Origin of the sequence: Streptomyces sp. ISL-36, from assembly GCF_018614205.1 — a bacterium.
In the GTDB taxonomy this organism is placed as follows: domain Bacteria; phylum Actinomycetota; class Actinomycetes; order Streptomycetales; family Streptomycetaceae; genus Streptomyces.
The window spans coordinates 1-51,304 of record NZ_JAGGOS010000092.1; the positions used below are offsets into that span (position 1 = coordinate 1).

The 51,304-nt window shown below is 70.9% G+C and carries 51 protein-coding genes and 1 pseudogene; 33 read left to right on the forward strand and 19 right to left on the reverse strand.

Features of this window, described 5'->3' with window-relative positions; genetic code table 11:
- Window positions 1–227 precede the first annotated feature (227 nt).
- The 4 genes from J7E93_RS23010 to J7E93_RS23025 all read left to right on the forward strand — a co-directional run bounded on the left by J7E93_RS23010 (window position 228) and on the right by J7E93_RS23025 (window position 5,344).
- Window positions 228–1,643 carry an extracellular solute-binding protein gene (locus tag J7E93_RS23010; RefSeq protein ID WP_215071837.1) on the forward strand — a complete coding sequence of 472 codons (1,416 nt, stop codon included), beginning with the start codon at window positions 228–230 and terminating at the stop codon, window positions 1,641–1,643.
- Between the two features lie 110 nt (window positions 1,644–1,753).
- Window positions 1,754–2,716 (forward strand): carbohydrate ABC transporter permease, encoded by a 963-nt coding sequence (locus J7E93_RS23015; RefSeq protein ID WP_215071838.1) that lies wholly within the window; start codon window positions 1,754–1,756, stop codon window positions 2,714–2,716.
- Window positions 2,717–2,734: 18 nt separating this feature from the next.
- On the forward strand, window positions 2,735–3,610 hold the full coding sequence (locus J7E93_RS23020) for a carbohydrate ABC transporter permease (RefSeq protein ID WP_215071839.1): 876 nt from the start codon (window positions 2,735–2,737) through the stop codon (window positions 3,608–3,610).
- Window positions 3,611–3,739: 129 nt separating this feature from the next.
- Window positions 3,740–5,344: a glycoside hydrolase family 13 protein gene (locus J7E93_RS23025; RefSeq protein ID WP_215071840.1), complete on the forward strand. Its 1,605-nt coding sequence runs from the start codon at window positions 3,740–3,742 to the stop codon at window positions 5,342–5,344.
- A 56-nt stretch (window positions 5,345–5,400) separates the two neighbouring features.
- Here the strand turns inward: J7E93_RS23025 and J7E93_RS23030 are convergent, their stop codons facing one another.
- Both J7E93_RS23030 and J7E93_RS23035 read right to left on the reverse strand, forming a co-directional pair.
- Window positions 5,401–6,435 (reverse strand): serine hydrolase, encoded by a 1,035-nt coding sequence (locus J7E93_RS23030; protein WP_215071841.1) that lies wholly within the window; start codon window positions 6,433–6,435, stop codon window positions 5,401–5,403.
- Between the two features lie 127 nt (window positions 6,436–6,562).
- Window positions 6,563–7,246 (reverse strand): family 16 glycosylhydrolase, encoded by a 684-nt coding sequence (locus J7E93_RS23035; RefSeq protein WP_215071885.1) that lies wholly within the window; start codon window positions 7,244–7,246, stop codon window positions 6,563–6,565.
- A gap of 293 nt (window positions 7,247–7,539) precedes the next feature.
- Between J7E93_RS23035 and J7E93_RS23040 the strand changes: the two genes are divergently transcribed.
- Together J7E93_RS23040 and J7E93_RS23045 are read left to right on the forward strand one after the other, a co-directional pair.
- Window positions 7,540–10,968, forward strand: coding sequence for a CARDB domain-containing protein (locus J7E93_RS23040; protein ID WP_215071842.1), 3,429 nt, complete (start codon window positions 7,540–7,542; stop codon window positions 10,966–10,968).
- Between the two features lie 240 nt (window positions 10,969–11,208).
- Complete coding sequence (locus tag J7E93_RS23045) at window positions 11,209–12,348, forward strand: glutamate--cysteine ligase (protein ID WP_215071843.1); 1,140 nt, start codon at window positions 11,209–11,211, stop codon at window positions 12,346–12,348.
- 99 nt (window positions 12,349–12,447) lie between these two features.
- On the opposite strand, the gene J7E93_RS23050 is transcribed toward J7E93_RS23045, so the two are convergent.
- Both J7E93_RS23050 and J7E93_RS23055 read right to left on the reverse strand, forming a co-directional pair.
- Entirely contained in the window at window positions 12,448–15,519 is a 3,072-nt protein-coding gene (locus J7E93_RS23050) for a glycoside hydrolase family 3 N-terminal domain-containing protein (RefSeq protein WP_215071844.1), read from the reverse strand.
- A gap of 72 nt (window positions 15,520–15,591) precedes the next feature.
- Window positions 15,592–16,572: a LacI family DNA-binding transcriptional regulator gene (locus J7E93_RS23055; protein WP_215071845.1), complete on the reverse strand. Its 981-nt coding sequence runs from the start codon at window positions 16,570–16,572 to the stop codon at window positions 15,592–15,594.
- 279 nt (window positions 16,573–16,851) lie between these two features.
- Here J7E93_RS23055 and J7E93_RS23060 point away from each other — a divergent pair.
- The 4 genes and pseudogenes from J7E93_RS23060 (at window position 16,852) to J7E93_RS23075 (ending at window position 21,268) form a co-directional block, all read left to right on the forward strand.
- A pseudogene (locus tag J7E93_RS23060) lies at window positions 16,852–18,743 on the forward strand (ricin-type beta-trefoil lectin domain protein).
- 67 nt (window positions 18,744–18,810) lie between these two features.
- Window positions 18,811–19,521 (forward strand): ribonuclease H, encoded by a 711-nt coding sequence (locus J7E93_RS23065; RefSeq protein ID WP_215071846.1) that lies wholly within the window; start codon window positions 18,811–18,813, stop codon window positions 19,519–19,521.
- Between the two features lie 101 nt (window positions 19,522–19,622).
- Window positions 19,623–20,588, forward strand: coding sequence for an LLM class F420-dependent oxidoreductase (locus J7E93_RS23070; protein WP_215071847.1), 966 nt, complete (start codon window positions 19,623–19,625; stop codon window positions 20,586–20,588).
- An 11-nt stretch (window positions 20,589–20,599) separates the two neighbouring features.
- Window positions 20,600–21,268, forward strand: a complete 669-nt coding sequence (locus J7E93_RS23075) for an HAD family hydrolase (RefSeq protein ID WP_215071848.1) — start codon at window positions 20,600–20,602, stop codon at window positions 21,266–21,268.
- An 81-nt stretch (window positions 21,269–21,349) separates the two neighbouring features.
- Here the strand turns inward: J7E93_RS23075 and J7E93_RS23080 are convergent, their stop codons facing one another.
- Window positions 21,350–22,054 (reverse strand): DUF4386 domain-containing protein, encoded by a 705-nt coding sequence (locus J7E93_RS23080; RefSeq protein ID WP_308368754.1) that lies wholly within the window; start codon window positions 22,052–22,054, stop codon window positions 21,350–21,352.
- A gap of 129 nt (window positions 22,055–22,183) precedes the next feature.
- On the opposite strand from J7E93_RS23080, the gene J7E93_RS23085 reads away from it, so the two are divergent.
- A complete protein-coding gene (locus J7E93_RS23085; RefSeq protein ID WP_215071850.1) occupies window positions 22,184–22,927 on the forward strand; it encodes a TetR/AcrR family transcriptional regulator in 744 nt (247 codons plus the stop codon).
- A 193-nt stretch (window positions 22,928–23,120) separates the two neighbouring features.
- On the opposite strand, the gene J7E93_RS23090 is transcribed toward J7E93_RS23085, so the two are convergent.
- Window positions 23,121–24,362 carry a serine hydrolase domain-containing protein gene (locus J7E93_RS23090; protein WP_215071851.1) on the reverse strand — a complete coding sequence of 414 codons (1,242 nt, stop codon included), beginning with the start codon at window positions 24,360–24,362 and terminating at the stop codon, window positions 23,121–23,123.
- A 312-nt stretch (window positions 24,363–24,674) separates the two neighbouring features.
- Between J7E93_RS23090 and J7E93_RS23095 the strand changes: the two genes are divergently transcribed.
- The 3 genes from J7E93_RS23095 (at window position 24,675) to J7E93_RS23105 (ending at window position 28,090) form a co-directional block, all read left to right on the forward strand.
- Window positions 24,675–25,187, forward strand: coding sequence for an EF-hand domain-containing protein (locus J7E93_RS23095; protein WP_215071852.1), 513 nt, complete (start codon window positions 24,675–24,677; stop codon window positions 25,185–25,187).
- A 255-nt stretch (window positions 25,188–25,442) separates the two neighbouring features.
- A complete protein-coding gene (locus J7E93_RS23100; RefSeq protein ID WP_215071853.1) occupies window positions 25,443–25,784 on the forward strand; it encodes an STAS domain-containing protein in 342 nt (113 codons plus the stop codon).
- Window positions 25,785–25,999: 215 nt separating this feature from the next.
- Complete coding sequence (locus J7E93_RS23105; RefSeq protein ID WP_215071854.1) at window positions 26,000–28,090, forward strand: LamG-like jellyroll fold domain-containing protein; 2,091 nt, start codon at window positions 26,000–26,002, stop codon at window positions 28,088–28,090.
- Window positions 28,091–28,211: 121 nt separating this feature from the next.
- Here the strand turns inward: J7E93_RS23105 and J7E93_RS23110 are convergent, their stop codons facing one another.
- Window positions 28,212–28,970: a hypothetical protein gene (locus tag J7E93_RS23110; RefSeq protein ID WP_215071855.1), complete on the reverse strand. Its 759-nt coding sequence runs from the start codon at window positions 28,968–28,970 to the stop codon at window positions 28,212–28,214.
- 227 nt (window positions 28,971–29,197) lie between these two features.
- A complete protein-coding gene (locus J7E93_RS23115) occupies window positions 29,198–30,694 on the reverse strand; it encodes an MFS transporter (protein ID WP_215071856.1) in 1,497 nt (498 codons plus the stop codon).
- A 246-nt stretch (window positions 30,695–30,940) separates the two neighbouring features.
- Here J7E93_RS23115 and J7E93_RS23120 point away from each other — a divergent pair, with 246 nt between their 5' ends.
- From J7E93_RS23120 to J7E93_RS23180, 13 genes are all read left to right on the forward strand, one after another.
- A complete protein-coding gene (locus tag J7E93_RS23120) occupies window positions 30,941–31,240 on the forward strand; it encodes a gas vesicle protein (protein WP_215071857.1) in 300 nt (99 codons plus the stop codon).
- Between the two features lie 22 nt (window positions 31,241–31,262).
- Window positions 31,263–31,697: a gas vesicle structural protein GvpA gene (locus J7E93_RS23125; RefSeq protein WP_215071858.1), complete on the forward strand. Its 435-nt coding sequence runs from the start codon at window positions 31,263–31,265 to the stop codon at window positions 31,695–31,697.
- A 3-nt stretch (window positions 31,698–31,700) separates the two neighbouring features.
- Window positions 31,701–32,414 (forward strand): GvpL/GvpF family gas vesicle protein, encoded by a 714-nt coding sequence (locus tag J7E93_RS23130; RefSeq protein ID WP_215071859.1) that lies wholly within the window; start codon window positions 31,701–31,703, stop codon window positions 32,412–32,414.
- 34 nt (window positions 32,415–32,448) lie between these two features.
- Window positions 32,449–32,709 (forward strand): gas vesicle protein GvpG, encoded by a 261-nt coding sequence (locus J7E93_RS23135; RefSeq protein ID WP_215071860.1) that lies wholly within the window; start codon window positions 32,449–32,451, stop codon window positions 32,707–32,709.
- A 44-nt stretch (window positions 32,710–32,753) separates the two neighbouring features.
- Window positions 32,754–33,206: a gas vesicle protein gene (locus J7E93_RS23140; protein WP_215071861.1), complete on the forward strand. Its 453-nt coding sequence runs from the start codon at window positions 32,754–32,756 to the stop codon at window positions 33,204–33,206.
- Window positions 33,203–34,057 carry a GvpL/GvpF family gas vesicle protein gene (locus J7E93_RS23145; protein WP_215071862.1) on the forward strand — a complete coding sequence of 285 codons (855 nt, stop codon included), beginning with the start codon at window positions 33,203–33,205 and terminating at the stop codon, window positions 34,055–34,057. The genes J7E93_RS23140 and J7E93_RS23145 overlap by 4 nt, the downstream gene beginning before the upstream one ends.
- A complete protein-coding gene (locus tag J7E93_RS23150) occupies window positions 34,054–34,344 on the forward strand; it encodes a gas vesicle protein (protein WP_374105422.1) in 291 nt (96 codons plus the stop codon). The genes J7E93_RS23145 and J7E93_RS23150 overlap by 4 nt, the downstream gene beginning before the upstream one ends.
- The gene (locus J7E93_RS23155; protein WP_215071863.1) at window positions 34,341–34,688 is read left to right on the forward strand and encodes a gas vesicle protein K; all 348 of its coding nucleotides are present in this window, start codon (window positions 34,341–34,343) and stop codon (window positions 34,686–34,688) included. The genes J7E93_RS23150 and J7E93_RS23155 overlap by 4 nt, the downstream gene beginning before the upstream one ends.
- Before the next feature lie 45 nt (window positions 34,689–34,733).
- Complete coding sequence (locus J7E93_RS23160) at window positions 34,734–35,183, forward strand: hypothetical protein (RefSeq protein WP_215071864.1); 450 nt, start codon at window positions 34,734–34,736, stop codon at window positions 35,181–35,183.
- 268 nt (window positions 35,184–35,451) lie between these two features.
- Entirely contained in the window at window positions 35,452–36,066 is a 615-nt protein-coding gene (locus J7E93_RS23165; protein WP_215071865.1) for a flavodoxin family protein, read from the forward strand.
- Between the two features lie 19 nt (window positions 36,067–36,085).
- On the forward strand, window positions 36,086–36,295 hold the full coding sequence (locus J7E93_RS23170) for a hypothetical protein (RefSeq protein ID WP_215071866.1): 210 nt from the start codon (window positions 36,086–36,088) through the stop codon (window positions 36,293–36,295).
- A gap of 87 nt (window positions 36,296–36,382) precedes the next feature.
- The gene (locus J7E93_RS23175) at window positions 36,383–36,538 is read left to right on the forward strand and encodes a DUF6131 family protein (protein ID WP_215071867.1); all 156 of its coding nucleotides are present in this window, start codon (window positions 36,383–36,385) and stop codon (window positions 36,536–36,538) included.
- An 86-nt stretch (window positions 36,539–36,624) separates the two neighbouring features.
- Window positions 36,625–36,915 carry a DUF6479 family protein gene (locus tag J7E93_RS23180; protein ID WP_215071868.1) on the forward strand — a complete coding sequence of 97 codons (291 nt, stop codon included), beginning with the start codon at window positions 36,625–36,627 and terminating at the stop codon, window positions 36,913–36,915.
- A gap of 17 nt (window positions 36,916–36,932) precedes the next feature.
- Here the strand turns inward: J7E93_RS23180 and J7E93_RS23185 are convergent, their stop codons facing one another.
- The 10 genes from J7E93_RS23185 to J7E93_RS23230 all read right to left on the reverse strand — a co-directional run bounded on the left by J7E93_RS23185 (window position 36,933) and on the right by J7E93_RS23230 (window position 46,629).
- Window positions 36,933–39,101: a xanthine dehydrogenase family protein molybdopterin-binding subunit gene (locus J7E93_RS23185; RefSeq protein ID WP_215071869.1), complete on the reverse strand. Its 2,169-nt coding sequence runs from the start codon at window positions 39,099–39,101 to the stop codon at window positions 36,933–36,935.
- On the reverse strand, window positions 39,098–40,105 hold the full coding sequence (locus J7E93_RS23190) for a xanthine dehydrogenase family protein subunit M (protein WP_215071870.1): 1,008 nt from the start codon (window positions 40,103–40,105) through the stop codon (window positions 39,098–39,100). Before J7E93_RS23190 ends, J7E93_RS23185 begins: the two co-directional genes overlap by 4 nt.
- Window positions 40,102–40,692 (reverse strand): 2Fe-2S iron-sulfur cluster-binding protein, encoded by a 591-nt coding sequence (locus tag J7E93_RS23195; protein WP_215071871.1) that lies wholly within the window; start codon window positions 40,690–40,692, stop codon window positions 40,102–40,104. Before J7E93_RS23195 ends, J7E93_RS23190 begins: the two co-directional genes overlap by 4 nt.
- Window positions 40,685–41,161 (reverse strand): hemerythrin domain-containing protein, encoded by a 477-nt coding sequence (locus J7E93_RS23200; RefSeq protein WP_215071872.1) that lies wholly within the window; start codon window positions 41,159–41,161, stop codon window positions 40,685–40,687. Before J7E93_RS23200 ends, J7E93_RS23195 begins: the two co-directional genes overlap by 8 nt.
- A gap of 201 nt (window positions 41,162–41,362) precedes the next feature.
- A complete protein-coding gene (locus tag J7E93_RS23205; RefSeq protein WP_215071873.1) occupies window positions 41,363–42,025 on the reverse strand; it encodes a hypothetical protein in 663 nt (220 codons plus the stop codon).
- Entirely contained in the window at window positions 42,022–42,519 is a 498-nt protein-coding gene (locus tag J7E93_RS23210; RefSeq protein ID WP_251066947.1) for a DUF6114 domain-containing protein, read from the reverse strand. The genes J7E93_RS23205 and J7E93_RS23210 overlap by 4 nt, the downstream gene beginning before the upstream one ends.
- A complete protein-coding gene (locus J7E93_RS23215) occupies window positions 42,510–43,133 on the reverse strand; it encodes a DUF6230 family protein (protein ID WP_215071875.1) in 624 nt (207 codons plus the stop codon). Before J7E93_RS23215 ends, J7E93_RS23210 begins: the two co-directional genes overlap by 10 nt.
- 192 nt (window positions 43,134–43,325) lie before the next feature.
- A complete protein-coding gene (locus J7E93_RS23220) occupies window positions 43,326–44,090 on the reverse strand; it encodes a MerR family transcriptional regulator (protein WP_308368756.1) in 765 nt (254 codons plus the stop codon).
- Between the two features lie 131 nt (window positions 44,091–44,221).
- Entirely contained in the window at window positions 44,222–45,955 is a 1,734-nt protein-coding gene (locus J7E93_RS23225) for an acyl-CoA dehydrogenase family protein (protein ID WP_215071876.1), read from the reverse strand.
- 104 nt (window positions 45,956–46,059) lie between these two features.
- Window positions 46,060–46,629: a PadR family transcriptional regulator gene (locus J7E93_RS23230; protein WP_215071877.1), complete on the reverse strand. Its 570-nt coding sequence runs from the start codon at window positions 46,627–46,629 to the stop codon at window positions 46,060–46,062.
- Window positions 46,630–46,782: 153 nt separating this feature from the next.
- Between J7E93_RS23230 and J7E93_RS23235 the strand changes: the two genes are divergently transcribed.
- The 5 genes from J7E93_RS23235 to J7E93_RS23255 all read left to right on the forward strand — a co-directional run bounded on the left by J7E93_RS23235 (window position 46,783) and on the right by J7E93_RS23255 (window position 50,345).
- Window positions 46,783–47,892 carry a YihY/virulence factor BrkB family protein gene (locus J7E93_RS23235; protein ID WP_215071878.1) on the forward strand — a complete coding sequence of 370 codons (1,110 nt, stop codon included), beginning with the start codon at window positions 46,783–46,785 and terminating at the stop codon, window positions 47,890–47,892.
- Between the two features lie 97 nt (window positions 47,893–47,989).
- A complete protein-coding gene (locus J7E93_RS23240; protein WP_215071879.1) occupies window positions 47,990–48,409 on the forward strand; it encodes a phage holin family protein in 420 nt (139 codons plus the stop codon).
- Window positions 48,406–48,798 (forward strand): DUF3618 domain-containing protein, encoded by a 393-nt coding sequence (locus J7E93_RS23245; protein ID WP_215071880.1) that lies wholly within the window; start codon window positions 48,406–48,408, stop codon window positions 48,796–48,798. Before J7E93_RS23240 ends, J7E93_RS23245 begins: the two co-directional genes overlap by 4 nt.
- Window position 48,799: 1 nt before the next feature.
- Window positions 48,800–49,066, forward strand: a complete 267-nt coding sequence (locus J7E93_RS23250; RefSeq protein WP_215071881.1) for a DUF4235 domain-containing protein — start codon at window positions 48,800–48,802, stop codon at window positions 49,064–49,066.
- A 103-nt stretch (window positions 49,067–49,169) separates the two neighbouring features.
- Window positions 49,170–50,345 (forward strand): phosphatidylserine/phosphatidylglycerophosphate/cardiolipin synthase family protein, encoded by a 1,176-nt coding sequence (locus tag J7E93_RS23255; RefSeq protein ID WP_215071882.1) that lies wholly within the window; start codon window positions 49,170–49,172, stop codon window positions 50,343–50,345.
- A gap of 74 nt (window positions 50,346–50,419) precedes the next feature.
- Here the strand turns inward: J7E93_RS23255 and J7E93_RS23260 are convergent, their stop codons facing one another.
- The gene (locus tag J7E93_RS23260; RefSeq protein WP_215071883.1) at window positions 50,420–50,695 is read right to left on the reverse strand and encodes a hypothetical protein; all 276 of its coding nucleotides are present in this window, start codon (window positions 50,693–50,695) and stop codon (window positions 50,420–50,422) included.
- Window positions 50,696–50,898: 203 nt separating this feature from the next.
- Here J7E93_RS23260 and J7E93_RS23265 point away from each other — a divergent pair.
- A partial coding sequence (locus J7E93_RS23265; RefSeq protein WP_215071884.1) for a helix-turn-helix transcriptional regulator occupies window positions 50,899–51,304 on the forward strand: 406 nt, incomplete at its 3' end.

Sequence of the window (51,304 nt, forward strand, 5' to 3'; positions counted from 1 at the left end):
CTGACCAGGCCTCGGCACACCCCGCCCAACGACCAACCACCATCAAAGTCACCGGTATTGGTTCTAAGGCCTCTTTCATGTCCTGGGCTACGCAGTGGACTGTCAAAGATTTACGAAATCAGCGCGAGATATTGCGTTCACCTGACGGCGGTGGTTGAGTGTGCGGCGCCCCCACGACGCATCGGCGGTGGGGCGACCTCCACGTTCATGCCCGAAGGGGACCACCCATGAGAAGTGCCCGGTTCCGTCGTACGCGCCGCGCCTGCGCAGTCGCCCTCGTCTCCACGCTCACGCTGACCGCGCTCGCCGCCTGCGGCACGAGCAGCAGCGGCGACGGCAGCGGTGGTTCCGAAGGCGGCGGATCCTCCGACCCCGCCGCCCCGCTGGATCCGAAGACCAAGGTGACGCTCACCATCGACTGCATGCCCCCGGCGGCGAAGGCGGCCGAGCTCAAGGAGTGGAAGGAGGACGTCGCCGAGTTCAACAAGACGTACCCCCACGTCACCATCGAGGGCCGCTCCACCCCCGGCCAGTGCCTGGAGCCGCCGCGCTTCACCGCGATGCTCAAGGCCAAGTCGCAGCCGGACGTGTTCTACACCTACTTCACCGATCTGCCGCAGGTCCTCGACAACGACGGCGCCGCGGACATCACGGCGTACGTCAACGACAGAAGCGTGCCCCTGCTGCGGGACATCGACCCGAACGTCCTCGGTTCGCTCAAGCAGGACGGCAAGCTCTACGGCCTGCCCACCAGCAACTACACGATGGGCCTGCTCATCAACCGCAAGCTGTTCAAGGACGCGGGCCTCGACCCCGACGCCCCGCCGCGCACCTGGGACGAGGTCCGCGCCGCGGCCAAGAAGATCGCCGGCCTGGGCAACGGCATCGCCGGCTTCGGCGAGTACAGCGCGGGCAACACCGGGGGCTGGCACTTCACCGCGCAGATGTACAGCGTCGGCGGAGAGATCGTCGACGCGAGCGGCACGAAGGCGGCGTTCAACAACGACCTCGGCAAGCAGGTCGCCGAGAACCTCCACGCCATGCGCTGGGAGGACGACAGCATGGGCAGGACCCAGCTGCTCAAGTGGGGCGACCTGCAGAAGCAGATCGCCACCGACAAGCTCGGCATGTTCCTCGCCGCACCCGACGACATCGCGTACATGGTCCAGCAACTGGGCGCGAAGTACGAGAACTTCGGCATGGGACCGATACCCGGCGAGAAGAGCACCCTGGCCGGCGGCAACAACTACATGATCAAGAAGGGGATCTCCGGCGACAAGATCAAGGCCGCGATCGCCTGGCTGAACTTCAAGAACCTCACCGTCGGCAAAGGCCAGTTCGACTGGGCCCGCAGCAAGGCCGACAACCTGCCCGTCGGCGTCCCGCAGCCCAACTTCTGGCGGGGCGAGTCCAAGACCGAGGACGACGCCGCGCGCGTGAAGCACGCCACCATGCCGGTCGCCAACTTCAAGTCCTTCATGGACAACCCGGTCCCGGGCAAGGCGGAGCCGCCGAAGGCCCAGGAGGTCTACAAGGTCCTCGACAACGTGATGTCCGGAATCCTCACCAACAAGGACGCCGACATCGACAAGCTGCTCGCCACCGCCGAGGCGCAGGTCAACCAGGTACTGGCCACTCGCTGACCCGCGCGGGGGCCGGTCCCGCCCGGCCCCCGTGACCGGCTGATGCCCGGCCCCGTGACCGACGCAAGCCTGACCGCCTTCACTCCGGCACACTGCACCGAGGAGCGACGATGTCGGCCCCCACCCTCCCCACGACCACCGCGAAGGAGCCCCGCCGCTCACCCGCGCGGGGCGACGCCGGGCCGCCGCCGCCCCGCGGCGCGTTCGCCAAGGCGCTGCGCCGCAACCTCACAGCCCACGGTTTCCTGATCGGCGCGGTCCTCTGCTTCTCGTTCTTCTCCTGGTACCCGATGGTCAGGGAGTTCTTCCTGGCCTTCCAGAAGACCGAGGACGGGCGGACCACCTGGGCCGGCTGGTCCAACCTCACCACCGTCTTCGACGACCCCGCCATCTGGCAGGCCTGGCGCAACACGCTGCTGTTCACCCTCCTCGCGCTGCTCCTCGGCTTCGTCGTCCCGTTCGTCGTCGCGATCGTCATCAACGAGTTCCGGCACGGCAAGGGGTATCTGCGGCTCCTGGTCTACCTGCCCGTGATGCTGCCCCCGGTCGCCTCGGTCCTCCTCTTCAAGTACCTCTACGACCCCGGCTACGGACTGTTCAACGAGCTGCTCCGCTTCCTCCACCTGCCCGAACAGCAGTGGCTCCAGGACCCCGACCTCTCCCTGCTCTGCGTCGTCGTCGCGTCGACATGGATGAACATGGGCGGCGCGGCCCTCATCTACCTCGCGGCCCTCCAGGACATACCGGGCGAGCTGTACGAAGCGGCGGAGCTGGACGGAGCCGGACTGCTGCGCAAGATCTGGCACGTCACGATCCCGCAGACCCGGCTCATCCTCCTGCTGATGCTGCTCATGCAGATCATCGCCACCATGCAGGTCTTCGTCGAACCGTTCCTGCTCACCGGCGGCGCCGGCCCGGAGGGCTCGACGACCACCGTCGTGTACCTCATCTACCAGTACGCCTTCAACTTCAACGACTACGGCGCCGCGGCGGCGCTCGGCCTGGTCCTGCTCGTCCTCCTGGCCGGGTTCTCCGCCGCGTACGCGAAGTTCAGCCGCACCGACGACGAGTAGCACCGGGGGAGACCACGGATGTCCACACGCACACTCATCTCGCCCGCCCAACTCGCCAGGCCGCACGGCAAAGCCCTCTACCGGGCGGCCTTCGCCCTGGTCGTCGGCGGCTTCACCCTGGTGTTCCTCGGCCCGCTCTACTGGATGTTCTCCGGCGGCCTGAAATCCACCCAGGAGGCCGTACAGACGCCCCCGACGCTGGTACCGCACAGCTTCCAGCCCGAGAATTACGCCCAGGCGTGGGAGGTCATGGACCTGGCCGGGCTGCTCCTCAACACGCTGTACTACGCCTTCGGGGCCCTCGCCTTCCAGCTCGTCCTCGACGTGGCGGCGGCGTACTCGCTTTCCAAGCTCCGGCCCGTTCTCGGCAAGGCCGTGCTCGGCATGATGCTGGCGACCCTGATGATCCCGGCGACCGTGCTGGTCGTGCCGCAGTACCTGACGGTGCTCGACGTGCCGATCGTGGAGCGCAACCTGCTGAACACCCCGTGGGCGATCTGGCTGCCCTCCGTCGCGAACGCCTTCAACATCTTCCTGCTGAAGCGTTTCTTCGACTCGATTCCGAAAGAACTGCTCGACGCCGCCGCCCTCGACGGAGCCTCCCCGACGCGCACGCTCTGGTCGGTCGTGCTGCCGCTCTCCCGGCCGATCCTCGGCGTCGTGTCCATCTTCGCCGTCGTCGGGGTCTGGAAGGACTTCCTCTGGCCGATGCTCACTCTGCCCGACCCGGCCCTGCAGACCCTCAACGTCGGTATCTACTCGCTGTCCACCGGAGTGCCGGAGAACGTGCTGATCGCCGCCCTGGCCATCGCGTCCCTCCCCACCCTCGTTCTCTTCCTGCTCTTCCAGCGCAACATCATGAGCGGACTCACCGCCGGCGGCCTCAAGGGCTGACCCGCCCCACGCCTCGCCGCGGGGCCCCGTCGCACCGCTCACCCACCTGGCCTCCGCCGCCCGCCCCACCTCGACGCCCCGCAGCCGGGGCCGGCGGCGGAGCCTCACCCTGCCCGAAAGGACCGTCACGTGGCAGCCCCTCACTCGCACCGCACCGACGACTGGTGGCGCAGCGCCGTCATCTACCAGGTCTACCCCCGCAGCTTCGCCGACGGCGACGGCGACGGCACCGGGGACCTCGCGGGCGTCCGGGCGAGACTGCCCTACCTCGCCGAACTGGGCGTCGACGCCCTCTGGTTCACCCCCTGGTACGTCTCGCCCCTCGTCGACGGCGGATACGACGTCGCCGACTACCGCACCGTCGACCCCGCCTTCGGCACCCTCGCCGAGGCCGAGAAGCTCATCGCCGAGGCCCGTGACCTGAACATCCGGGTGATCGTCGACATCGTCCCCAACCACGTGTCCGACCAGCACCCCTGGTTCCGCGCCGCCCTGGCGGCCGGACCCGGCAGCCCCGAGCGCGAGCTGTTCCACTTCCGCCCCGGCCGCGGCGAGAACGGCGAACTCCCTCCCAACAACTGGCCCTCCCAGTTCTCGGGCCGCACCTGGACCCGCGTCCAGGACGGGGAGTGGTACCTCCACCTCTTCACCCCCGAGCAGCCCGACCTCAACTGGGACCACCCCGCCGTCCGCCAGGAGCACGAGGACGTGCTGCGTTTCTGGTTCGAGCGCGGAGTCGCCGGCGTGCGCATCGACTCCGCCGCCCTGCTGGCCAAGGACCCGGCGCTCGCCGACTTCGTGGAGGGCGTCGACCCGCATCCGTACATCGACCGGGACGAGCTCCACGACATCTACCGTTCGTGGCGTGCCATCGCCGACGAATACCAGGGGGTCTTCGTCGGCGAGGTCTGGCTGCCGGACTCCGAGCGCTTCGCCCGCTACCTCCGCCCCGACGAGCTGCACACCGCCTTCAACTTCACCTTCCTCGCCTGCCCCTGGGACCCCGACCGGCTGCGCCGGGCCGTCGACGACACGCTGGCCGAGCACGCCCCGGTCGGCGCCCCGGCGACCTGGGTGCTGTGCAACCACGACGTGACCAGGACCGTCACCCGTTACGGCCGCCGGGACACCGGTTTCGACTTCGCCATGAAGGCCTTCGGGACGCCCACGGACCTCGCCCTCGGCACTCGCCGGGCCCGCGCGGCCGCCCTCCTCACCCTCGCCCTGCCCGGCTCGGTGTACGTGTACCAGGGCGAGGAACTGGGCCTGCCCGAGGCCGGCATCCCCCTCGACCGCATCCAGGACCCGATGCACTTCCGCTCCGGCGGGGCCGACCCGGGGCGGGACGGCTGCCGTGTGCCGCTGCCGTGGACGGCGGACGCCCCGCACGCCGGCTTCGGCGCGGGCGCCGAGCCCTGGCTGCCCCAGCCGGAGGGCTGGTCGCACTACGCGGCCGACCGTCAGAGCCTCGACCCGTCCTCGATGCTCGCCCTCTACCGGCAGGCCCTGCGGCTGCGCCGCACCACGCCGGGCTTCGGCGACGGGCCGCTCCACTGGCTGCCGGCCGCCGACGGAGTGCTGGCCTTCGCGCGGACCGACGGACTGATCTGCGTGGTCAACCTCTGCCCGCGCCCCGTCGACCTTCCGGAACACCGCACGCTCCTGCTCGGGAGCGGTCCGCTCGACGCGGACGGACGGCTGCCCCGGGACACGGCGGTCTGGCTGCGTGCCTGACCGCCGAGCGGGGGCGGGCCAGGGCTGTGCCGGGGTCGTGCGCGTTCGCGGTGCGATCAGGCGAAGGCGAGCGCGCGGAACGCGGCCCGCAACCGAGCTATGGGGACGCGGTCGCGGGTGAAGTACAGCTTGTTGGTCAGCAGCACGGCCCAACGCCCCCGGCCGGGGGAGACCCACATCGCCGTGCCGGTGAAGCCGAAGTGCGCCCAGACGCCGTGGCGCACGGCCACCGTTCCGGGATCGGGATGCCAGAACAGCCCCCGGGGCGGCTCCAGTCGGCCGGTGCGGACCCGGAGGGACTGCTCGACCCAGGGGGCACCGAACGCCGCCCTCCCGGGTGAGAGCGTGTGACGCAGGAAGAGGACGAGGTCGTCGCGGGGCGCGAAGACGCCCGCGATGCCGCAGGCTCCGCCGAGCAGACGGGTGGAGAAGTCGTGCACCGTGCCCTTCAGGTGGGCGCCGGTCGCGTCGTCGAACTCCGTGGGGGCGCACCGCGCGACGACGTCCGCCGCCAGGGGGCCGTACCGGGTCTCCGTCATGCCGAGGGGCTTCCAGATCCGGGCGGCCGCCAGGTGGGCGAGCGGGCGGCCCGTGAGGTGTTCGACGAGATAGCCGAGGACCAGTGCGGCCCGGTCGGTGTACGCGACGGCCTCGCCGGGGGAGTGGCGCAGCGGCTCACGGAGCACTCCCGCACGGACGCCGTGCGGATCGCTGCCGTAGTGGTACCGCAGATTGGCCCGCAGCGGCAGCCCCGCGGTGTGGGTCAGAAGGTGATGCGCGGTGGCCGCACCCAGCGGTCGGCCCGCCACCTCGGGCCAGAACGTGCCGAGCGGCCGGTGGAGGTCGAGGGACCCGGACTGGACGAGCGTCCCGGTCACGGACCACACGGCGAGGATCTTGGTGAGGCTGGCGAGGTCGAAGAGCGTGTCGGCTCGCATCGGCTCCTCGGGCCGTGCGGGGTCGAGAAGACCGGCTGCCCCCTCCGCCAGGGTGCCCGAGGCGTCACCGACGGCCCAGACCGCTCCGGGGCAGACCCGCGCCCGCACGGCGCGAAGAACGAGCGACTCGATGCTTTCGGCCTGAAGTCCCATGGGCCCCCCGGGTGCGGTCGGGCGTCCCGGAAGCACCGGGCTCAGTCGGTATGCCCCCAACAGCGCGGAGGGATGCGCCCGTCGCCCCCGTTCGTGCCGAGAGGTGACTTCCGCGGACCGAGGCGCTCTAGCGTCTGTACACGCGCAGCTCCGACACCTCGAACGACATCTCCGACGTGCCCTCGTCGGGCGGCGGGTGGTAACGCCCGGCACAGACGGAGAGGTTCACGATGAGGTGGGCCTGCCAGTTGCGGCCCACCCCGCGCCGGTCGGCGAAGGCCCGTACGCCGTTCACCGTCCACACCACCGAGCGGGCGCCGAACTCGATCCCCAGCTCCACCCATGCGCCCGGACGGACCTCTGGATTCCGGTAGTACAGGTGACCACCCCTCACGTGGTTCGACAGCTCCAGGAGGTCGGGGTTGTCCGGGTGGTATTCGAAGACGTCGATCTCCTGTCCCCCGTCCAGCCAGGTCCAGATCGCCGGCCAGGCGCCCATCTCCTCGGGGAGCCGCACCCGCGCCTCCAGCACGTCGCCGGTGCGGACCATGAAGCCCTCCGCGCTGCCTTCCGTCGTGAGCAGGCCCGCGTCCCACTTCCCGTCGGAGCGCCGGGTCGCCTTGAACACTCCCGAGCGGCTGTACGAGGGGTCCTCGACGAGGTAGTCGAGCTTGTTGTCGCCGGCGTTGGTCGGGCCGCCGTTCGGGTACGCCCAGGACCGGCCCGCGACCCATTGCTCCTCCGAGGCGAAGTCGGCGGTGAGGACCGGTGTTCCCTTCCGTGGCGAGGGGAGGGCGCGACGTCTTCTCAACCGGTCGACGATGTCTGACAGCACGGGCGGCTCTCCTCCGGTCGGGCGTGGCCAGGTGAAGTCGTTCTGCCCGTCCCGGCCCCGCCCATGCGAATCCACTCACTCTGTGTCGAGAACTCGTCACGGAGGATTATGGCCGCTGGTCGAGCGCGCGGTGGTCGATCGTCTCCGGACGAGTGTCGTCGCTTTCGTTGACAAACCCGTGACCCGCTAGAAATCTGTTGCCAACAGCCGCAAAAGATTGACGACTTCACTCAAATTCCTTTCGATCCCCCCATGGAACAGAGGACACCATGAGACGGAAGCCACCCCGCCTGCGGATGCTCACCGGCCTCGTCACGGCCTGCCTGATCGCCGTCGGCCTGCTCCCGGCCACGGCGCACGCCGCCGCCGAACCGGGCCCGAATCTCGCCCTCGGCCGGCCGGCGACCGCGAGCGCCTCCCACGGCAGCCACCCGGCGGGCAACATCACCGACGGAAGCCAGCAGTCGTACTGGGAAGGGCCCCTCGGCGCGTTCCCCCAGTGGGTCCAGGTCGACCTCGGCGCCCGCACCGCGGTCGACCGGGTGGCCCTGAAGCTCCCCACCACCTGGGAGACCCGCAACCAGACCCTCACCGTGCAGGGCAGCTCCGACGGAACCTCCTTCACCACCCTGGCCGCCTCCGCCCCCAGGACATTCGCCCCCTCCGCAGCGAACACCGTCACCCTCGACCTGCCCCACGCCGAAGCCCGCTACATACGGGTCCAGGTGAGCTCCAACACCGCCTGGAACGCCGCACAACTCTCCGAGCTGGAGATCTACGGAACCGGCGGCGGCGATCCCGGAACCCCGCCCGCCGAAGGAACCAACCTCGCCCGCAACAAGCCGATCGAGGCGTCCTCGACCACACAGACGTACATCGCCGCCCACGCCAACGACGACAGCGTCACCACCTACTGGGAATCGGCCGGCACCCCCGCCACCCTGACCGTGAAACTCGGCGCCGACGCGGACGTCGAGGCCGTGGTGGTCAAGCTGAACCCCGACCCCGTGTGGGGGCCGAGGACCCAGGCGATCCAGGTCCTCGGACGTCAACAGGCCGGCTCCGCCTACACCTCCCTGCGGGACCGCGCCGACTACGCCTTCAGCCCCTCCGGCAACCGGAACACCGTCACCATCCCCGTCACCGGCCGCGTCGCCGACCTCCGGCTCGCCTTCTCCTCCAACACCGGCGCCCCCGGCGCCCAGGTCGCCGAGCTCCAGGTGGTCGGCACCGCCGGGCCCCACCCCGACCTGACCCTCACCGACCTGACCTGGACCCCGGCCGATCCCTCGGAGAAGGACACCGTCACGGCCCGGGCCACCGTGCGCAACGCCGGCACGGCGGCATCGGCCGCCACCACGGTCGCCGTGAGCGTGGAAGGCGTCGTCGCCGGCAGCGCGTCCGTCGGGGCGCTCGCCGCGGGCGCCTCCGCGACCGTCCCGGTCGACATCGGCCGTCGCCCCACGGGCACGTACACGGTCTCGGCCGTCGTCGACCCGAACGACACCGTCGCCGAGCACGACGACACCAACAACAGCCGTACCGCCGCCTCACGGCTCGTCGTCGCCCAGAGCCCTGGACCCGACCTGGAGATCCGGTCCGTCACCACCGACCCGGCCAACCCCGCCGTCGGCGCCGCCGTCACCTTCACCGTGGCGGTCCACAACCGCGGTACCACCGGCGCCGCCGCCGGAACGATCACCCGGCTGACCGCCGGAACCACCACGCTGAACGGCACCGCCGGCGCCATCGCGGCGGGAGAGACCGTCACCGTCCCCCTCGCCGGCAGCTGGACGGCCACGAACGGCGGCGCCACGCTCACCGCCACCGCCGACGCGACCGGTCTCGTCGCCGAGACCGACGAGAACAACAACGTGTTCGCCCGCTCCGTCGTCGTCGGACGCGGCGCCGCGGTGCCGTACACCGAGTACGAGGCGGAGGACGCCCGCTACCGGGGAACCCTGCTGACCGCCGACCGCGAGCGCACCTTCGGCCACACCAACTTCGCCACCGAATCCTCCGGCCGCACGTCCGTACGGCTCGACACGACCGGCCAGTTCGTGGAGTTCATCTCCACCAACCCCGCCAACTCCCTCGTCGTGCGCAACTCCGTCCCCGACGCACCGGCCGGAGGCGGCACGGACGCGACGATCAGTCTCTACGTCAACGACACCTTCAGCCGGAAGCTGACGCTCTCCTCCAAGCACAGCTGGCTGTACGGCACCACCGACAGCCCCGAGGGACTGACGAACCAGCCCCAGGCCGACGCCCGGCGGCTCTTCGACGAGTCCCACACCCTGCTGGCGCAGACGTATCCCGTCGGCACCAAGTTCCGGCTCCAGCGTGACGCAGGCGACACGGCCGCCTTCTACATCCTCGATCTGATCGACCTGGAGCAGGTCGCCCCACCGGCCGCCCAGCCCGCCGGGTGCACCTCGATCACGGCCTACGGCGCCGTACCCAACGACGGCATCGACGACACGGACGCCCTCCAGCGTGCCGTGACGGCGGACCAGAAGGGCGAGATCGGCTGCGTGTGGATCCCCGCCGGCCAGTGGCGGCAGGAACAGAAGATCCTCACCGACGACCCGCTGAACCGCGGCGAGTTCAACCAGGTGGGCATCCGTGACGTGACGATCCGCGGCGCGGGCATGTGGCACTCACAGCTGTACACCCTCACCCCGCCGCACCAGGCCGGGGGCATCAACCATCCGCACGAGGGCAACTTCGGCTTCGACATCGACCACAACACGCAGATCTCCGACATCGCCATCTTCGGCTCGGGCACCATCCGCGGCGGAGACGGCAACGCGGAGGGCGGCGTCGGCCTCAACGGACGGTTCGGCAAGGGCACCAGGATCAGCAATGTGTGGATCGAGCACGCCAACGTCGGCGTCTGGGCCGGGCGCGACTACTCCAACATCCCGGAGCTGTGGGGACCGGGCGACGGCCTCGAATTCAGCGGCATGCGCATCCGCAACACCTACGCCGACGGCATCAACTTCGCCAACGGCACCCGCAACTCGACCGTCTTCAACTCGTCCTTCCGCAACACCGGGGACGACGCCCTGGCCGTCTGGTCCAGCAAGTACGTCAAGGACCCGTCCTGGGACATCGGCCACGACAACCACTTCCGCAACAACACCGTCCAACTGCCGTGGCGCGCCAACGGCATCGCGATCTACGGAGGTCACGGCAACACCGTCGAGAACAACATCATCTCCGACACGATGAACTACCCGGGCATCATGCTGGCGACCGACCACGACCCGTTGCCCTTCTCTGGGCAGACGCTGATCGCCAACAACTCCCTGCACCGCACCGGCGGCGCGTTCTGGAACGAGGACCAGGAGTTCGGCGCCATCACCCTCTTCGCCCAGGGCCCGGACATCCCGGGCGTCACCATCCGGGACACCGACATCCACGACTCGACCTACGACGGCATCCAGTTCAAGACGGGCGGCGGCGCGATGCCCGGCGTTCAGATCAAGGACGTCCGCATCGACGGATCCGTCAACGGCTCCGGCATCCTCGCGATGAGCGGCGCCCGAGGCAGCGCCACGCTGACGAACGTCACCATCACCGACTCGGCCGAGGGCGACATCCTCGTCGAGCCCGGCTCACAGTTCGTCGTCAACGGCCGGGCCGGCACGTCGACGGCGATCAACGGTGCCGCCCCGGGGGCTGCCGGGGGCTGATCTTCCGAGGCCCCCGACTCGCCCCGTCCCCACCCCACCCGTCCCCTCCCCACCCGCCCCGTCCTCACCCCACCCGTCCTCACTCCACCCGACCCGTCCCCGGCCCGCGGCCCGGGACGGGTCGGGCACGCACGCACCCGGCATGCGACCTGAACGGTGACTCCGGAGTGCCACCGCATGGGTTCCCGGCCCCGGGGCAGGCGGACAGCGGCAGCGGACGGCTGAGTGAGGGGTGGCGACGTGCGAAGCGTGGGAGTGGAAGAAGAACTGCTGATCGTGGACGCGGACAGCGGCGAGCCCGTGGCGCTGGCCGGTGCCGTACTGGCGGCGGCCCACCGGTCGGCCGAGGCCGAGGCCGAGGGCGATGGGGCCGACCACCGCGACGACGGACCCGACTTCGAGAAGGAACTGCAGAGGGAGCAACTCGAATTCGCCACCCGGCCCGTGACACGGATGGACGACCTCGCGGACGAGATCGTCCGATGGCGCGGCGAGTCCGCCCGGCACGCCGCCACCGTCGGTGCCGTCGTCGCCGCCGTGGCCACCTCCCCCCTGCCGGCGAGCCCCACGCTCAGCAAGGGGGAGCGGTACCAGTGGCTCGGCGAGCATTTCGGCCTGACGGCCCAGGAACAGCTGACGGGCGGCTGCCATGTGCACGTGTCCGTCGAATCCGACGAGGAAGGCGTCGCGGTATTGGACCGCATCCGCCCCTGGCTGCCCGTCCTTCTGGCGATGAGCGCGAACTCCCCCTTCTGGCAGGGGGAGGACAGCGGCTACGCCAGTTACCGCAGCCGGGTGTGGAACAGATGGCCCTCCGCCGGCCCGGTGGACGCGTTCGGCTCCGCGGACCGCTACCACGAGCAGGTCCGGGCCATGGTCGGCACGGGGGTGCTGCGCGACGAGGGGATGATCTACTTCGACGCCCGCCTGTCGGCCACGTACCCCACGGTCGAGATCCGGGTCGCCGACGTGTGCCTGGAAGCCTCCACCCCCGTCCTGCTGGCCGCCCTGGTGCGCGGCCTGGTCGAGACCGCCTCCCGCGAATGGCAGGAGGGAACCCCGCCGGCCCGCGTCCCCACCAGCCTCCTCCGGCTGGCGTCCTGGCGGTCCGGCCGATCAGGTCTGGACGGGCCGCTGATCCACCCCGAGACCATGAGGGCGGCATCGCCCGAGACCGTCGTCCAGGCGTTGTACCACCATGTGGAGCAGGCCCTGAAGGACCAGGGCGACGCCGAACGGGTCCGCGCGGGGATCGCCCATCTCCTGGAGCGCGGCACCGGCGCCCGTATCCAGCGGGAGCTGCTCCGGACCGAAGGAAGCCTCGCCGCGACGGTCGCCGCCTGCGCCAGCATCACCGCCGACGGCCGACCCGGCTCCTGAGCGGCAGGCGCGGACCCGGCGCGGGGCCCGGGGTTCTCCCCGGGCCCCGCACCGGCTCGTTCAGGCGGCTCGTCCTGGCGGCTCCTTCAGGCGGCTCGTTCAGGCGGCCCGGTACGCGGCCGTCAGGCGGGTGACAGCCCCCGTCACGTCCCCGGTCAGCAGCAGGTGGTCGGCCTCGGCGAAGGGCGCGGCCGTCGCCGGGGTGATGCCCTGACCGATCTTCTGCTGGACGATCAGCCGCGCCGTGGCGATCAGCTGCCTGCCTTCCGCGGACGTGCCGCGGCCGGTCGCCTGAAGCACCTTGGCCGCGACGCCGATGGCCTTCAGGGCGGTTTCCCCGCCGGCGGGCACCGGGCGGAGCGTGGTCAGCCCCCAGCCGTACGGGAACTGCGGATCGTAGGCGGCGTCACCGACGTTGATCGGCAGCTGCGCCTCGGACTTCGGCCAGGTGACCGGGAGCTGGCCGGTGAAGGGCCGCGTCCCGTAGAGGACGTCGGCGACGCCGTCGCCCTCGGAGCCCGGGAGCCACGACGCGACGAGCGCGTCGATGGCGCCGAGCCGGTCGCCGATGAGCTGCGGCCGGCCGGAGACGACCAGGACCGCACACCGCATCGCGGCGCAGACCTTGTCGACGGCCGCCCTGTCGGCGGGCGTCAGCTCCAGGTCGTTGCCGTTGCCCACGTCACCGAAGCCCTCGGCGTAGGGCGTCTCGCCGACGACGACCACGCCGACGTCGTAGCCCTCGGTGGCGGCCGATGCGTCCTTGGAGTACGAGATCTCCGCGTCGGGGGCGGCCTTCCTCATGCCCTCCAGGATCGTGGTGCCGGTGGTGGTCCTGCCGGACGAGCCCTGCCAGCTGATGGTCCAGCCGCCCGCCTGGTTCCCGATGTCGTCGGCGTTGGAGCCGGCGACGTACACCTTCTGGGACGGCTTCAGCGGCAGCACGGCGCCGTCGTTCTTCAGCAGCACCTGGGACTTGGCGACGGCCTCGCGCGCCACGGCGCGGTGCGCGGGGGAGCCGATCTCGTCCAGGTGGGTGGTGTCGGCGTAGGGCCGCTCGAACAGGCCCAGCTTGAACTTCTGGGTCAGAATCCGGGACACGGCGTCGTCGACGCGGGCCTGGCTGATACGCCCTGCCGTCACCTCGTCCTGGAGCGTCCTGGTGAAGTCCCGGTAGTTGGTCGGCACCATGATCATGTCGAGCCCGGCGTTGATCGAGGTGCGCACATCGCTCGGGTAGTCGCCCGGGATCTGGTCGATGGCCTGCCAGTCGCTGATCACGAAGCCGTCGAAGCCCATGCGGTCCTTGAGGACCCCGTTGATCATCTCGGCGTTGGCGTGCATCTTCACCGGACCCTGGTCGTCACCGAGGATGTCGAGCGAGGAGTACGAGGGCATGACGGTGCCCGCCCCGCGCTTCACCGCCTCGGCGAACGGCGCCAGGTGCACCGCCTCCAGCTCCTGCCGGGTGACCTTGGTGACGCCCTGGTCGATCGTGTACGAGCCGGTGGTCGACGAGCCGAACTCCGTACCGCCGTCGCCGACGAAGTGCTTGGCGCTCGTGAGGACCTTGTCGTTGCGGGCGAGGTCCTTGCCGTTGCGTGCGCCCTGCATCCCGTTGATCACGGTCTCCATGGCGGTCACCAGGGCGGGGTCCTCGCCGAACGCTTCGTAGGAGCGGCCCCAGCGCTCGTCGCGGGTGACGCAGAGACAGGGGGCGAAGTCCCACGGGATGCCGGTGGCCCGTACTTCCCTGGCGGTGACGGCGCCGGTCCGCTCGGCGATCTTCGGGTCGCGCCCGGCGCCGATGCCGATGTTGTGCGGCATGATCGTCGAACCGATGACGTTGTTGTGACCGTGCACCGCGTCCACGCCGTAGATCAGCGGGATCTGGAAGCGGGTGGCCTGCGCGCGCAGCTGGTAGGAGTCGACCATCTTCGCCCACGCCTCGGGCGCGTTGGGGCTCGGCACCGAGCCGCCGCCGGAGAGCAGCGAGCCGAGGTCGTACGAGGCGATGTCACCCTGCGACTTCAACGCGTTGCGCTCGGCCTGCGTCATCTGGCCGGCCTTCTCCGCGAGGGACATCCGCCCGAGCAGGTCGGCGACGCGCTTCTTCACCGGCAGCTTCGTGTCGAGGTACGGAAGTCCGTGGGCGTCCACCACGACCAGCGGGGTCTCGGCGGGGGCCTTGGCGCCGGTGACGGTCAGCTTGAGCGGGATCGTCTCGGCGGACTCGGCTGAGCCGTCCTTCCGGGTGGCCACGGCGATCGAGCGGGTCTCGCCGGAGGCCGTGCCCGCGGGGAAGGTGATGCTGCCGCTGACCGGCGTGTAGTCCGTGCCGGACTCGGCGCTGCCCCCCTCGGTGGTGTACGTGACGGTGACGGGCTCGTCGATGGGGCCGGAGCCGGTCGTGGCGACCGAGAGCCGCACCTGGGCGGTTCCGCCCTCGCCGACCGGGTACACGGCGGCGTCGGCGACGACCTTGGTGTTCAGGGCCGGCTCGGCCCTGCCGTACAGCTCGACGCCGTCGAGTGCGAAGGAGCCGGGGGCTCCGGGGGGCAGGGTGAGGGCGTACCCCCACATCTCGTTCAGGCCGAGCACCTGGTCGATGCCGCCGACCGGCTGGTAGTCGGCCCGGTACTGGAAGTCGGAGAACGGGATCTCGACGAGGTGCCAGCCCTCCCAGTCGTCGGTGAACGAGGTGGTCCACAGCTCGGACGCCTCGCCGTTCGCCCCGCCGTCCTTGATCTCGAAGTGGATGCGCTTGCCCGAACCGGGCGGAAGGGGAGCGGTGTTCCGGCCGTACCACCAGAAGCGGATGCCCTTGAACGCGGTCCAGTCGTGGGCCGGCCGGTCGAAGGCGAAGTCGTGACTGAGTCCGCCCCAGCCGCTGATGTCGTAGTCGCCTTCGAGGACCTTGCCGCCCTCGGGAGCGTCGGTGCGCTCGCTGATCCGCAGTTTCGGCTGGTCGTCGGCGTCACTGCCCCAGGTGAAGAGGCCTTCGGCGGGCGGGTTCGCGAAGGGGATCTCTCCTTCGAACCGGTCGACCGCCACCGGCGCGGGCTCGTCCGCGGCGGCGCTCGGCAGAGCTCCGGCGAGCAGCCCGCCGAGCACGGCGGTGGCCGCGATCACCGCCGTACCGGCTCTGCTCCTGAAACGGGGTCGTGGCATTTGCGGCTCCTTCTACGGGACGGACATGCGGGAGTGCGGGGTGGTGGCAGGGGGGACGGGCCGGCGGGTGGCTCACAGGGCCGGCGCCGACCGGCGGACGACGAGTTCGGTAGGGAGGACGACCGGTTCGTCGGGGATCGCCTCGCCGGCCAGCCCGGCCAGCAGCATCCGGGCGGCCGTCTCGCCCATCCGCCGCATCGGCTGGCGGACCGTGGTCAGCGGCGGCTCGGTGTGCCGGGCCATGGGGATGTCGTCGAAGCCGACGACGGCGACGTCCTCCGGCACCCGCCGGCCCGCCTCGCGCAGGGCGCGCAGCACACCCGCCGCGATGAGGTCGTTGTGCGCGAAGACGCAGTCGAAGTCCCGGCGCTCCGCGAGGGCCCGCTCGACGCCGCGGTGCCCCGTCTCCTCGGTGAACTCGCCCGTCGCGATCAGATCGGTGGGCAGGACCTCGACAAACCCCTCCAACCGGTCGCGTACACAGCCGAAGTCGCGGCGACCGGTGACGACGAGAGGCCGGGTACGGCCCGAGTCGAGGAGATGGCGAGCGGCCGACGCGCCACCGGCGCGGTTCGTGGTGGCGACCGAGGGGAACGCGGGATGGTGGCCGCGGTCGTCGATGAGCACCACGGGCAGGCCCCGGCGGTGCATGGCCGTGAGGGTGTCGAGGGTGTCCTCCGGCTCGATGACGAGAAGCCCGTCGAAGGCGCGCGCGGAGACCTGACCGGTGAAGTGGCGTACGGAGTCGGCGCCCCGGTTGCAGGTGAACAGCAACAGGCCGTAACCGGCGGCCTCGACGGTGTCGGCGACGCCCTGCAGCACCTCACCCATCCACGGCCAGGTGAGCGAGGGCGTCAGCATGCCGACGGTGCGGCTGCTGCCGCGAGCCAGGCCGACCGCGCCCGAGCTGGGCACATACCCGAGCACACCGATCACTTCACGAACGCGGGCGGCGGTGGCTGAGTCCACCTCCGCCCCTGTGTTCAGGACCCGGGAGACGGTGGTCTTGCTGACACCTGCCTCACGTGCGACGTCGGCGATGGTGACACGCATCGAGAGGCCTCCGCGTCGAGGGATGACATCGCTGTCGGAACCGCTTCCGGAACCGGTTCCGGCGCGGTGCGGAGAGTCAACAGCCAGGCCGCTCAACCGTCAAGAGTTCACGCCGACATCGGCCGAATCCCAAGTTCACCCCCTGCAGGCCCGATTGTGCGTTCAAGATCTGAATGCGCGAAGCCTTGACGGGCCCGCCCTCCGGCAGTTCACTCACGCCTCGGTCCATCACTCCGTCCACGGACCCACCCCACACCCTCCGCCGAGAAGGGCACCGACATGTTCCGTCCGACGCACAGGCCGCCACCCCTCGCCCGCCGACTGACGACCGCGCTCCTGGCCGCGGCGCTCGCCGCGGCCGGCCTCACCGGACTCTCCGCCGGCCCGGCGCAGGCCGCCGGCGAGCAGGTGGACGTCTGGCTCACCACCACCGACGACACCGGCGGCCGCCACGTCACGCGCGGACTCCAGCAGCAGACCCCGCTCACCTTCCAGGCGGGCAACGGAGGCGGCGGCACGAACATCACCGTCGACGAGAACACCCGCTACCAGACCTTCACCGGCGGCGGCGCCTCGTTCACGACACCGCCGCCTGGCTGATGAAGAGCTCCGGAGCCCTGTCCCAGGCGACACGGGACGCCACGATGAAGAAGCTCTTCTCGCCGACCGAGGGCATCGGTCTCTCCTTCGTCCGCAACCCCATGGGCGGCTCGGACCTCGCCCGGTTCGGCTACACCTACGACGACCTGCCGGCCGGCCAGACCGACCCCACGCTCGCGAAGTTCTCCCTCGCCCACGACCTGCAGGACGTCCTGCCGCTGACCCGACAGGCCAGGCAGCTGAACCCGCGGCTCACCCTCGTCGCCTCGCCCTGGACCGCGCCCGCCTGGATGAAGGACAGCGGACAGCTCAACGGCGGCTGGCTGAAGGCCGAGAACTACGGCACGTACGCCGACTACTTCGTGAAGTACCTCCAGGCCTGGCGCGACCAGGGCGTCCCCGTCGACTACGTCACCGCCCAGAACGAGCCGACCTGCTGCTCCGGATACCCCTCGATGAGCTGGAACGCCTCGGGACTCGCGTACTTCACCAAGAACGAGCTGCTGCCCAAGCTCCGGTCGGCGGGCCTGCCCGCCAAGGTCCTCGCTCACGACTGGAACTGGGACACCTACGACGCCTACGCGGCGCAGACCGTCGACGACCCGGCGGTGCGCAGCCACCCGAACTTCGGCGGCGTCGCCTGGCACGGATACGGCGGCGACGTCGCCAAGCAGACGGAGGTCCACCAGCGCCACCCGGAGCTGGACGCCTTCCAGACCGAGCACTCCGGCGGAACCTGGATCGCCCACCAGCAGCGCGAAGACATGATGAACATCATCGACTACACCCGGAACTGGGCGAAGTCCGTCACCAAATGGTCCCTCGCCGTCGACCAGAACCGCGGGCCGCACAACGGCGGTTGCGGCACCTGCGACGGCCTGATCACCGTGCACAACGGCGACTCCCGCCACGGACAGGTCGACTACACCGTCGAGTACTACACGATGGGCCACCTCACGAAGTTCGTGAAACCCGGCGCCCACCGCATCGCCTCGACCGGCACCTCGGCCGTACCGAACGTCGCCTGGCGCAACCCGGACGGCTCCAAGGCGCTCATCGCCTACAACGACTCCACGAGCGCACGGACAATGACCGTCAACTGGGGCGGTCAGCGCTGGACGTACTCGCTGCCCGGCAGGACGTCCGCCACCTTCACCTGGTCGGGCAGCCAGAGCGGCGGCTCCGACGCGTCCGGCGCCCTGGTCGGCCTCGGCGGGAAGTGCCTCGACGTCGCGGGCGGCGCCACGACGGACGGCACGCCCGTCCAGCTCTGGGACTGCAACGGCTCCGCGGCCCAGCGCTGGACGCTCCGCGCCGACGGCTCGGTCCAGGCGCTCGGCAAGTGCCTTGACGTGACCTCCGGCGCGACCACAGACGGAGCCAAGGTGCAGCTCTACACCTGCAACGGCTCCGGCGCCCAGCGATGGCGCTACGCACCCACGTCGGCCGACCTGGTGAACGTCCCCGCCGACAAGTGCCTGGACGCCTCCGACAACGCCTCCACGAACGGGACCCGGGCACAGATCTGGTCCTGCACGGGGGCGGCCAACCAGAAGTGGCGTCTGGGGTAGGCGGACCGGCTGCTCCGGAGCTCGGGGGAGGGGCAGCGGGGCGACCGCGGCATGTCAGGATCGTGGGATGAAGGAAGCGAAGATCATCGCGGCGTGCGACGGCGCGTCGAAGGGGAACCCGGGGCCCGCGGCCTGGGCATGGGTCGTGGCAGGGGCAGACGGCGCCGTGGACCGATGGGAGGCGGGCCCCCTGGGCCGGGCGACCAACAACGTGGCCGAACTGACCGCCCTGCTCAAGCTTCTCGAGTCGCTCGACCCCTCCGTGCCGACGGAGGTGCGGATGGACTCCCAGTACGCGATGAAGGCGGTCACGACCTGGTTGCCGGGATGGCGCCGCAAGGGCTGGAGGACCTCCGCGGGCACCCCGGTGGCGAACAAGGACCTCGTGGTCCGCATCGACGAACTGCTGACCGGAAGACGCGTCGACTTCGTCCACACCCCCGCCCACCAAGTGGACGGCGACCCGCTCAACGACGCCGCCGACCGGGCGGCCGGCGAAGCGGCCCTCACCCAGCGGGCCGCCGGCTCGGCGGCGGGATCCGCTCTCCCGCCGCCCGGCCCCCCGGGACCTGCCGCCGGAGCCGGGCGCGAGCGCACACCCGGCCGCGGGCGGGCGGCGCGTCCACCGGGCGCCCGCTCCTCGGGCGGCTCGGTCAAGGCCAGGTTCCCCGGCCGGTGCCGCTGCGGAGCTCCGTACGCCAAGGGCGAGCCGATCACGAAGAACCCCGACGGCTGGGGCCACCCCGCCTGTGCCTCGGTGGCGGGCGGAACCGGCTGACACACCCCCGTGGGCCACTCGGACGCACCCGCCGTCGGCCACACGGAGGACCGGCCGAGACAGCCGGTTTCCAAAGGGACGGTTGCGGCAAGGGGCGGAACATGGTGCACATCGGCTACACAATGATGACCGAGCAGGCCGGCCCCCGTGATCTCGTCGGGCATGTGGTGGGAGCGGAGGAGGCGGGTTTCGACTTCTCGGTGATCTCGGACCACTCCTTCCCCTGGCTCGACGAGCAGGGGCACGCCCCCTACGCGTGGAGCGTCCTGGGAGCGGCCGCCCAGGCCACCTCCCGTATCCCCCTGATGACCTACGTCACCTGTCCCACCTTCCGCTACCACCCCGCGGTCATCGCCCAGAAGGCGGCGACGATGCAGCTCCTGTCCGGCGGCCGGTTCCGGCTCGGCCTGGGCTCGGGAGAGAACCTCAACGAGCACATCGTCGGAGTCGGCTGGCCCTCGGCCCGTGTCCGTCTGGACATGCTGGAGGAGGCCGTCGGCATCATCCGCGACCTGTTCGGCGGGGAGTACGTCACCCACCACGGCGAGTACTTCCAGGTGGACAAGGCCAAGCTGTGGGACGTCCCCGACACCCCGCCGCCCATCGGCGTCGCGGTGTCGGGCCCCCGCTCCTGCGAGATCGCCGGACACCATGCCGACCTGGTGATCGCCACCGAGCCGAAGCAGGAGCTGCTGGACTCCTTCGACGAGCACGGAGGCGCGGGCAAGCCGCGGATCGGTCAGCTCCCGGTCTGCTACGACCCCGACCGGGACGCGGCGGTGAAACGCGCCCACGAGCAGTTCCGGTGGTCACTGGGCGGGTGGAAGGTCAACGCCGAACTCCCCTCGCCGGCCGCGTTCGACCAGGCCTGCGAGAACATCCGCCCCGAGGACGTCGCGGAGGCCGTCCCCTGCGGCGACGACGTCTCCGCCTTCGTGGACGCCGTCCGCCCCTTCGCCGAGGCCGGGTTCACCGACGTCGCCCTGGTCCAGATCGGCGGAGCGCACCAAGAGCCCTTCCTCCAGTGGGCCCGCACCACCTTGCTGCCCGCCCTGCGGGAGCTGTGAGGGTGCCGGACATGGACCGTGCCGCGCTGTTCGACGTCGACGGAACGCTCGCGGACACCAACCACCTCCACGTCGTGGCCTGGTGGGAGGCTCTGCGCCAGGCCGGGCACCGCGTGGACACGCACGCCATCCACCGGGCGATCGGCCTGCCCGGCGACCAGCTCCTGGAGCACCTGCTCGGCGACGAGCGCGACCGGGCCGGTGACGACCGGCTCTCCGCTGCCCACGGCACGCTCTACGGCACCTACTTCGAGCGTCTCCCCGCCTTCGGAGCGGCCGCGGACCTGCTGCGGGCGCTGGCGGGCGACGGCTGGAAGGTCGTCCTCGTCACCTCGGCCAAGGACCGCGAGCTCGAAGCCCTGCGCCGGGCCATCGACGCCGACGACGCGATCACCGCCTCGGCCACCTCCGACGACGTCGAGGCGGGCAAACCCGCACCGGATCCCATCGAGCACGCTCTCTCCCTGGTCGGGGTGCCCGCCGACCGGGCCGTGTTCGTGGGCGACACCGTCTGGGACATGGAGGCCTCCGCCCGCGCCCACGTCGTCTCCGTGGCCCTGCTGTGCGGCGGCATCCCGCACGACGATCTGGCAAAGGCGGGCGCCACCGCCGTCTACGACGACCCGGCCGACCTCCTCGCGCACCTGAGCACCAGTCCCTTCGCGAACATCCCCGCATGAGGGGACGGCTGGGTCCTGGCGCCTTGCGGCAGGGGGCGTCCTGCCGATCTCCCAGGGCGCCGGCCTGCCGACGGGACACTCCTAGCCGGCTGCGGTGAGCGGGCGAGCGGGCTCGAAGCCGCGGGTCAGCAGCCGGACGGCGAGAGCCACCTCCCAGGCGAACACCGGGAGCGCGGCCGCGGTGCCCACGGCGGACACCTGCGGGTAGAGCCCGAACAGCACGGCGACCGCCGAGGCGCAGATGAGTGCGCCGCCCACCAGGCCCAGCAGCGTCAGGGGCCGGGGCACCAGCTGTGAACGGTGCATCGCGTACGCCAGTACCAGCGTGTTGGCGCCCAGGACCATGTTGGGGCCGAGCAGGAAGGTCCAGTCGTGCACTGCCGCCAAAGCGGTGGCGGCGGCTTGGAACGCGGCGGCGGTACCGGTGTCCGTGCCGCCGGCCAGCTCCTGGCGGAGGGTCACCACCGCCAGCAGGCTGACGATGCCGACGGCGATCACGGCCGCTTCGAGCAGCCGGCCGCACACGTAGCCGATCGCCAGCGCCTCGTGCCGTGCTCTGAGGACCGGGAACAGCGCCACCCCGGTGCCCACCACGGCGAGGAGCAGCACCATCTCGCACAGCGCGCCCAGCAGCACGCGAGTGTCCGATCCGGTCCCGACGACGTACTGCGCGCCCTCGAGCGCGGGACGGTACAGCGCAAGGCCGGCGATCGCGGCGACCTCGGTCACCAGGAACAGCGCCCCCGTCACGGCCGCGCTCGTTCGTGATCTTCGTGCTGAGTCCACGGGACTCTCCCTCTCCATGCGCGTGGTGTACGGCGTACACCACCGCGTCGAGGGACACCCTAGGTGTACGGCGTACACTCGGCAAGGGCCGACGAGTCCGACCGTCACGGGAGAAGGGCAGCAGGGGAGATGGCCGAGAAAGGTGGGAGCGCCGACCGCGCGCCCCTGAGCAGGCAGCGGATCCTGCGCGCCGCCGTCGCGCTGGCCGACGCGTCCGGGGCCGAGGCGTTCAGCATGCGCAGGCTCGCCCAGGAGCTCGGCGTCGTCCCGATGGCCCTCTACAAGCACGTGGCCAACAAGGAGGAACTCCTCGACGGCATGGTGGACGTGATCGTCGGTGAGATCGGCCGGCCGGTCCCCGGAGCGGACTGGAAGAGCGCCGTGCGGCAGCAGATCCTCTCCGCCCGGCGCGTGCTTCTGCAGCACCGCTGGGCCGCGCGCGTGATCGAGTCACGCACCGGCCCCACCCCTGCCGTACTGGCCTATCTCGACTCGGTGATCGGCACCTTTCGGGACGGCGGCCTCTCCGCGGATCTCACCCACCACGTGATGCACGCGCTCGGCAGCCGTCTGCTGGGCTTCTCGCAGGAGCTGTTCGACACCAGCCGGCCCGCGGCCCCATCGGGCACGGAGGGCGAGGCGGCACCGGGCCCCGCCGCGGCCTACCCACGCGTCGCGGAGATCGCCGCGGCGGCCGCCCACGACCCGGACTCGACCGTCGGCGGCGGCTGCGACGACCAGTTCGAGTTCGAGTTCGCGCTGGACCTGCTCCTGGACGGCATCGAACGCCTCCACCACCGAGGCTGGTCCTCCACCGACACCGGCACAGGCACCGACACCGGCACAGGCACCGGCGCATCCTCCGCCCGGTAGGGCGCGACCCCGTTCGCGAACGGCGCCACCCCGTCAGGCGCCGAGCTGCTCGCTCGCCATCCGGATACGGCCGTGGCCCTGGAGAAGCTCCTGGCCGGCGCGTGAAGCCGGCGTCGCAGGGCCGTGCGGGTGCGCGTCTTGCGACCGCGGGCCGGGGCAGCCGCGTGGCGGGCGGCCCCGGCCCGGGCCGCCGTCAGCGGCGCTCGGGCAGATCCGCCTCGGCCGGCGCTGCCGAGAACGCACGTGCCGTGGACGGCTTCTTCCCGCAGAACGCGGCCTCCAGCGTTCCGCCGAGGGCCGTGTTCGCCGCACCCCGGTTCGAGGTGTTCGCCATCGCGGAGAGACCGCGCCGGCCGTCACGGGTCGAGAAGGCGTACGTGTAGAAGCCCTGCACGGTGCCGGTGTGCCCGTACACCTGGACGCCGCAGGACAGGTCGTAGCGGCGCAGGCCGAGCCCGTAGAACCGGGTGTTCGTGGCGTCGGTCGGCGTGACCGTGGTCATGGCGTCCATCATGCGCGGCGACAGCAGCTCGCCCCGCATGAGCGCGGTGGTGAAGGTGTTCAGATCCGCCAGGTCGGAGATGACCGCCCCGGCCGACTGCGCCCAGGAGACGGTCTGTTCCGTGGAGTCGACGAGCGGCGCGCCCTCCTCGTCCGGATGCAGATAGCCGCGGACCCGCATCCCCTTGATCCGGGTGTCGGGGTGCACGTACGAGGTGTTCCGCAGCCGCAGCGGCGCGATCACCCGCCGCTCGTACGCGTCGGCGACCGGACGGCCGGTGATCTGCTCGATGAGCATGCCGACCACCACGAAGTTGGCGTTCGAGTACTTGTACGCCACACCGGGCTCGGTGGTGCGCGGTTCGCTCAGCGAGAGGTTCACCAGCTCCTGGTAGCTGAACACACGGTTCCGCACCGCCTCGAAGCCGGGCACGGTCTGGGCGAACATCGCGTCGGTGTAGTCCGCCAGACCGCTGCGGTGGGTGAGGAGATGACGCACCGTGATTCTGTCGTCGGGCAGCAGCCCCGGCAGATAGCGGTTCACCGGAGCGTCGAGCTCCAGTCGGCCCTCGTCCACCAACTGGAGCAGCACCACCGTGGAGAAGGTCTTGCTGACGCTGCCGATCCGGAACCGGGCCCGGCTGTCCATGGCCGCGCCGGAGACGCGGTCGCGGACGCCCTCGGTCCGCGTCCGGGCACCCCAGGGTCCGACGTATCGGGCCATCGCCCCCGGGGCGCCCTGGGCCATGGCGGCGTTCAGGGCCCCGACCACGCCTTCCATGTCGGGAGCGGGCACGGCCGGAACGGCGGGCGAGGCAGGGACGGCGGGAACGGACGGGGCGGCCGTCGCGGCGGTGGCGGGGGTGACGCCTCCGGCGAGGGCGGCGATCAGAGGGGCACTCACGACCAGGCGTCGACGCGGTGAAAGGGGCACGTTCTCCTCGAATCTGTCTCGACACGATGCGGTACGGCGCACGCGCGCTGCGGTGAGCCGCGAAGAGTCCGGGAGCCTCGGCCACTGTGCGCCGTCTCCCGATCCATCGATCAGGAGGGCCAACGCGGTGGATCGGTTCCTGTCACGGGGGCCCGAATTCCATTGCTGCGCGCGGGTGGAGGAGAGGCGGTAACCGAATCGGCCCCCGCCAGTTGATCTTGTCGTCGCCGGATGCCGTCGACGCGTTTCGCCAGCCACCGACCCCCCAGTCCGCCGACCGTCGGCGTGCGGGGCATCGATGAAGGACTCTGTATGGACAGTCAGATCGCCAAGGCCCATATCTTCGCCATGCTCGACGTCGATGGTGACGGTGCCATCTCCCGGGAGGAGTACCTCACCCGCCCCGACCGCGCCGCGGCCGCGTCCGGACGGGGGAGCGACGACCCTCTCGTCGCCGTCGCACGATCGGCCCACGAGCGGGTCTACGCCTCGATGGACGCGAACGGCGACGGGCGGGTGACCTTCGAGGAGTACGCGGCCTGGGCGGGCGCCGAGTCGTTCGAGAAGGTCTGCAGGCCCGCGCTCGGATCCCTGTTCGACCTCGCGGACACCGATGCGGACGGCTCCCTCGACCGGGGCGAGTTCACCCGGCTGCGCGAGGCGCTCGGCAACCCCGCCGACAACGCCGGCGCCGCGTTCGACGCGCTGGACGCCGACGGCGACGGGCGCGTCGACCGGGACGCGTACCTGGCATCGATCCGCGCCTATGTCACCGAGGGCGCCTCCGGCATGGCCGAAGCGCTGCACACGGCGAACAGCCGCTGACCCAGGGCCGCCGGGTCGATGATCCCCCGGGGCACGTACGCGGAAGGCTTGCTCCCCCCGCACGTGCGCGGAAGGCTTGCTCCCCCCCGCACGTGCGCGACGGCGGTCCGGTGGAGTGAAGGTCCGTGCCGCGCGACCGGGCCGACCGGTTGACCCGGTGTGCGTACCGCTTGCAACCTTCCGATACTGACCGCCCCCATCGCCGCATCGGCCACCGGACCGATCGACCAGCGCGCGGATTGCGCGCCCTGCGGCATGAGCGTCCGCTCCTGCAGCGTCCTCGACGAGCAGACCGTGCGCGTCGAGCTCCACGGAGAGGTCGACCACTACAGCGCAGGGCCGCTGCGGGTGCTGCTGGCCGCCGCGTCCACCGGCGGCCACCGGTGCCTCGTCCTCGACACCTCGCGTGTCACGTTCGCCGACTCCGCCCTGCTGCGGATCCTGACGGACTGGACCGGGCACGGGTGGCGGCTGCGTCTGACCGGCATCACCCCGGCGATGGAGCGGCTCCGGGCAGCCGCCTGGGGTGCATCCACGCCCACCGCGCGCCGACGCGCCCGTCCACGAAGGGAGGCCGTCGGGGAGGAGCGGGGCTGACCGGCCGACGAGCCGAAGGCCCGACGGGCTGACGACCCTCCCGCGCCCGACCCGTGAACCCGTGGGGCCGCACCGCGACGGTGCGGCCCCACGGTCGGGTACGAGACGCTCCCCGGCGCGTTGATCACGACGACGGGCTCTGGCAGAGTCCTCGGCGCTGTCCTGGAACCAGGGCGGGGGGAGCGGGCACCTCACCAGCCCGGTAGCAGGTGATGATGAGAAGAAGCGCGGCCTCCTGGCTGCACATGGTGGCGGCGGTGCTGGCGACAGTGCTGACGACGGCGGTCCTGCTCGGGGCGCAGGCGATACCCGCGGCGGCCCTGACGACGACGCCGGGTGATCCTGCGGGCAACGGCTACACCCGCGAATCCGTCCGGGCCATGACCTGGAACATCTGCGGCGAGGCCGGCGGCACACTGCCGTCGAGCGGGGGGTTCTGCCCCTTCCGCAACGACCCGAAGGCCAAGGCCAAGGCCATCGGGGACGTGGTCCGGGCCCGGAACCTGAACGCGATCATGCTTCAGGAGGTGTGCTCGGGACCTCGCCGGACCGAGGTCCCCGACACCGGGGCGCCCAGCCAGCTGGACGAGATCGCCGCCCAACTCGGCAAGGACACGTGGAGCTTCCGCTGGGCGGAGGTCTGGCGGCCGGCCGGCACCTCGTACTGCCGGGGTGGCCTCACCGGGACGCTCAGCGTCGCTATCGGCGTCAAGGGGCGCATCACCTGGTCGGACTCCGAGGTCCTGCCCGTCCCGCTGGGTACCCAGCAGAACCGTGGACAGGTGCTCTGCGCCGAGGCCGCCGGCTGGGAGAACCACCTCTGCGCCACCCATGTGTCCAACTTCGGTCAGGACGTCGAGCTGGGCCAGATGTCGCAGGACCGGGCGGACCAGCTCTACGAGGACCAGATCGAGACCATCCGCGCCATGGCGGCGAAGTTCCCCTCCGTGGTCCTCGGCGGTGACTTCAACACCCGGCTGCGCGACCGGCTCCAGCCGCTCTACGACACCATGGCGGAGTGCGACCAGCGGTCGTACCTCCCGGGCGACGCGAGCAACGAGGTCACCAAGTACACGCCGGCCGTGGCCAGCAAGGACGCCAACGAGGCGATCACCGATCCGTCCTACGAGACCTCGAAGATCGACTACCTCTTCTCCACCTCCGGCTTCAGCGGCTGCGACTCGTGGACGCAGATGGCCGACCAGGCGGACTACACGCTCCAGGCTCAGCCCGACTGTCACAAGAACGCCACGCCCATCGTCTGCACACCGACCGGAACCTCCGACCACACGCCGCTCTACGGTCACACCAGAGGCGCGCCGACGCTCTCCTGGAAGCTCGACGGATCCCCCGCGGGCACCTCGGGCGGCTCCGGCGGTCACTCGGGCACCCTCACCGCAGGTGCCTCCTGGACCACGGACCACGGCGGCGCCGTCGCCCTGAACGGCTCGACCGGCACGGTCACCGCGGCCGGCCCCGTGGTCGACACCACCCGCAGCTTCACCGTCTCCGCCTGGGCCAAGGTCGAGCCCGGCGCCGGTACCTCGGTCGTCCTCTCCCAGGACGGCTCAGTGATCAGCGGCATGATGCTCTGGTACAACCAGCCGGACAACACCTGGCGCTTCGGCCTGCCGAAGTCGGACAGCGGCGGCTGGAGCGTCGACCAGGCGATCTCCCGTACGCAGGCCAAGCCCGGGGTGTGGACCAGGCTCACCGCCGTCCATGACGCCGCGTCCGGCGTCGTCACCCTCTACGTCGACGGCGTCGAGGCCGGCACCACCACCCACCCGACCCGGTGGGCCGCCGACGGCCCGTTCGTCGTCGGCCGGGACAAGGTGAACGGCGCCGGCAACGCTTACTTCCACGGTGCCGTCCAGCGCGTCGAGGTCTACGACCACCCGATGACCGCCACCGAGGCCGCCTCGCACGCGGGCAGGCTGACCGCGCCGACCGGCAGGCAGGCCCAGCCGTCCCCGGACGCCCCGGGCTGCCACCAGGCCGGCGGCTACGGCACGGTGCACAGCCTGACGCCGACGTTGACCGCCAGGGTCACGCACCCGGACCCGTCCAAAGAGGTCTGGGCCGAGTTCTCGGTGTGGGACAACACCGACCCGAGCCTGCCCCAGCCTCTGCGTATGAGCGGCCCCGGTTCCGCGAGCGCCAAGGTGCGCGGCGACGGCACCGTCTCGGTCACCGTCCCCGGTCTCGTCGAGGGCCACAGCTACGGCTGGTGGGTGCGGACTGTCGACGGCGCCACGGCCTCGCCCACCGCCGCGGTCTGCCACTTCCGCGCGACCGCGGGCTGACCGACCGCCGAAGAGCCCCGACCGGTGCCGGCAGGTTCCTCTGCCCACCGGTCGGGGGCTCGTGTGTCCGAGACAGGGGTCTCGGGCTCAGGGAGTCCCCGCGCAGCTTCTCGTCCCGCGGTCAGCCCGCCGGAGCCCCCCACGCGTTCGCCAGTCCCTCCAGCCACACCGGCGGGAGTTCGGCGTGCTCCCACTCCGTCCGCAGGGCGGACGGCGCCGTGGCGAGGCGTTCGAGCACGGCGATGCTGGTGGGGGAGTGGGTGAGGGAGTAGCGGCCGTGGATGGCGATGTCGCTGCCGGGACCGTACTGCGCGTACAGCCGGGCCAGCTCTTCGCGCCGGGTCTCGGCGAACTCGCCGAGCCGTCCCGCGTACCCCGCCCGTTCCGCGGGGCTCATCGTGCCGAGGACCGCGGTGAGGACGTCGTCCGACACCTCGGGGTCGAGGTCGGAGACGTGGGTGAACGCGAGGTAGAGCGGCGTCACCGCCACCTTCGCCCGCTCCACGTCCACCCTGCCGACGGGGGGATGTCCTCGCGGGACGTCCTCCCGGCCGGTCTGCGGGGAGCGGGCGGGCACCGCCGGCCCGAGGGCGTGCCGCAGCGCTCGTTCGGCGATGCGGTCGAGTTCGTCGCCGACGGCCTGTGCGCCGTCCCGCCAGCCGGCGCCGTAGAGATCGCCCCTGCCTTCAGGGGCGTCCCTCTCGACCTTACGGACCTCACGGTGCGCCTCCACGACGGCGCCGGCCTCGACGAGCGCGATCAGCTCCTCGGCCTCCGTGTGGAACACTCCGGCGCGGCCGAGGAGTTCGAGGAGGGTCTTCTTCGCGTTCACGACGCTGGCGGAGTCCAGCGGGTGCTGGTCCTCTTCGGCGGCGTTCATCAGGCCCTCCTCGTCTCTCTCAACTCTCCGAGCGTCGGTCGAGGCTTTCAGCTGGGAGTGGTCGCCGTCCAGCCGACTGCCCGGCCGCAGCCCTCCGGCAGCCCCGGGCCGGTCCCCGGCGTGCCATCCGTGACAGACATGGACGGGCGCGGTCGGGCACGGTCAGGCGGCCCGGGCGGGGCCGGCGCGGCCTGGGGCCCGTCGTACCCGGTGACGGCGGGAGAGCGTCATCGGCCGACGCGAGCGGCCGGAGGTGCCCCGTCCTCGTCCGCCGCCCTCGCCGACAGCGGCGTCGCGATGTCCTCCAGCGATCTGCCCTCCGCCGCGACGGCGAAGAAGAGCGCGACGAGACCCGCCAGGACCATGAGCGTCGCACCGACACAGAAGGCGAGGACGGCGTCGCCGACGACACCGCTCTCGGTCAGCTGCGCGAAGAGAAGCGGCCCGGAGATACCGCCGGCGGCCGTACCGATCGCGTAGAAGAACGCGATCGCCATCGCCCGTGTCTCCATCGGGAAGATCTCGCTGACGGTGAGGTACGCGGAGCTGGCGCCGGCGGAGGCGAAGAAGAGGACGACACACCAGCACAGCGTCATCGTGGTCGCGTCCAGACTGCCCCGGTCGAAGAGCCACGCCGTACCGAAGAGCAGCAGACCCGAGAGGATGTAGGTACCCGCGATCATCGGGCGACGCCCGACGGTGTCGAAGAGCCGGCCGAGCAGGAGCGGGCCGAGGAAGTTGCCGAAGGCGATGACGGCGAAGTAGTACCCGGTGTACCCGGTGGGAACGTCGAAGAACTTCACCAGAATGGAGCCGAAGCCGAAGGTGATGGCGTTGTACAGGAACGCCTGGCCGATGAAGAGCGCGAAGCCGAGCACGGCCCGCTTGGGGTACGTGTGGAAGAGCGTGCGGGCGATCTCGATGAAGCCGATGCTGTGACGCTGCTCGATGGTGATCGCGCGGGACGGCTCGGGCAGGGTGACGCCCTTCTCGCGCTCCACCTGACGTTCCACGGCCGCGACCAGTTCCTCGGCCCCTTCCGAACGGCCGTGGATGAACATCCACCGCGGGCTCTCGGGAACATGCCGGCGCACGACCAGAATGACGAGACCGAGGACGACTCCCAGCGCGAAGCTCAGTCGCCAGCCGACGTCCATCGGGAAGAAGTCGGTGTCGAGCGCCGCGACGGACAGCAGAGCGCCGCCCATGGCCCCGAGCCAGTAGCTGCCGTTGATGATGAGGTCGACCCGGCCCCGGTACTTGCTCGGGATGAGTTCGTCGATGGCCGAGTTGATGGCGGCGTACTCGCCTCCGATACCGAAGCCGGTCAGGAAGCGGAACAGGAAGAACCACCACACGGAGGTGGACAGCGCGGTCAGCGCCGTCGCCAGGAGATAGACGGCGAGGGTGATCAGGAACAGTTTCCTGCGGCCGAAGCGGTCGGTGAGCCAGCCGAAGAACAAGGCGCCGGAGCAGGCACCTGCCACGTACAGCGCGGCCGCCACACCGGTGACCTGGGCGTCGCTGATCGGCAGCCCGCTGCCCTCTTCGGAGAGCCTGCCGGCCATGTTGCCGACGATGGTCACCTCGAGACCGTCGAGGATCCATACGGTGCCGAGACCGATCACGATCATCCAGTGCCACCGTGACCAGGGCAACCTGTCCAGCCGGGCGGGGACTTTTGTGGTGACGGTTCCCATCACGCTGTCATCGGTGCGACTCATGACACCTCTTCTAACCCGAGCCGGGCCGCACACGCCCCGACCCCGCTCGATCCCACCGAATCGGACGAACTGACCGCCCGTCGGGCAAGCAGCGCCGAAAGACCGTCACCAGCCGTGGCGGCAAAAGGTGTCGAGGACGGCACTTGTCACGCATACGTTCGGAACACACGGGCACGCGAACCGCAGCAACAGACGGCGGATGGAGAGCAGCTCCAAGCCGATCTTCCGTGCCCTACAGGCGGGATCATGAACGCGACTGACGACGAACGTGCCAAGAAATCCGGAGAACGTATCGACCTATCCACGGCGATGCGCAGAGCCTCCGCTCAACTCTCCGAACTCCTGGGCTCTGAACCGGGATCCGTCTCGGCGGTGAAAGCCACCGAAGAGGGCTGGTCGGCCGACGTGGAAGTGGTCGAACTGGAAAAAGTGCCCGACACGATGACCGTCATGGCGTCCTACCACGTCGCTCTCGACCCCGAGGGCCGCCTCGTCGCCTACGAACGCACGACGCGGTACGCACGGGGCCAGATCGACCGCCGTTGACACCTCCGGAAGGAGTTTCACCGTGACACTCGTCCAACAGAGCAGCACAGCGAGCGGCGGAAGCGGCTCGGGCAATCTCTACGACGTGCTGGAACTCATTCTCGACCGAGGTCTTGTGATCGACGCGTTCGTCCGCGTCTCCCTCGTCGGGATCGAAATACTCAAGATCGACGTCCGTGTGGTCGTCGCCAGTGTGGACACCTATCTGCGTTTCGCGGAGGCGTGCAACCGGCTCGATCTGGAATCCGGCCGCAAGGCGCCGACGCAGCTCACCGAAATCGTCGGCGACATGACGGAGAACGGCGCCAAAGGCAAGTCGAAAGGCGCCCTGAGCGGAGCCGTCGAGGCGATCTCGGATTCCCTGCACCGCAAGGACGAGGAGCCCGAGGAGGAGCCGCGGAAACGAACGTCACGCTCCTCGTCCAGCCGTTCATCAGCCCAGCGAAGCGAGGAGTGACGCGTGTCCACCTACGTCTACGCCATCACCGGCGCCGACCACCCCCTACGGCTGGACGACCTCCACGGAGTCGGCGACCCACCGTCACCCCTGCGAGCGGTCACGACCGACACCGTGGCCGCGGTCGTCAGCGACGCGCCACCCGGCCTCAGGGCCAAGCGCCGTGACGTGACGGCCCACGAGCGCGTCCTGGAGGCCCTGATGGCCGACGGCGCGACCCTGCCGATGCGCTTCGGTCTGCTCGGCCCCGACGACGAACGGGTGGCCGAGGTCCTGGGTCGGGACGCCCCCGCCTACCGCAAGCGGCTGACCGAGCTCGAGGGACACGTCGAGTACCACCTCAAGGCCGCCCGGGACGAGAAGGACCTGCTGATCGAGATCATGGCGCAGTCCGAGCGGGCCCGGGAGCTCAACCAGCGCACCCGCTCGGACCCGGGAGCACACGACGAACGCATCGCGCTCGGCGAACTCGTCGCCCAAGAGGTGGCGGCCCGGGGGGACGCGCAGGCGGAGGAGACGGTGAAGCGCCTGCTCCCGGCCGCCTCCCGCGCCTCCCGTGGCGAACCGGGCGCGACCCACTTCCTCAACGTGTCGTTCCTCGTTCCCGCCGAGTCGACGGACGCCTTCGTGGGCGCCGTACGGGAAGAGGCCGACCGGCTGGGGGAGGGGTACAGCTTCACCCTGACCGGGCCGCTCCCTCCGTACAGCTTCGTGTGACCGTCGGGCAAGGACAGCGAAGGAGGTGCCGGCCATGGGACTCGTCACCGGCATTCTGACCCTGCCGCTGGCCCCCGTCCGCGGAACGGCCTGGGTCCTCGACCAGGTGTTGCTCGCGGCGGAGCGGGAGTACTACGACCCCGAGCCGGTGCGCCGACGACTGGCGGAGCTCGTGGACGACTTCGAGCGGTCCCGCATCGATGCCGAGGAGTTCGACCGGCGGGAGGACGAGCTGCTGGACCGGCTCGACGAGATCGAGGCGTACCGGCGACGACCACCGGGGAACGGCTCGTGACGGCCGCCGGCCGAGAGCATCCGTACGCAGACAGGGGCGACACCGTGTCCGATTCACTGGCAGGCCGCCTGGCGGCCCCGCCGCGCACCACATCCGCACCCGGTGCCCAGGGCTCCTCCGCCAACCTCGCGGACATCCTGGAGCGGGTCCTCGACAAGGGCATCGTGATCGCGGGCGACATCCAGATCAATCTCCTCGACATCGAACTGCTGACGATCAAGCTCCGGCTTCTGGTCGCCTCGGTCGACAAGGCGAAGGAGATGGGCATCGACTGGTGGGAACACGACCCCTCCCTCTCCTCGCGGGCGCACCGCCCGGCACAGCCGGTCGAAGACCGCCGTGGGGCGGCCGACCCGAGGGAGCTCCTCGCCGAGGAGAACGAGCGTCTGCGCGGCGAGCTCGACCGGCTGCGCGCGGCGCTCGGCCCGGCCGACGAAACGCGGAGGACCGGCGATGGAGGAGGGGCGGGCGAGGTGCGAGAGGAGGGCACGAGGTGAGCACGTATGAGCGGACGCCACGGGAGACGCCGGGCTTTGCCGGCACCGGTCCCGAGCTGACGTACGTGTACGCCGTCGGCCGCGACGACGGGGCGCTTCGCCGTCCCCTCGGCCGCCTGACCGGAGTGCACGGCCATGACCTGCGGCTGATCCGTGGCGACGGGCTCGTCGCGCCGGTGTCGTCCGTACCGTCGGACGTCTTCGGCGAGCGGGCGCTGCGCGCTCTGCTGGAGGACCTGCCGGCCCTCGAGGCGATGGCGCGCGCTCATCACGCCGTCGTCGACGCCGCGTTCGCCGAGACGGTCGTGCTCCCCCTGCGCCTGGCGACGGTCTACCGGGACGACAGCCGGGTGGTCGCCATGCTCGCCGAGCAGCGGCGACGTTTCGAGGAACTCCTCGCGGAGCTCGACGGGAACGTCGAGCTGGGCGTGAAGGTCTACGTGGACCCGAACGCGGCCCGGTCGCGCGAAGAGCCTCCGCCACCGGAGGCGTCGGCCGCTCCGTCCGGGCCGGGACGCGCCTACCTGGCGCAGCGCCGGGCGCGCCGGCGCAGCACCCAGGACCTCTACCGGACCGCCGGCGCCATCGCCGCCGAGGCGACCGCGGTGGCGCGGGCGTTCGCACGGGCCGGCGTCGCACACCGCCCCCAGCAAGGGGAGTTGTCCCATCGTCCCGGCGAGAACCTCAGTAACGAGGCGTACCTGGTGGCCGCGGGCGACGCGGAACGGTTCCGGGAGCAGGTCGGCGCCCTGGCCGGCCGCGCCCCTGGCGTCCACATCGAGGTGACCGGACCGTGGGCACCGTACTCGTTCGCGACACCGGACATGGCCGGGGACGAGGGCGCCCCGTGACGAGCAGCGCGTTCCCCGTCGGCGGCGGTGGCATCCAGGACACCGAACCTCTCCAGGGGCCGCCGGTCGCCCTCATCGACCTGCTGGACCGCCTCCTGACCGGCGGCGCCGTGCTGACCGGGGACCTGGTCCTGTCCGTCGCGGACGTCGACCTGGTCCACATCAATCTGCGCGCGGTCATCAGGTCGATCACCGAGGACGCACCGGCCCCCTGGGCCGTCGCGCCCCCGAACGTCGAGTCGGCCACGCCGGGCCCGGCACACACCCCAAGGAGGCTTCAGCGATGAGGGAAACCGCCCCCACCCGGGTCCACGACCTCGATGAGCGGCTCGCGGCGGCCGGTGGCGTGGCCCAGCGGCTCGCCACCGACCCCGACACGGTGGAACGCGATCTCATCAAACTCGTCCTGACCATCGTCGAACTGCTGCGTCAGCTGATGGAACGTACCGCCGTCCACCGGGTCGACCAGGGAGACCTCACCGAGGACCAGGAGGAACGCATCGGCATGACGCTGATGATTCTTCACGACCGTATGGAAGAGCTGTGCGACAGGTACGGCCTCTCGATGGACGATCTGAATCTGGATCTGGGGCCGCTGGGCTCACTGCTGCCCCGCGAAGGAATTCGATAGAACACCCCCCGTTTCATGAGTGGTTGAACGGCAAGGAGGAATGCCATGACTGCTGAGAGCGACAACACCAGGAATTCCCGCGCCACAAGCGCCCGGAAGACGGCCACCAAGCGGACCGAGAGGAAGGCCTCGGCTGCGGCGGACACGTCGAAGTCCGCGTCGAGGTCCGCGTCGACATCCGCGGCCGAGACCGCGTTGCACGACGCGGAGAAGTCGGCTTCGGCGAGTGCGCGCTCCGCCGGCGAGGCCACCCGGCGTGTCGGCCGTGCGGCGGCGAACGGTCTCCAGAGCGGGCAGCAGGCCGTGACGGCCAACGCCGCCAAGGCGGCCACCGCGGCCACGACCGCCTGGACGGTCGTCAAGGAGAGGAAGGCGATCGCGGCGGGCGCCGCGGCAGGAGTCGCCGGAGTGGCCGGCGCCGCCTTCGCCCTCGGCCGCACCACGGCCAAGCCGCCGGTCGGACCGCTGACCCGGCTCGCGCGCGGTCGGATCTGAGCGGAGACGCGGCCGCGGCCGCCGCCGCGCCCGCATCCGCCGCCTCGCGTACGCCTGTGACCCGCCCCGCAACGACGGGGCGGGTCACAGGCGTACGGCGATGTATGCCGGCGCGGCCGGCGACGCCACGAGCACAGGGCCGGCGCCATGGGGCAGAGCGCCCCGGGCGGGGAGGTATCCCGAGACGGCCCGATGCCACCCAGCCGCCGGAGACGCAATCTGGCGCTTAGAGGACATGGAGGACGCCTCGCGGGGTAACGGCGACCTCATGGACACCACACCCCTACGCGCCGTCGCACTCGTCTGCACCCTCTCCCCCTCGCCCGCGCCCTCCAGCTCACAACTGCTGGCGGAACAGACCATGGCCGCCCTCGGCGAGCACGGGGTCACCGGCAAGACGATCCGCATCGCCGATCGGAACGTCCTGCCCGGTGTGAAGACGGACATGGGGCAGGGGGACGACTGGCCCGAGATCCGGGACACGATTCTCGGCTCCGACATCCTCGTCCTGTCGACCCCGATCTGGCTCGGACACCCGTCGAGCATCGCCCAGCGCGTTCTGGAACGTCTGGACGCCGAGCTCTCCGAGACGGACGACGAGGGCCGCCTGCTGACCTACGGGAAGGTCGCGGCCGTCTGCGTGGTCGGCAACGAGGACGGCGCGCACAAGACCGGCGCCGACCTCTTCCAGGGCCTCAACGACGTCGGCTTCACCCTTGCCCCCGGCGCGGTCACCTACTGGGTCGGGGAGGCCATGCAGGGCACCGACTACCAGGACCTCGAGAAGACCCCCGAGGCCACGGCGGGGACCACCGCGACGCTCGCCGCCAACACGGCGCACCTCGCCCGGCGGCTCAAAGCGGCCCCTTACCCGCCCTCCTAGACCGAAGGAGTACGAGCACATGACCGACGACAAGCAAGGCCGGCAGCGCCCCCGGACCACCCCGTCCGAAGCGGTCGGGGAGAGCGGCGACGAGGAAGCACGACGCGAGGCGGACGAGGCGGCCGTCACGGACGGTGACGGCACCGAGCCCGGTCGTGCGAACCAGGGGGAGCGGCCCGGCGGCCCCCGCACCGATTCCTCGGAACAATCTTCGGCTCACCGCGAATGATATGGCGCCGGTGATGGTATTCGCTTCAATGCCTTTTCGCTCCGCTAGTCGCGGCGGAGTCATCCATAAGGGTGCAGGGAGGTCGTCGTGATTATCCTCGGAGTGATCCTGCTGATCATCGGGTTCGTCACAGGAATTTCCATTCTGTGGACCATAGGCCTGATCCTCGCGGTCATCGGCCTGGTGCTGTGGGTGGCCGGCGCTGCCGGACACGCTGTGGGAGGCCGATCTCACTACTGGTGAGCGCGCGCTGAACACCCCCGCCCACTGATCCGTGACCCGCCCCGGCGCACACCGCCCGGGGCGGGTCCGATACGAGAAAGGCGATCATGACCGCACAGACCCTCGTCAGCGATTCCGCACCCGCTCTCAGCGATGCCGCACCCGCTCTGGCCGCGGCCGGCTCGAACGCCCTCCTTTTCGCCGTGGCCATCGGCGTGGTGATCGTGGGTGTGCTCATCGGCGCGTTCTGGTGGGGGAGCCGCCGTGTCGCACGCCGCCGGCGCCCGGTCGGTGACCCGACCCGGACCCAGACGCCGCCGCAGCCCCCTGCCGAGCCGGGCCGCGATTCGTGGAGCACCCCGGACGACGACCCGGACCTGGGTGATTCCCACCGCTGACGGCGCTCCGCCCCTCTTCAGGCGGTGAGGTGGGGCAGCAGGCGGTCCGGGGTCAGGGGGAGGTGGCGCAGCCGGACGCCGACCGCGTCGTGGACGGCGTTGGCGATGGCCGCGGCGGTGCCCACGATGCCGATCTCACCGATGCCCTTGGTGCCCATCGGATTGAGATGAGGATCGTCCTCCTCCACCCAGTGCGCCTCGATCGCGGGTACGTCCGCGCACGAGGGGACGTGGTACGAGGCCAGATCGCGCTCCGCGAAATCACCGAAGCCGGGGTCCATGGTGCTCGACTCGGTCAGAGCCATTCCGATGCCCATGGTCATCCCGCCGATGAACTGGGAGCGTGCCGTACGAGGGTTGAGGATGCGACCGGCGGCGTAGACGCCGAGGAGGCGGCGGACCCGGACCTCGCCTGTCACGGTGTCCACCTGGACCTCCGCGAAGTGTGCGCCGAACGCGTGCCGGGCGTAGGGCGATTCCTGCCCGGCCTCCTCCTCGGTGTCGGCCGACGCGGTCAACCCCTCGGCCGGCAGCTCGCCGGAGTGCGCGCGCAGCTTTCCTGCGAGGGCGGTGCAGGCCTTGTGGACGGCCCAGCCCCAGGAAGCCGTGCCCGAGGAGCCGCCGGCGAGCGGGGCATCGGGCAGCCCACTGCTGCCGATGTCCACGCGCACCGCGTCCGGGCGGGTGCCCAGCACCTCGGCCGCGATCTGCGCGAGCACGGTACGCGCCCCGGTGCCGATGTCGGTGGCGTTGACCCGCACGGTGTACGTGCCGTCCCGGTCGGCCTGCGCGGTGGCCGTCGAGGGGCTCACGAGTACGGGATAGGTGGCCGAGGCGACCCCGGTGCCGAGCAGCAGGTCCCCCTCTCGGCGTCCGCCGCCGCGCCCACCACCTTGGGCACCGCCTCCACCCGCACGCGGTTCCCAGCCGAAGCGCCGCGCGCCCTCGCGGAGACAGTCCGCGAGGTGCCGGCTGCTGAAGCGTCTGCCGCTGTCGGGTTCGGTGGCCGGCTCGTTGCGCAGGCGCAGCTCCACGGGGTCGACGCCGGTGGCGACGGCGAGTTCGTCCATCGCCGACTCCAGGGCGTACATGCCCGACGCCTCGCCCGGTGCCCGCATCCACGAGGGGCTCGGCACGTCCAGGGCCACCACCCGGTGGGCGGTGCGGCTGTTCGGCGAGGTGTACATGGTGCGGGCCGGGACGGCGGCCTGCTCGACGAACTCCTTGACCGTGGACGTGTGGGTGACCACCTCGTGAGCGAGCGCCGTGATGACACCGTCGGAGTCCGCCCCGAGCCGCACGCGCTGCACGGTGGGGGCGCGGTGGCCGACGACGGCGGCGAGGTGTTGGCGGGGGAGCGCCAGTTTGACGGGCCGACCGGTGTGGCGGGCGGCCATCGCGGCGAGCACCACCTGCGGGCGTGGTGTGCCTTTGGAGCCGAACCCGCCGCCGACGTGCTCGGACATGACGGTGACCGAGGCTTCGGGCAGACCGAAGAGACGGGCGAGGGTGTCCCGTACGGTGGTCGAGCCCTGGCTCGAGTCGTACACGGTCAGCCGATCATCGTCGGCCCACCACGCGGTGGCGGCGTGCGGTTCCATCGGATGGTTGTGGAGCGCGGGCATGGTGTACGTCGCGTCGACACGGATGTCGGCGGCGGCGAAGGCCGCGTCGAAGTCGCCCCGTTCGCGTACGGCCGGGTGGCCGCCGTTGGCCTCCTGCGGGGTGTAGAGCCGCGGATGGTCGGCGGTCAGGACGACGTCGTGCTCATCGGTCTCGTACGAGACACGCAGGGTGCCGGCGGCGGCCCGCGCGGTCTCCAGGGAGTCGGCCACGACCAGAGCGACGTACCAGCCGCGATGGGGCACGCGGTCGTCCTGCAACAGGGCGAGCGTGGGGTCGTCCGACGGGCCTAGGCGAGGCGCGTTCCTGTGGCTGAGCACCGCGTGCACGCCGGGCAGCGCGAGGACGTCGTCGGCATGGACGGCCGTGACCCGGCCGCACGCGACGGCGGCCGGCACGGGCCACGCGTAGGCGCAGTCGGGTGGCGTGTGCTCGGCCGCGTAGCGGGCCGCGCCCGTGACCTTCGTACGGGCTTCCCGGCGCGGAACGCCGCTCTGCGGGGCAGCTGGGGCGGACGGGGCGTCCGGCGCCTTCGTGGCGTCCGGGGTGAGTGCGTCGGTCATGTCGGGGGCCGGCCTCCTTCGGCGCGGGAAGCGAGGTCGCTCAGGATGCTGACGGTGAGCTTGCGGGCGAGCTCCACTTTGAACGCGTTGTCGCGCAGCGGCTCGGCGGAGGCGAGTTCGGCGTCGGCCGCCCGTGCGTAGGTCTCCGTGGTGGCGGGCGCGCCCCGCAGTACCTCCTCGGCCGCGCGGGCGCGCCAGGGCCGGTGGGCGAGGCCTCCGAAGGCGAGCGACGCCTCCTGGACGACACCGTCCTCGACGCGGACCGCGGCGGCGACCGAGGCGAGGGCGAAGGCGTACGAGGCACGGTCACGGGCCTTGCGATAGCCGCTGTGCACGGAGTGGGGGAGGGGCGGCAGGGACACGCCGGTGATCAGTTCCCCCGGCCGCAGGACGGTATCCACGTCGGGCCGTTCGCCGGGCAGCCGGTGGAAGTCCGCGACGGGGACCGTCCGCGCCCCGTCCGCCCCACGCAGGTGGACCGCCGCGTCGAGGGCGGCCAGGGCCACCGCCATGTCCGAGGGATGGGTGGCGACGCAGTACGCCGAGTGGCCGAGTACCGCCAGGTCCCGATGAACGCCGTCGCGGGCGGGGCACCCCGTTCCCGGGTCTCGTTTGTTGCAGGGCTTCGAGGTGTCCTGGAAGTAGAGGCACCGGGTGCGCTGGAGGAGGTTCCCGCCGGTGGTCGCGGTATTGCGCAACTGCCCCGAGGCCCCGGACAGCAGAGCCTGCGACAAGGCGGTGTAGCGCGTGCGCACGACCGGATGGGCCGCCAGATCGCTGTTGCGCACGGTCGCCCCGATGCGGAGGCCGCCCTCGGGAGTCTCCACGACGGCGTCCCACGGCAGGCGGCTGACGTCGATGAGGAACGTCGGGGCGGTGACCCCGAGCTTCATCAGGTCCACGAGATTGGTCCCGCCGCCCAGGAACTGCGCGCCCGGATGGGCGGCGAACGCGTCGAGCGCCTCCTCCGCCGTCTCGGCGCGCAGATACGAGAAGGGCCTCATGACGTCGCGGCCTCCTCGATCGCGTCGACGATGTTCGGATAGGCACCGCACCTGCAGATGTTGCCGCTCATGCGCTCCCTGATCTCCTGGGCGTCGAGGGCCTCAAGGGCGTCGAGGGCGTCGAGGGCGTCGAGGGTGCCGGGGGCTGCGCGGCCCTCCGCCGGGAGACGGGGCGGCGCGGTCGCGTACGAGGGGTGTCCCGCGGCAGCCTCGTCCAGCATGCCGACGGCGGAACAGATCTGGCCGGGCGTGCAGTAGCCGCACTGCAGGGCGTCTCTGGCGACGAACGCCTCCTGGACCGGGTGAAGTCGTTCGCCCTGGGCGAGGCCCTCCACCGTTGTGATGTCCGAGCCGTCGCAGGCCACGGCGAACATGAGGCAGCTGTTGGCACGCCGCCCGTCGACGAGGACCGTGCACGCGCCGCACTGCCCGTGGTCGCACCCCTTCTTCGCGCCGGTGAGGTCCAGGTGTTCGCGCAGCGCGTCCAGGAGGGTGGTGCGGTTGTCGAGCCGTAGCGTCCGCTCCGTCCCGTTCACCCGCAGGGCGACGAGGGAGGCCGGGTACTCCTGGGGGGCGGGCTCAGGCATGGGTGGCGCTCGGGACGGCGAGCGGGTCGCGCGGAGCCTCGCTCTTCGCCTCGCTCATCCGTTCACCGAGCTCGACGAGGCGGTTGCGCCCCAGTGCCTTGCGGACCTCGGGGAACCACTCCTTCTCCTCCTCCTCGACGTGGTGGCGGACGTTCTCCATCAGGACGGACATCTTCGCCTTGAAGCGCTCGTCGGAGGGGTCCATGTTCTTGAGCTCGGAGAGCATCCACACCACCGCGTGATGTTCCTCGATGCTCTCCAGGACGTGATCGGTCGTGTCGGGCGCTCCTTCGCGTGCCGCCGGATAGAAGATCTGCTCCTCGATCCAGGCATGCACCGTGAGCTCCTCGATCACCTGATCGGCGATGCTTCGCCGCTCCGCGAGGGCGTCGTCGTCGGTCTTCTCGAACTTCTTGAACAGCTTCTCGACCGTCGCGTGGTCCTCGCGCAGCATCACGATCCCGTCCATACGTCCACCTTGCCCTTCTGTCACGTTTTGGTGCTGTCTGTGTCAGAGGCTTCCCTTCCCCCGAAGGGCCGGTCGTATGTCCTTCCCTCCGCCGGAGGGGCGACAAGGCGGATGCCGGGCGGGTCCGTCCGACGACGGTCCCGCCCGGCATCGACTCACGGGCTCACGGGATCACCGGCCACAGGCTGGCCGGTTCGCGGCCTACGGGGCCACGGTGATCTGCTGGGCCGGATCGGTGGTGTCCGCGACCGTGTAGACGGCGTTGAAGACGGAGCTCGTCGCGCTGGTCGGGCAGCCGAACCCGCCGGTGACCTTGACCGGGACCGAGGCGTTGGTGAAGGTCAGCGAGGGCGGGGCGCCGTTGGCCCAGGAGCCGGGGACGCTCGCCGCGGCCGTGGGCGCGGCGACGACCGTACAGGTGGCCAGACCGGTCGTCTTGACCACCAGGCCGCCCGTCGGGACGGTCATGGTGGCCGTGATCGGAGACCCGTTCTGCATGGACACCTGCCAGGCGCCGCTGGTCGTGACGGTCGGGGTCACGCCCGACATGCTCGACGTGCAGGAGCTGTACGTCGGGGCGGAGATCGGCGAGGAGACCGGCCCGGCCGCGTTGTGGTTGCCGGGGGCGGCCGGGACCGTGCCGGTGGAGACGGAGACCGAGCAGGTCACGGTGACCGAGCCGGCCTTGAAGGTGGCCTTGCCGCTGAGCGTGGCCTTGAAGGCGTGACCGGCGGGGGTGACCGTGGTCGAGTCGGCCGCCGCCGTGGGTAACGGTGCGGCGGTGGCGGAGACGGCGCCGAGGGTCAGCGCGCCGGTGGCGGCGAGTCCGAGTCCGAGCGTGAGGGCGGTGTGGGTGCGGCTCATGGCTGTGCTCCTTGGGGATCGGAGAGCGGTGATGCGGCGGAGTGAGCGTCGTGCGGTGCGGCGGAAGTGGATTCGTGCGGTGCGGCGGGCGTTCCGGATGTCTCGGTACCGCTGGGTTCGGCGGACGGGTCGCGCGTGGGGGTACGCGGCTGCCAGGCGAACATGAGCCCGCCGCCGAGGATGCCCAGCAGGGTCCCGACGAGGAAACCTCCGAGGTTCGACAGCACCAGTGCGGCGGTGGCGATGAGGGTCGTGACGACCCCGGCGAGTGTGCGGTAGTGCGGGGCGAACCAGACGGAGACGCCGAGCACGATCATCACGAGACCCATCAGGACGGACGGGATCCCCGCCACGCCCTGGGTGAGCATGGCCTTCAGCGGTGCGAGGGGCAGGGCGCAGATCTCGGCCCCGGCGAGGGCGGCGGCGAGCCCGCCCCAGAACGGACGGCTGCGGCGCCACCGCCGGAACCGCTTCCGCCAGGGGGTCAGAAGCATTCCTTCTTGCCCTTGTTGACCGTCATGTTCAGACCGGAGAGCTTGAAGGTGCCGGCGTTGGTGGCCCACGCCGTCTGCTTCAGATCGGTGATGGTGACGGTGTCGGCCTGCTGGGAGAACAGGTCCTGCATGCCCTGGGCGTCGGCCGGGCCCTTGTCGAGGGTGGAGGCGTCGCGGCCGATCTCGATGTTCGTGAAGGCCGCGTTGCCGGACAGCTGGGTGGCGTCGACGAAGAGGTTCGTCGCCTCGACGGGGGTCTTCTGGCCGGCGGTCAGGTTGAGCGAGATGTCGCCGATCACCGGGAGCGAGGTGACGACCGACTGACAGAGGCTGTTGAGCTCGGCCTTCCTGATCGCGGTGACCGCCACCGGGATGAGTTCCTCCCGGGCGTTGACGTCCACGCTGCCGTACTGGACGAAGCCCTCGCCCGTCAGGCTCTTGGCGGACACCTTGAACTGCTGGCCCGACACGGCGAAGGAGGCGGCGAGTGCCCCCTGGGCGAGGGCGATGCCGAGCGCGGCGGTGACGCCGACGGCCGGGATCGTCAGGACGGCGAAGCGCCGCCATCTCACCCGGCCGTCGCCTAAGTCGCGATCCGTTGAGTCCTGGTCCATGACAGATCCCCCTTGATGGGTGGGATGAAGGGTGATGGGTGATCCGGCCCGAGCCGACGTGACCACGTGCGATCCGGCGGTGTGCGATCCGGTCGCGTGCATTCGTTACTCGCCGGTATGACCGTGGAGTCGAATGTAAGAGTGCCAATGGTGGTTGGCAAGGTTGTGCGAGAGCTCGCTTTCGGCCAAGTCCTACTGCTCCGTACGCAGCAGCGCGGCGACTTCGGCCTCCACCCTCCGAGCCATCGCCCGCGCGAACTCCGCGGCCACGACCTCGCCCGCCACCGGGCGCAGTGCCGCGGCCGTCTCCCCGATGTGATCCAACTGGGCGTCCGAAAGCCGCTCCAGGCCTTCGGGGCCGATCACATGCCGACGGAAGAGGGCGACGAACCTGTCCGCGAGCGCCGCGGCCTGAGCCTGGACGAGGTCCCCCGCGTCCAGGATCTCCGCGAGCGGCACCCCCTGCCGCACCAGCGTCAGCGTCGCCTCCAGCAGCCGCCGGCTCCGGAAGGTGACGGTGTTCCCCTCGATCCGTACGTACTCCAGCGCGGCGGCCCGCCGGGTGTCCTGGGGCGTCGCCGCCGGGCCGAACAGCTCCCGCAGCTCCGCCAGGTCCATCGTGACGGGCTCCTCCCGCACCCACTCATGGGCCATCTCCCGCCCGAGGCCGAGGAGTTGGGCGATGCCGCCGCCCTGCTCCCAGGCGGCCAGCAGCTCGGCGATGCCGTTCACGGTGTAGCCGCGGCCGAGGAGGTCGTCGATCAGCCGGAGCCGGGTCAGGTGCTCGTCGGAGTACCAGGCGATCCGGCCCTCACGGCGGGGCGGGGGAAGCAGTCCGCGCTCCTGGTAGTAGCGCAGGTTGCGGACCTTCACGCCGGCCGCCCGGGCCACTTCTTCCCGGCGGTACCGCGCCTCGCCCGTCGCCGCCGCCGTGCCGTCCGCCACCTCGCTGTTCACGGCCCCGAGCCTAACGCCGCGCGGGCCTGCCGCGGCCCGGACCGGCTGCTTCGGTGATCGCGGGACGCCCCCGGGGCGCCGGTGGATACCGGGCTCCGGGGGCGACCGCGAACGGCGCGCCTACCGTCGGATCACTGCGCCATCTCGTACGCCCCGGCCAGCCCCTCGACGCGTTCCCAGACGCGCGCCGAGCGGGCCTCGTCGACGACGGGCCGCCGGACCGCGTCCAGGGCCCAGCGCTGCTGCTGCTCGGTGGCGGAGTCCTTGCCGTGCAACTCGACGGCGTGCGCGGAGAAGTCGCGTACGAGAACGGCGAACAGTTCGTCCAGTACATCCGTGTCGAGGCCGGCCGGACGCGCCTGCTCCAGGATCAGCTGGCCGTGGACGACGAGCGCGAACAGCTGGCCGACGGCGAGGAGGAGGTCGAGGTCCCGGCTCTGCTCCTCGTCGGGGGCGGCCGTGGTGACGAACTCGCACAGCGCGTCGGCCTGCTCGCGGAAGCGACGGACGTTAGGCACGTCGGCGTACGCGTCATAGGCGGTACGCCAGTCGTGGAAGCGTACGGAGCCCAGGCCGCGGGCCGGTCCCTGCCGGAAGAGGAACGTGTCGTCGGCCGCGTCGAGCCGGGTGGGCACGGGGGCGTACTCGGCGGGGTTCAGCAGGTGGTTGCGCATGAACTTCAGGATGAGGGCGAGGTTGACGTGGACCGTGCCCTCCAGCTTGGGCAGTCCCCGGATCTCGATCGCGGCCTGGGCGAAGTAGTTGTCCTTCTCGAAGCCCTTGGCGGCGATGACGTCCCACATCAGGTCGATGACCTTCTCGCCCTCGGTGGTCACCTTCATCTTCGTCATCGGGTTGAAGAGGAGGTAGCGGCGGTCGTCGGGGCCGGCGGAGCGGAAGTAGTCGACGGCACGGTCGCTGAAGAGCTTCATGCCGACGAGACGGACGTACGCGTCGGTCAGCTCCCGGCGCACGTGCGGGAAGGCGGTGACGGGGCGGCCGTAGAGGATGCGGTTGTGCGCGTGGGTGACGGCCTCGTACATCGCGTGCTCGCAGATGCCGATCGAGGCGGTGCAGAGGTTGAACTTGCCGACGTTGACGGTGTTGAGCGCGGCGTCGAAGGCGGCCCGGCCGGTGTGCAGCACGTCCTCGGGCCCGACGGGGTAGCCGTCGAGCCGGAACTCGCTCACGTACTTCGAGGAGTCGACGACGTTCTTCACCAGGTGGTACGCCGGGTGGCGGCTGTCGGCGGCGAAGAAGACGTAGCCGTCCGGTCCCTCGACGTCGGTGCGGCGGCCGAAGACGGAGACGAGTCCGGCGGCGTTGCCGTTGCCGATGTAGTACTTGGAGCCGGTGGCAAGGAAACCGCCCTCCCCGTCGGGCTCAAGCAGCATGTCGGTGGAGTAGATGTCGGCGCCGTGGGCCTTCTCGGAGAGACCGAAGGCGAACACCTCGCCTTGGTCGAGGAGTTCGGCCGCGCGGGCGCGGGCGGCGGCGTTGTCGCTCTGCCACACCGGGCCCAGACCGAGGATGGTCACCTGCCAGGCGTACCAGTAGTCGAGCCCGTAGAAGCCGAAGATCTCGTTGAGTGCGGCGATCCGGGCGGTGTCCCAGCGCTTGTCCTGCCCGCCGTCGTCGGCGGTCGAGACGGCGGACGCGGGGGTGAGGAAGGTGGCGAACAGCCCTTCCTTGGCGGCGAACGCGAGGAAGTCGCCCAGCCAGGCACGGGAACGGTAGTCCTCGATCAGCCGGCGCTTGCCGCGGTCCTCGAACCAGTCGACGGTGGCGCGCAGCAGCCGGCGGGTCTCCGGATCGAAGTGCGCCGGGTCGTAGGTACGCGGGTTGAACAGCAGCGAATCGGCCATGGGTGTGTCCGCCTTTCCGGCGTTGTCGAGGGTCGAGGGTCGAGGGTCGAGGGGTGAGGGGTGAGGGGTGAGGGGGCGCCGGACGGCCCGCCCCCTGGTGTGGTTCAGTGTTCGGCTCGGCCGAGCCTGTGCATGGTGACGAGTACGTCGTCGAGCCAGGCGAGCGTCATCCGCTCGTACGCGATACCGCCGCGCAGCACGACGTGCTGGAGCTCCCGCCCGGCGTCGGGCGACCCGGCGGGGCGCGGGGCCTCCGGTCCCGTGAAGTCCCGCAGCTCTCCCGCGAGGTAGCGGGCGAGCCGGTCCGTGTGCGCCTGACGGTGCCGTTCGACCTCGCGAATCAGGGCGGCCGGATCGTCGAAGGCGGCGCCACGGATCTTCACGGCGAGGTCGTGCCGGACACTCTCGGGTTCGATCGGCTCGTGCAGCCATCGGGAGAGCGCGTCCCGCCCGAGGGCGGCGACGGAGTACTCCTTCTTGTCCGGGCGGGCCTGCTGGGGCACCTCGCGGACGTCCACCCAGCCGTCGGCCTCCATGCGTTTGAGGACCCGGTAGATCTGCTGATGGGTGGCGGTCCAGAAGTAACCGATGGACCGCTCGAACCGCCGGGCCAGCTCGTAGCCGGATCCCGGCTTCTCCAGCAGCGACACGAGGATCGCGTGTTCGAGTGCCATGCCTCGATCCTTCTATGCAACTCGTTGCATACACAAGCGTGGCGGTGCCGATGAGACGCGGCTCACCCGGGCCCGCCGCCCGACGGACCGAGGCCGGCCGCCCGGGACGCGTCTGCCGGGGTTCGCCTCGCGATTTCTGGTTAACCGCAGGTCATGGCTGACACAGGCCGAGGCAGGCCATCCAGAGGAGAACAGACCGAAGGCCGCGGGCAGGGCGGCGGCGCCGGCCCGGGCCCCCGCGACCGGCACGCCGCTCCCGAGAGCCCCACCGACATGGGCAAGAAGTCCTGGGGAGCGGTCCTGCGCCGCACATTGAAGGAGTTCAAGGACGACGAGCTGCCGGACCGCGCCGCGGCACTGACGTACTACGGAGTGCTGGCACTGTTCCCCGCCCTCCTCGTGCTCGTGTCGCTCCTGGGCGTGACAGGGAAGTCGGCGACGCAGAGCATCCTGGACAACCTCACCCGGCTGACCCCCGGCTCGGCCCGCGACATCATCACGGGAGCCGTGGAGCAGTTGCAGGCGAGCGGCGGCACCGGATCGGTGCTGGCGGTCGTCGGCCTGCTCGCCGCACTGTGGTCGGCGTCCGGGTACGTGGCCGCGTTCATCCGCTCCTCCAACGCCGTCTACGACATGCCCGAAGGCCGCCCGGTCTGGAAGCTCACTCCGCTCCGCGTGCTGCTGACCCTCGCCCTGATGGTCCTCGCCTGCGTCAGCGCGCTGATCGTGGTGTTCAGCGGCGGCCTGGCCAGGCAGGCCGGTGCCGCCCTCGGCATGAGCGACGCGGCGGTGACGGCGTGGTCGATCGCGAAATGGCCCGTGCTCGTGCTGCTGGTCACGGTCATGATCGCGCTGCTGTACTGGGCCGCCCCGAACGCGAAGAGCCGCGGCTTCCGCTGGATCACCCCGGGCAGTTTCCTCGCCCTGGTCATCTGGATGGTCGCCTCCGCGGGTTTCGCCCTGTACGTGGCGAACTTCGGCTCCTACAACAAGACCTACGGCACCCTCGCCGGCGTCATCATCTTCCTGGTGTGGCTCTGGCTCACGAACCTCGCGATCCTCCTCGGTCTGGAGTTCGACGCGGAACTCTCCCGGCAACGGGCGATCCTCGACGGCCACCCGGCCGACGAGGAGCCGTATGTGGAACCACGCGAGACCAGCAAGTGGAGCGAGGAGGAGCGCAGGGAGCTGGGCGGACCGAGCGGCGGCGAGGACCGGGGCAGGCCGGATCGGGGCACGCCGGATCGGGACCGGGACGGATGAGAGGGCGTGGGGCGGGTACCGGCGCGACAGGCGCCCCACAGATCCAGATCCAGATCCAGACAGCATCAGCATCCGGACCCGGAAGGCAGGCCCAGCGATGAACGACCCCGTACACCGCCCGGCACCCGCACACGATCACGACTCGACGAGCGCGCTGGTGAAGCAGGCCGCGGAGCAGATGACGAAGCTGGTACGCCAGGAGCTGCGCCTGGCGCAGGCGGAGATGCAGGCCAAGGGCAAGAGGTTCGGCATGGGAGGCGGCCTCTTCGGTGGGGCCGGGCTCGTCGCCGTTCTGGCCCTGCAGGCCTTCGTGGCCGCCGCGATCGCCGCCCTCGCCCTGGCGCTGCCCGTGTGGGCGTCGGCGCTGATCGTCGCCGGTGCACTGGCGGTACTCGCGGCGGTGCTGGCCGCCGTCGGCAAGCGGGAAGTCTCGCGGGCGGCCCCACCCGCCCCGGAGAAGACCATCGCCAGTGTGAAGGCCGATGTGGCCGAGATCAAGGAAAGGGTGCACCGATGACCGGCGACCAGGCCTCGGGGGACCGCCCCACACCCACCCCCGAGCAACTGCGCGAGGAGGTCGACGTCACCCGCGAGGAGCTCGGCCGGACCATCGAAGCTCTGGCCGCGCGGGCGGACGTCAAGGCCCGCACACAGGAGAAGACGGCCGAGGTGAAGGCCGCCGCCCGGGGAAAGGCCGCGGACGCGCTGGCCCGGATCGAGGGCACGGCGTCGCACGCGCTCCATGCCGCGCAGGACAGGACACCGCCGCCCGTGAGGCAGAAAGCCGGCGACGCCGCCCGCGTCGCCGGTCGCCACCGCGTCCTGGTGCTCGTCGGGGCCGCGCTCGTGACCGTGGTCGTGGCCGGGGCCGTGCTGCGGCGGGCCCGGCGGAGCGGGGGATGCTGACATGAAGGCGTCGAAGATCGTGTACAAGCCGGTGGGTTTCATGATGGGCGCGGCAGGCGGACTGGTGGCCGGCGCGCTGTTCAAGCAGGCGTGGAAGCTCCTGCGGCATGAGGACGACGCGCCGGGCGCCACCGACGAGGAACGCGCGTGGCGGGAGATCCTGCTCGCCGCGGCGCTGCAGGGAGCGATCTTCGCCGCGGTCAAGGCGGTGGTGGACCGCAGCGGCGCCGCCGCCGTCCGTAAACTCACCGGGACCTGGCCCGGCTGACGGCACACCACACGAAATCCAGGGCGGCGCAGGGCGCCGCCCTGGGGCTGCGGCAGGTGAGGAGGACCCTCCGTTTCCGCGGCGGATGGTGCATGGCAGGCTCATGCCACCATCCAGCCGAGGAGGAATCATCCGTCAGCGTCTCTGGGCGACCCTGTCCGTCGCCTTCGCCCTTCTGCTCTCCGGCATCGCACCCGCGGCCGCGGAGGACGTTCCACCGGTCGTCACCGGCGCCGTCTTCAACAACCCCAAGGGGTCGGCGGCCGAACAGAACGCCGTCAAGAACCACATCATCGGGGCGATCGACAACACCCAAGGGGGACGCACCCTGCGGGCGGCCCTCTACGTCATGCAGGACCAGGACTACACCGACGCCCTGGTCGCCGCACACAGCAGGGGCGTCAACGTGCGCGTCGTGCTCGACCACAAGTCCGTCGAGGCGCCGAACCCGGCACCTGCGCAGAACCTGATCGCCGCTCTGGGATCCGACAAGACCCAGGGCTCATGGGTCCACGTATGCACCAACGGCGGCGCCTGCATCGCGTCGGGCGGCACCAATCCGATCAACCACAACAAGTTCTTCACCTTCTCCCGCGTCGGCGACGCGGGAGTGGCCGAGGACGTGGTCATCCAGAGCTCCGCCAACCAGACCGTCTCGGCCACCACCCGGCAGTGGAACAACGCCTACACCGTCGTCGGCAACACCGCCCTCTACACGGCGTACACCGGCTACTTCAACGACCTCGCCGCCATGAACAAGACGAGTGACTACTACCGCCAGGGCGAGGCCGGCGACATCAAGTACTACTTCTTCCCGCAGCAGAGCGGCGACATCGTCCTCGGCTTCCTGAACAACGTCTCCTGTACGGGAAACACGACAGTCGGCACGACCTCCCACAAGACCATCGTGCGGATCGCCGCCTGGGCCCTGCACCGGGACGAGATCGCGACCAAGCTGCGCTCGCTCGCGAACGAGGACTGCTGGATCGAAGTCGTCTACAAGGACTCGAACGACCTCGCGACCCTGCAGGGCCACGCACGGATCAAGCCCTACCACCTTGACGCCGACGGCTACTTCGTCCACTCGAAGTACCTGCTCATCGAGGGCAACTACGCGGGCCACCCCGACACGAAGTGGACCTTCACCGGCTCCCACAACCTGGACGTCTCCTCCCTGCGGGAGAACGACGAGGCCATGATCCGCGTGGCAGGCGCGACGGCGCACGACGCCTACAAGGCGAACTTCCTGGCCATGCGAGCGGGCGCCGTCCTCCAGTAGACGAGCCGCCCCTCCGGCACGGGGCGTGTGCCATCGAACCCTGACGACACACGCCCCGTGGCGGTCGTGCCGGGCTACGCGTGCCGCATGACGTGGTAGACGGTTTGAGAGGCGGGAGCCGGGTGTGGCGTGTCGGGCCACCCGATCTCCTCGGCGCGTTTCTCGATCGCCTGTCGTGCGGCTCGAGCGGCGGCCTCGTCCTCGAAGAAGGCGATGGACAGTCCGTTGCCGGTCGCAGGATCCACGAGGTGGTACGCACCGTGGACACCGCGCACGGTGGCCATGGCCTCCAGCGCCCAGTCACGGTCGTCCGTCGGCATGGGTTCCCACACGGCCACCCTCGCGAGCATTTCGTCTCCTTCGTCCCTCGCTGGGCTTCAGGATGCGGCAACCTTCAGCGGCCCGCTCATCGTCGACGACACCGGACAGGCCGTACGGATCCCCCCACGCGGTCCGGTCGAACGCGATGCGTACGCCATTGGTTCGCTGTTCGCACGCCAGGCGTACGCCATCCGTACGGTCCGGCGTTAGGGTGACGGACAGGAGGTGTTCCATGTCGGAGCTGTTCGACGCCGTCGACGCGCTGATCGCGTCCGCGTCCCCGCTGCCCCCGCCCGAGGAGCGCAAGCGGCTGCGCCAGGCCCACGGCCTGACCCTGGACCAGGTGGCCGGCGCGCTGAAGGTGCGGCGTGCGACCGTCAGCGGCTGGGAGGCGGGCAGGACCGAACCGCGGCCGCCGGAGCGCGAGGCATACGCACGGCTCCTGGAGAAGCTCGCCGTGCTCTACCCCGCCCCGGCCGACGCCCCCTCGCCCGGCAAGGGCACGACCGCGTCCGAGACGGTCCCCGGCCCCACGGCGCAGGAGCCGCCGGCTCCCCGGAGCCCGTCCACGGGTCCCGCGCCGGAGGCCGAGGCCGCGGTCACGGCCGCCGCCCCGACCCACCCGCGCACCTCCCGCC

Excerpts from the sequence above, each read along its gene's own strand:
- J7E93_RS23105 (WP_215071854.1), top strand. The coding sequence starts at position 26,000 with ATGAGAAGAAGCGCGGCCTCCTGGCTGCACATGGTGGCGGCGGTGCTG.
- J7E93_RS23075 (WP_215071848.1), top strand. The coding sequence starts at position 20,600 with ATGGACCGTGCCGCGCTGTTCGACGTCGACGGAACGCTCGCGGACACC.
- J7E93_RS23015 (WP_215071838.1), top strand. The coding sequence starts at position 1,754 with ATGTCGGCCCCCACCCTCCCCACGACCACCGCGAAGGAGCCCCGCCGC.
- J7E93_RS23240 (WP_215071879.1), top strand. The coding sequence starts at position 47,990 with ATGAACGACCCCGTACACCGCCCGGCACCCGCACACGATCACGACTCG.
- J7E93_RS23110 (WP_215071855.1), bottom strand. The coding sequence starts at position 28,970 with ATGAACGCCGCCGAAGAGGACCAGCACCCGCTGGACTCCGCCAGCGTC.
- J7E93_RS23205 (WP_215071873.1), bottom strand. The coding sequence starts at position 42,025 with ATGAGCCGCACCCACACCGCCCTCACGCTCGGACTCGGACTCGCCGCC.
- J7E93_RS23010 (WP_215071837.1), top strand. The coding sequence starts at position 228 with ATGAGAAGTGCCCGGTTCCGTCGTACGCGCCGCGCCTGCGCAGTCGCC.
- J7E93_RS23155 (WP_215071863.1), top strand. The coding sequence starts at position 34,341 with ATGAGGGAAACCGCCCCCACCCGGGTCCACGACCTCGATGAGCGGCTC.
- J7E93_RS23185 (WP_215071869.1), bottom strand. The coding sequence starts at position 39,101 with ATGACCGACGCACTCACCCCGGACGCCACGAAGGCGCCGGACGCCCCG.
- J7E93_RS23095 (WP_215071852.1), top strand. The coding sequence starts at position 24,675 with ATGGACAGTCAGATCGCCAAGGCCCATATCTTCGCCATGCTCGACGTC.
- J7E93_RS23260 (WP_215071883.1), bottom strand. The coding sequence starts at position 50,695 with ATGCTCGCGAGGGTGGCCGTGTGGGAACCCATGCCGACGGACGACCGT.
- J7E93_RS23055 (WP_215071845.1), bottom strand. The coding sequence starts at position 16,572 with ATGCGTGTCACCATCGCCGACGTCGCACGTGAGGCAGGTGTCAGCAAG.
- J7E93_RS23135 (WP_215071860.1), top strand. The coding sequence starts at position 32,449 with ATGGGACTCGTCACCGGCATTCTGACCCTGCCGCTGGCCCCCGTCCGC.
- J7E93_RS23065 (WP_215071846.1), top strand. The coding sequence starts at position 18,811 with ATGAAGGAAGCGAAGATCATCGCGGCGTGCGACGGCGCGTCGAAGGGG.
- J7E93_RS23225 (WP_215071876.1), bottom strand. The coding sequence starts at position 45,955 with ATGGCCGATTCGCTGCTGTTCAACCCGCGTACCTACGACCCGGCGCAC.
- J7E93_RS23040 (WP_215071842.1), top strand. The coding sequence starts at position 7,540 with ATGAGACGGAAGCCACCCCGCCTGCGGATGCTCACCGGCCTCGTCACG.
- J7E93_RS23215 (WP_215071875.1), bottom strand. The coding sequence starts at position 43,133 with ATGGACCAGGACTCAACGGATCGCGACTTAGGCGACGGCCGGGTGAGA.
- J7E93_RS23115 (WP_215071856.1), bottom strand. The coding sequence starts at position 30,694 with ATGAGTCGCACCGATGACAGCGTGATGGGAACCGTCACCACAAAAGTC.
- J7E93_RS23170 (WP_215071866.1), top strand. The coding sequence starts at position 36,086 with ATGACCGACGACAAGCAAGGCCGGCAGCGCCCCCGGACCACCCCGTCC.
- J7E93_RS23030 (WP_215071841.1), bottom strand. The coding sequence starts at position 6,435 with ATGGGACTTCAGGCCGAAAGCATCGAGTCGCTCGTTCTTCGCGCCGTG.
- J7E93_RS23230 (WP_215071877.1), bottom strand. The coding sequence starts at position 46,629 with ATGGCACTCGAACACGCGATCCTCGTGTCGCTGCTGGAGAAGCCGGGA.
- J7E93_RS23235 (WP_215071878.1), top strand. The coding sequence starts at position 46,783 with ATGGCTGACACAGGCCGAGGCAGGCCATCCAGAGGAGAACAGACCGAA.
- J7E93_RS23255 (WP_215071882.1), top strand. The coding sequence starts at position 49,170 with ATGCCACCATCCAGCCGAGGAGGAATCATCCGTCAGCGTCTCTGGGCG.
- J7E93_RS23250 (WP_215071881.1), top strand. The coding sequence starts at position 48,800 with ATGAAGGCGTCGAAGATCGTGTACAAGCCGGTGGGTTTCATGATGGGC.
- J7E93_RS23190 (WP_215071870.1), bottom strand. The coding sequence starts at position 40,105 with ATGAGGCCCTTCTCGTATCTGCGCGCCGAGACGGCGGAGGAGGCGCTC.
- J7E93_RS23160 (WP_215071864.1), top strand. The coding sequence starts at position 34,734 with ATGACTGCTGAGAGCGACAACACCAGGAATTCCCGCGCCACAAGCGCC.
- J7E93_RS23100 (WP_215071853.1), top strand. The coding sequence starts at position 25,443 with ATGAGCGTCCGCTCCTGCAGCGTCCTCGACGAGCAGACCGTGCGCGTC.
- J7E93_RS23085 (WP_215071850.1), top strand. The coding sequence starts at position 22,184 with ATGGCCGAGAAAGGTGGGAGCGCCGACCGCGCGCCCCTGAGCAGGCAG.
- J7E93_RS23020 (WP_215071839.1), top strand. The coding sequence starts at position 2,735 with ATGTCCACACGCACACTCATCTCGCCCGCCCAACTCGCCAGGCCGCAC.
- J7E93_RS23050 (WP_215071844.1), bottom strand. The coding sequence starts at position 15,519 with ATGCCACGACCCCGTTTCAGGAGCAGAGCCGGTACGGCGGTGATCGCG.
- J7E93_RS23200 (WP_215071872.1), bottom strand. The coding sequence starts at position 41,161 with ATGGACGGGATCGTGATGCTGCGCGAGGACCACGCGACGGTCGAGAAG.
- J7E93_RS23070 (WP_215071847.1), top strand. The coding sequence starts at position 19,623 with ATGGTGCACATCGGCTACACAATGATGACCGAGCAGGCCGGCCCCCGT.
- J7E93_RS23195 (WP_215071871.1), bottom strand. The coding sequence starts at position 40,692 with ATGCCTGAGCCCGCCCCCCAGGAGTACCCGGCCTCCCTCGTCGCCCTG.
- J7E93_RS23120 (WP_215071857.1), top strand. The coding sequence starts at position 30,941 with ATGAACGCGACTGACGACGAACGTGCCAAGAAATCCGGAGAACGTATC.
- J7E93_RS23165 (WP_215071865.1), top strand. The coding sequence starts at position 35,452 with ATGGACACCACACCCCTACGCGCCGTCGCACTCGTCTGCACCCTCTCC.
- J7E93_RS23245 (WP_215071880.1), top strand. The coding sequence starts at position 48,406 with ATGACCGGCGACCAGGCCTCGGGGGACCGCCCCACACCCACCCCCGAG.
- J7E93_RS23180 (WP_215071868.1), top strand. The coding sequence starts at position 36,625 with ATGACCGCACAGACCCTCGTCAGCGATTCCGCACCCGCTCTCAGCGAT.
- J7E93_RS23210 (WP_251066947.1), bottom strand. The coding sequence starts at position 42,519 with ATGCTTCTGACCCCCTGGCGGAAGCGGTTCCGGCGGTGGCGCCGCAGC.